Source organism: Serratia sp. HNCC26DJ244 (assembly GCF_057180565.1).
Genome location: NZ_JBXUGO010000026.1, coordinates 1 through 42,830, shown reverse-complemented (window position 1 = coordinate 42,830; position 42,830 = coordinate 1). Strand labels below are relative to the sequence as shown.

Below are 42,830 nucleotides of genomic sequence, written 5' to 3'. Positions count from 1 at the left end.
GTTTCCTGCATTAATTAACCCCTTAACCGTTTCATTAAATGCGCCATCACTCCCTACCAGATGATCATGCACAAGTGGTCTTGATGAGTAAAGCGGGATACCAAAGGTGATTTTGATCTTTTTGCTTCGCTCTTTTATCTGCTGTGTGAAGCTGACATCCGCAAATTTTCGCCCGTTTGTTAAAACATGCAATGCAGTATCAGGCGAGTTTTCGATGATGAAATCCAAGAAGTGCAGGAAGTCTTCTCCATACAGAAGAGGTTCTCCCCCGCTCACTCCCACGACACCATTCAGGGAGAAAGAAGCAATCGCAAGAGCTGACTGACTGAGTAACCAGTCATCGTTTCCAGTCTTTGGTGGCTGAGAACAAAACAGGCAACTGTTGTTGCACCTTTCAGTTACCAGAACAGTGTTATGGTTAGCTCTACGAGACAAAATTACTCTGAGCGTGTTCCCGTTGTTAACAACCCCAACATCACCATCTTCTATCGAGTCAAAGAGCTCTTTGCTTAAAATTGAATCTGAAAAATATGCAGGAAAAGGTGAATCTGACTGAGCATCAGTGACCAGTAAATTTGGCAAAAAGAATTTCGGATTTTCAGGCTTGTATTTGCTCAGGCGATAAAACCCTTGCTGGACTGGTATTTTGGAAGAGAACCTGAAAATGTCGTTTCTCAGCACCTCAGACATAAGTCCATCCTTTAAGCATATCTGCCATTGGTCCCTCCTGTGAGATTTCATTCAGCAAGAAGCGAAACATACCCTTGTGATACTGACAGAAGGTAGATCTACTCTTATCTCCAACAGGCTCTCCATAAACACTGATGTTTTGGCATGGATCTGCCCCACAAAAAGGCTGATAGGCACAGGTTTCACAACCAGGCATTGCAAAGTTAAATGAGGATGAAAGAGCGGAACGGTAGTATTGGTTGCTACTAAATGAGAGTGAGGCAAACTTTCCAGTACTGAAATCTGCTTCCGGGTTAACTTTCTGGAGCATACGGCTTTCGTCACTACCATAGACTTTGCCGTCATAGTTGAAGAGAATGCAATTCAGAACTACTCCGCTTGGCGATTTCAGGTCTGCATAACCACTGAAGCCCGGATTAAAAATTCTCTTAAGATGGATTGAGGCCGAGTGCTCAACGACAGTTATACCCTTCTGATTCTGAAACAACACTTGCTGCATTAATTCCTTATAAAATTCGAAATACTCAGGCATTAAGAAAGTGAAGCTCTGCTTCCGTGCAAAACCATAGGGACTGACAGGTCTGATAAACATATCCGTAAGGCCCAGAGACAGATGAGCATCCACTATGGAAGCTGGTTCTTTTATCAGCTCCTTAGTGACTGTGGTAACCGTTGCTACCCGGTTTTTTCCAAGTTTTTCTGTGATTTTCAGAATGCCCGTTACAGCTCTAGAGTGTGCCTGGAAGTCGGTAAGGATGCGGTTCTTATTGTGAATGGCTTCATTACCATCAAGCGAGACAGAGAATGTGATATTCCGTTCTTTAACCCAGGATATGATGCTTTCATCAAGTAATGACAGGCTTGTAGCAATCACCATTTCAAAAGCATCACTACCTAAAGAACTCTCACAAGCTTCATAAATTTTTTGGACAAGATCGAACCTGAGGAGCGGTTCACCGCCCTGTACTTCAACCTTGTAAGGTGGAGTGCCCAGCTTCTTAATTATGTTAACGATTTGCGGTATCAGTTCAGGATTCAGGTCATAACCATCAGCAGTGATCGGTGCTCTGCTTACCTGGCAATACTTGCAGGTATGATCGCACCTGAGAGTCGGCACAATCATGAATATAGGTCTTACAGCCAGTTCATTCATGAGCCGTTTGGCAAAGGCAGAACTCAGCGATGCTTGCGAAACTACCTGAGTAACATCGTCGGCTATGAACAATCTGCTCTCAAGCAGTTTCGATATGGGATGCTCTGACTTAAAACTGTTATTTGCAAGATGATTTAGATCGTCGTTGTCTACAAAACTATGGAAACCAGCAAGGTTGCTGATGAAGACTCTGCCATTGCTAAGGCGATCAAAGTTGAATGGCATCGTATTCATTGAGCAAGTCTCGAATCGATGCTCCTCAGAACATTATCGATTATTGAGGTTCTTACCTGGCCGGTGTGTGCCTGAAGCTTTTCTCTGAGCTTATAATCGTTCAGCAACCGCTCAAATTCGAACTCAACTTCGTCATTGGACGGTTCAAACGACACGATCCAATCTCGCTCATCTTCTTCCAGCTTCCAGTGAGTGATAGCACTAATCCAATAAAGACTGTTTCTGACCACCCACTCAGAATACGTTGTTTTTCTTATCATTTTCCTCATAGGACTACCATCATGAAAGGAACAAAAAAAGAAGACATTTTTTTACTTGTTTAAAACCATGTACATCTATAGATGATTTGACTTAAAAAAAGCACATCAATAAGCAATTGTTTTATATTGATTTTAAAAATTAAATTACAGAGCGACCTTATTAGTTATCTTAATCATTGCCGATAAGAATGTAAATTTGTTTTGAAAAACTTATGAGAAATTATATTATTACTTAAAAATCAATTAGTTAATTGAGTTTCAAACAACCGCACTAATCACCTAATCTATTGGTTTAGTGAGTAATGATAGGTTGTCACTTTAATGTCTGAAATTTAATGTCTGAAATTGAGCAGGAAGATGTGTGCTCCACAGGTCAAAACTCATTGCATGATTCTGTGATTGTTGTAAACATCCACGAAACTAACCTTGCTGCAGCTTATAACTCCTTTCATTATTCTCAACATTGAATAACAAGCCTGAGAATAGACCATGCAATACCGTAAAGAAGAAAAACAGCAGCATCTTGATAACTGGGGAAACTGTAACATCCCCCAATCCGCTTACTGCCGCGAAAATTGCGTGAAGTTAGCCACTTTTCATTATTAGAAAATGTAAGCTGATAAAGCGGTTAAAAGGCCCTCTGGATCCATGCTTAGAAGGAGGTGACAACTATGCTGACACTGAGGGCCCCGCTTGCAGTATAAATAGCCGCTAACTGTCAGGCCGATTCTGCTCAAGTACCACTAATGCTAAGACCCGTAGGTATCCCACGAAATAAGGTTCACTTCAAAACTATGTTATTCAACAATCAGCCGTACTCTTTTCCCCATATCGCCGATCATGCCAACTAATGAATCCAACGTGAATTTTTCAGTTTTCTGGTTAACGACGTCTGATATCCGTGGGCGAGAAACATGTAAAATATGTGCCGCATCTGCCTGCTTATACCCTTTATCTTTCATCCACAGACTGATTTCAGCCATTAATTGTTTTTTTATTTCAATTGCCTGTGAGATCTCTTCATTAGATTGTGCCAATAAATCTACAGCTACCTCTTCTGAAAAACCTAAATCAGTAAATATATTGTCATCAACTTGTGTGACGTGGCGAGATGCCGTATCATTTTTCTCTGTCATTTTTGTTTACTCCGATCACTCACAACCGCTCTATAACGTTCTTTTATAATATCGGTGTCTTTCTTGCTGGTTTGTTGGGATTTTTTTTGAAAACTATGTAAGACATAGATTGTTTCCTCAAATTTTGCCACATACACCACACGGAAAGCACCAGCGCAAGCACTTAATCGAATTTCAATAACGCCATTCCCCCAAGCGTTAACTGGCTTCCAATCGGCAGGCTCTAACCCAAACTGTACTTTTCTCAACTCCTTCCCAGCAATAATCTTGGCATCCTCTGGGAACTCCTTCAAGTCATCAAGCGAAGTGCCACGCCAGTCAATGTTCTTTGCTTCCATTTGGGCTCACTCCCTCACCGCAATGTATAAAATTTTATACATTACCAAACTAAAGCACAACCACTCTTTTATAGTTGTCACCTGTCGGTGAGATAAAAACGTACCCACTTGTGTCACAAACGCCTTACAGCCTAAGGATAATGCTATGGTGATTTACAATTTCCCGTGAAAGATGACAGGTTTTTACGCTGAATAGCTCCTCACCTGATTTTGAGGAAGAAAGGCTGACTGTTCACAGTAGGTGAGCAGTTAAAGTTAATTCATCACCGACAGATTACCATTTAACATATTGTTTTAAATAATAAAAGTCGGCCCATTTTTCTATAAATCTTTTTTCCTAGCGTAAAACCAATTTACTTATCAAAGGCTCTTCCAGTCAGGCAACTTGTTCACCCGTCTCCTCCAGTAATGGAATAGAGCTGTGAATAAACCAAACAGCAACCCAGCTCCAAGACTGGTTTGCAGCGCTGTTGATGCGCTATAGCACTCATTCTTCCAGATTGTAAACCACATAATTACGCCCCAAAGGGGGCCAAAGAAACCGCCATAAAAAAGCATATTTAGCCAGAATGGCGCAAACGGCGGTGGCGGGATTTCCACTCCCCATTTCCATAACAGGCGTAGGATTGGTGGAGCGTAATTACTGCGCCACATCTTTTTCTCTGCCATCAGTGCCAATGCCCGTTCTTTCCTTTCATCAAACGTCATGGTCGCGCTCCCTCAGTAGAAACAGATTCTTTTTTATCAGATCCAAGTAACCATTGAAAACTATCAGCATAAAATTTGTACATACCCTTACCTCACTACAACGATAAGCCATCCAAATTGCAAATGACTTTACGGCATCTGTAAATCCGCTATACTTTCCGTACGGCAATTTGCCGGAATAGATATCAGGAGGAATGATGGCAACAACAGCAAGATTGGAAGCCCGTATTTCTACCGAACTGCACACCTTAATCAAGCGTGCGGCAGAACTTCAAGGGCGCACAATAACTGACTTTATCATTACTGCCACACAAGAAGCGGCCAAACGGGCAATTGAAGAAACTGCCCTATTGAGACTGGCTATTGAAGATCAGCAACAGTTTGCAGATTCTTTGTTGCAGGAATCCGCAACCCCACCAAACTTGCTTCGCGCCATGGCAAGACGTAAGGAGTTGGGGAAATAATTTTAGCCGTTGATCAGCAATACTCAGGCAAAGGGCTTTGCGGCTCACTGCTCGTTGACGCCATTCTTAACGTTGCACGTTCTACCACCGGTATCTGGGCCATTCATGTTGACGCGAAAGATCAACAAGCCGAATCATTCTACTTAAAATATGGCTTTACCCGCTTCAACCACAAAACCGACTCCCTCTACCTACCACTAACTCGCACCCTATTGAAAGACCTCGACTCTTTTAACCTCATTTCCACCGTCAGCCATGCCCCAGCCAGCCGGTAAAAATAAAGTTTCTATCAGCGAATAATGCGATTTAGTTGACAACCATTAGGAAATTTAACATAACCTGTTAGTGCTGTTTATACTAGCTCAGTGACTTACAACAGAGAGAGGAGAATTGATGATGCCAAAAATTATCAAGTATGGTGCCGCAATCCTGCTGTTTACCATTACCTCCCCCACCTTTGCCTGTGTCTCTATGGGAGCCAGCCATACCTGTAACAAAGATTGCGACAGTTACTCGGGTTTTTGGTATGTCGCCTGTATCTACGGGGGAGAAAGGCACCAGTGAATAGATAGCATCCTATTATTGTTATCTTTTCCTTACTAAACTAATGGATTTAGGCAGGGGCTGTATTGCACCCTGTCCTATCATCATCTATTCTTGAGCTCGGCGAACCTAGTCCCCTTCTGCTTTTGGCATTTCTGGACTCCGTTTTTTATTTTTTTAAAATTTATTCAATCAGTACATTAACAAAATTGCATCATTTAAATATAGGGAGAGCTTATGGATGATCGTTACGCCAAGTCACAAATCCTTTTTCACTGGCTAACGTTAGTGATGGTGATTTTGACCTACAGTGCCATGTTGTTGAAAGATTCGGTGCCTGATGAGTATGTTGCGCTAGTAAAGCAGCTGCACTATAACTTTGGTATTTCAGTTTTTGTGCTGATGTTTATCCGCCTTGGTTTACGGCATCTCCACAAAGCCCCACCCATCACGCCGCCATTGGAACCCTTGCAAGCACGCGGTGCGGCACTTTTCCACTGGATACTTTATCTGTTGTTTTTAGTTTTACCATTGTTGGGCATGCTCAGCGTGGTTTATGGTGGCAAAAATTTCATTCTATTGGGCTGGCAAGTACCGCAGTTGGTTTCACCAGATCCGCAAACAGGCCACTTCCTTAAAGAAATCCACGAAGTATTAGCAAATACCGGTTATTTCATTATTGGTATTCATGCTCTGGCAGCGCTTTACCATCATTATTTCCGTGGCGACAATACGCTGCGCCGTATGATGCCGGGTAAATAATTGATCACTCCGGTACCTGCCAAGGTACCGGAATTAATCTAGCAACAGTCCACTGATCAAGACCGCGCAAATTGCTCCAGTACTTTTCCTTCCATGCGGTAACGGACCCATTCATCTTGTGGTGCAGCACCAATGCTGAGATAAAAATCAATTGCTGGCTGGTTCCAGTCCAACACGCTCCACTCCAAGCGCCCACAACCGCGTTCACAAGCAAGCTGCGCAATATGCCGTAACAGCGCTTTACCACTGCCCGCCCCACGGAACTGAGGGGCAATGTACAAGTCTTCCAGGTAAATACCGTTTTTACCCAGCCAGGTGGAATAACTCATAAAAAACACCGCGTAACCCGCGGGTTTGCCATCCACACTGCAAATAAGGGCTTCAGCACTGGCATGTTCGCCAAACAGGCTTTCTTCAATCTCACTTTGTGACGTGCGCACTTCATCTCGCGCCTTTTCATACACCGCCAGCTCAATGATCATATCCAGAATCAACTTGGCATCACGTCTTTCTGCCCGGCGAATTTCAACTGTCATTACAAACTTCCTGTTACCAGTAAATAGTACCGGACAATATATACCTAAGTTTCGTTATGTTGCAGGGCAGAATAACGATAAGCCCCCGGTAAAACCGATGCGCAAACAGCTTGAATGGCACGCACATAAAAAAGGCCGACAATTTGTCGGCCTGGTGTTCCACTTGGTTGAGAATAATCGGCTTAATTCTACCGTTTTAACGCATAGTGGATGGAATCCAATATTGGCTGGTAGCCGGTGCAGCGGCAAATGTTCCCTTCCAGCGCATCCATCAACTGCTCCTCACTGGGGTCCGGATGTTTCGCCAACAGTGCAGTCGTACTCACCAGCACGCCCGGGGTGCAAAACCCGCACTGTACACCACCACGCTCAACAAACGCATGTTGTAGCTCCTGGGTGATGGGGTTGTCTGCCAACCCTTCCAGGGTGGTGATTTCGGCATCTTCGCACTGCTGTGCTAAAACCAGGCACGAGCAGACCGCGTTACCATTCATCATCACTGTACATGCGCCACACTCGCCAATGGCGCATCCTTCCTTCGTCGCCGTAAGCTGAAGTTTATCGCGCAGCATGTCCAACAAACGCATATTACCTGTCACCTGCGCTTCAACTAACTCACCGTTTACCTTAACTTTTATCGTACTCATAATCTCTCTTCCACGGTATGGCGTGTAGGGCATCTTGATACTTTATGGCCAACGACACGCCTGTCCAGATAGTTACCCAGTAATACGGGTGAGCCCACTTACTTGCCGAGTTGCCGCTGCACATCCGCCATCATATCGCGGAACATATTGACGAATACCGGCTGTTTGTATGCTGCAGACCAGCGTTTACCGATTGCCGCGTAGATCAATTTGTCCAGGATCTGGCACGCGCTGTTGATGACATCGTCAGACAGCTTCTTGCCAGTCAGGCAGGCTTCAATGTCTATTAGGCGCTGAGGCTTGCTGAACAAAGCGCCGTCAACCAACCGGCAATAATCAATCACGCCATTGGCATCACAGTCCACCAGGCACGTCAGGCTCTGACGCGTGATGTTCAGTGCATTACGGCGCCCCAGTTGATGATAAAAACTCAAGGCAGCGGGTCTAGCCAACGGCGGCAGAATCACTTGCGTCAACAGTTCATCCGGCTGGCGCTGAGTTTTGTATCCCGACAGTAAAAACTCGCTTAAAGACATCCGCCGCATCGCCTGACGAGAGCGCAGTTCAATAACGGCATCGTAAATAATCGCTGGCGGGATCGAATCCCCACAGGGGGCCGCATTGACCATATTGCCGCCAATGGTTGCCCGGTTACGGATCTGGTTGGAACCCACCGTGCGGCACGCCTGCGCCAATAACGGATAGCGTTCACGAATCACTGGGTGCTCAACAATACGGTTAAACGTTACCGCACCACCGATAAATAGCTCCCCGGTCGCGCTATGCTCGGTTATCTGCGTCAACTCTGGCAGGTGGGAAATATCGATTAAGTTTATCGGCTTGGTTTGCAGACGAGCCTGAACGATAACATCAGTACCACCAGCAATGGCACTGGTGCCTTCTGTCTTCAACAGCTCCAACGCCTGTTCCAGCGTTTGCGGGCGGGTCACCGTGACGTCGGTCAGGCGCAACACCTGTTTCCTGCTGGATGGTTCGATCATCAACTCACTCTGTCGGGCCGGTTTTTTCAGGTTATAACCCAAAATGACCTGCTCCAGTGTCAGAGGCAGTTTGTTAAAACGCGTGCCCAACGCCGAGCTGACTGCGTTATTAATCGCCGCTGCCGCCAGTTCCGTTGCTGGCTCACCAATACCTTTGGCACCGAGTGGCCCTGCGGCATCTGCGTTCTCCACGCCGATCACCGTGATAGGTGGAATATCTTTGATGGTCGGCAGCAAGTAGCTGTCGAAGTTCTCCGATTTAACTTCCCCACCTTCAATGTTGAAGTCCTCCAGCAGGGCATAGCCGAAGCCCTGTGCCACACCACCACTCACCTGCCCTTCAAAGCCGACAGGGTTAATTACATGGCCGACATCATGTACTGCCGTAACATGTAACAGCTCGGTTTTCCCGGTGCTGGTGTTGGTGCGGGTTTCGGCGACCTGGCAACCATATACCCAGGTAAAATAGGGGCTACCGCATCCTTTCTCTTCGTCCCAATGGATGGGGGGCGGCACGAACCAACCATACTCCGTCAGGCTGACACTCGCCCACTTGGTCTTGTTCACCGCCGTTTTGAAATCGATACGTTTTTGTTCATTGAATCGGTTGATAATCCAGCCATCCTGCCACAAGGTATCAGCCAGGTTTGGGCTACCCACCGTTTCAGCAACCACGCTCAGAATACGTTGCTTGATCTTCTCTGCCGCATCGAGAATCGCTCCACCACCCACCAGGGTTCCGCGCGTCGCCGCTGTTGAACCACCGTCACCAATCATCGATGTAGGCGGCTCACTAAAACGGATTTCAGCTAATGGAATACCAAAGGCTCCTGCGGCAATCAGTGACATGGCGGTCTGTAGCCCCTGCCCATTTTCCGACACGGAAGTGGCGATATTCACGCTGCCATCTTCGTTCACCTGAACCAGTGCCGTTGAGGTATCTACCCCTTCCGCACCGATGGAGCAACCACGGTAGCTGAGCGCCAGGCCGATGCCATAACGGTGCACACCACCACGCTGATTCAGTTGTTCATAATGTTGGCGTTTGGCTTCAAACTCGGTGGCCGTCACCGCTTTATCCAGAACCTCCAGCGCCGAGACTGTATGCTGGTCAAACACCTGGCCGGTAATTGAAGTGTCACCCTGACGCAACGCATTAATCCGGCGGATCTCCACCGGTGACATATTTAACTGGGCAGCAATCTCATCCATCAGTGATTCATTGGCATAAACCACTTGCGGTGAACCAAACCCGCGCATCGCAGAGGTGTAACTGTTGTTGGTATAAACCCCGGTAACATCGATACGCACATTGGGAATGTTATAGGGGCCAGCGGCTTGTACCGAGCTACGCCAAGTCACAAACGGCGTTGAAGCGGCATAGCCACCACTGTCGGCCAGCACATCGACTTTCATTGCCAGAATATGGCCGGCATCATCCAAGCCGACTTTGTACTTCATCTTATAAGGGTGGCGCTTGCAGCTTTCCAGAATGGACTGTTCACGCGTATAGGTGAATTTGACTGGCCGACCGGTCAGCGTGGTCAATAGCGCCGAACGGCAAGAGAGGTGATCAATAATATCATCCTTACCCCCAAACGAACCGCCCATCACCGCGCGCTTAATATTGATGTGGCTTTGTGGGCACCCCATAAAGCGCGCCACAAAACTGCGTACCCGGTGCGGGTTTTGGATCGATCCTGAAATCACTAAATGGCGTTCCGTCGGGTCCAGCCAGGTAAGCACCACTTCCGGTTCAATGTAAGCATGCTCCTGAAAACCCACTTCATACTCACGTTCAATAATATGCTTGGCATGGGCAAAACCAGCATCAATATCCCCTTTCACCGTATGATGATGGGCGGCAATATTGTTTTCCCGCTCTGGGTGGACCAAGCGAGCATCTTTCTTCAGCGCCTGTTCAACATCGGTCACCGGGGTGTAAGGGGTATAACGCACCCGGATTTTATCTGCTGCAGCACAGGCGGCTTCATAGGTTTTCGCCGCCACCACCGCTATCACATCCCCGTGGAAAACCACTTCATCTTTGATGATCGGCAGGTAATCTTTAACCATGATGCCAACTACAGGTTCACCGGGGATATCCTTATAAGTGGCAATTTTGACCACACCATCAATTTTCAGTGCTTCGCTGAGATCAATCTCCTCAACTTTACCTGCGGGAATATCTGCATAACGGCAAACACCGTACAACATACCCGGTAACATCATGTCATTACCGTAAACAGCAGTACCTGTGACTTTCGCCAGTCCATCCACTCGCCGTACAGGCGTTGAACCTGAAGCACCCATTGCATTCTCCTTCATTATTTTTATCAGCGGCGAACACCCTCACGTTCGCCAATACATTTGAAAAAAGATCCAAGAGATATGCCAACAAATAGCGCTGGCTTTTCGGCGTAACATCCTTGTGATGCCATTCACATAATTTAGCTAAATAATTAATTTTTTTGATGAATAACCCCAAATAAACTCAGGGTTTTATCACGTTAAAACTCACGCCTATCTCAAATTGATAATGGGCAGCGTATCAGGATGATAATCATTGTTTTAACAAAGGAATCAAAGTGATAAATCAAACAACAATCAACACTATCAACAGATTGATAATCGGCAAAATCTGAGCGGTGTAGACAGCAAAGCAGCAGGTCATTAATCAGCAATGGCGATGATAACCCGAGCAAACCGCAAGTTGAGTGCGCGATGGAATTACACAACTTAAAGGATGTAGATATACTCTTCATACTTCAAGTTGCTTGGGTGTTGACTGCCTTCGTTCACCCCAGTCACATAGTTAGCTATGCTCCCGGGGATTCCCTTAGTTGTCGCCTACAGGCAACTCGAATTATTTTGCGTATAGACGTTATTTAAATTTGTTCTAATCTTTAAATTGTAACGCCCATTCATCGTGATTAAGGGGTTCACCATGAACGAAACTTTAAAAGACAGCACCATTCTGCTGTCAAGAATTCTGTTGATGATGCTGTTTCTTGTTTTCGGTTGGATGAAATTAACCAACTTCGGGGCCACCGTTAGCGCGATGGAAGGTTATGGCACACCACTGCCCTATCTGGCAGCATTGATATCCATACTGGTTGAATTTGTTTTCGGTATCGCCATTGTCGTGGGGTTCTACACCCGTCCCTTGGCCATCATTTATGCCATCTACGTATTGGGTACAGCTTTGATTGGTCACCCATTCTGGCGGATGAGTGGGTTAGAAATGCTCGGGAATGAGATTAATTTCTTTAAAAACATCAGTATTGTCGCCGGGCTACTGCTGCTGTCGATTACTGGAGCCGGGCGTTTCTCTCTGGACTATAAATTTCGTAAACAGTAACTTTTCCCTGATGGCGGCGTAACGCTACGCCGCCATATATTACCTAAAGATATCAACGGCTACGTTTAGCATGGCGTTCAAAGTTATCTATTTTCGCTGTCAGCGATTTGCGTAGCGTGACATAGCAAGCCCCCTCACCGCCATCCCGAGGTAGCGCCCGGCAAAAAGCCTGTACCTGTTCAAACTGCCCCAACCATTTGGCCACATAACTGCGGATGATATTCGGGTGGCTTTGATCTGTTCGTCCACGGCCATGGACAATCAACAGTGAACGCAGGCTATCTTGCTCAGCCTGAACCATAAAACGGAATAGTGCCTGGCGGCAATGTTCTACTGGCTGACGCAGTAAATTGAGGCTGGCCTGCGGGGGGTAGCGCCCAGTGCGCAACTTGTCCAAGACGCCTTGCTGAATGCCTTCGCCTTTATATTCCAATGGGGTATCGCACGGAATGATGTCGAGAAACCCGGTACTGAGAAAGTTTTCCTGTTGCAACGCCTGCGCTTCGCGGCGCGCAAGTTTATCCACCACGTCCTGTGGCTTAAGGTAGAGCGTTTGTTGCCCCTTGGGTAGCGGGGTCACATCAGCCATGGCTTGCGTAAAAAAACCTTGGTCATCGTCGTTCATTTCACATCACTCAAAAAGATGGCCTGACGGTATCCTTTAATGGTCCCCACACGGCTCAAACCCTGCAAAAAACCAGATAGGCGCACAGGGAACCGACTGTTTGGGGCCAGTCAAACCCATTGTAAAGTGCTGTCGCAAGGTTGCAAATCAGTAATACGCAGCAACAAGTGAGCTTATGAGCGGTTTTAGTTATACTATCGCCCATTATTGAGTGCCGCAAAGGATCGAATCTATGACTATGCGTGAGCTGGAACTCCATTTTCACCATGCAATGAACGAGTTGCAAGCCAGCTTCGAAAAGCAGCACCGTGAATGGCAACACAGCTATCAGGCTTTGCAACAGCAGTTAGAAGAAGCCAAGCAGCGTGAAATCATCTTGCGTATGCAAAACGAACAGCTAGTACGCAAACTGAGTACCGCTAATTCAGTGCCAGAACAACATGTTCTGATCAAGCAGATCAAAATATTAAGTGTCCATTTGGAGGCACTGGCACAAGATGCCGCCAACTTCAATTGCCAGGTGAATCATCAACAACCATCTGCAGACAATTTCAATAGTGAACAACACTGACGTCATTCTCTGGCGCAGCAAAAAGGTAATGCACCATCAATGATCTGGATCATCATCGCCGCCCTGTGCGCCACATTTATCATTGGTTATCTTGTTTTGACTTCCGATACCCGCAAGGCCATCGCTTCATTGGCGCGTTTCCTGAAGGTAAAACCGATGCTGATTGAATCAATGATGCAGGAAATGGGTAGCCGCAACAGCCAGGCCTTTATCCGGATGTTGAATAATGGCTATACCGAAGAGATGCATCAAGCGGCGTATCTGTTGTTTATCTACCTGACGTTTATCAAACAGGCGGATGACCAACAGATTGATCTCTGGCGAGAAACACTGTTACGTGCCGGGCTGCCAGCGGTGTTGTATGCCGAGCACACTGAAGCGGCACTGTTTTACTTTGCAGAACTGGATCTGGATGCGTTCGAATTGGCTCAGTTTCGCCGCGCCTATAACGAGCGCTATAACCGGATATCAATCGCTAGCGAATAAAATCCACGCTAGCAGCATGATCAAAGAAAAGAGTCTGGCAGAAACAATGCCCAAGCCACCACCAAACCACATATGGCTACAGCACTGAAGATCACTTCAAACAGGTAGCGATTAAGCATGATGGTTTACCTCAAAAAAAACACCCGGAAAACCGGGTGTCGTCAATACTGAGCAGCACAAGCGGAACCGGTAATGGCTCCGCAATTGTTACTTATTGCGCTGCTGGCTCTGCGGCTTTTTTGTCGGCTTTTTTGTGGTGCTTTTTAGCGGCCTGAGCTTTTTGCTCTACAGCTTTCTTAGTGGTTTTTTTGCTGTGCTTTTTAGCAGCCTGAGCTTTTTGCTCTGGTGCTTTCTTTTCAGCTTTCTTGTGTGCTTTCTTATGATTAGTGGCTTTAGCTGGCGCTTGCTCTGCCGCTGGTGCAGTCGTTGAGGTTGCTGCTGGAGCAGTTGTTGCTGCAGTATCAGCAGCGAAAGCAACAGAAGACAGGCCCATGGTAGCAGCAACGATCATCGCTAATACTTTTTTCATCTTTAAATCCTCAGGAAGACATTGTTTTCAGTAGGCCCCGAATGAGGCGTTAAAATGATGATAACGGAATCAATAGTATGCTTCCGTGAGTGATTGGTTTCGCCGAGTAACCAAATGTACAAAGTCTATGAGGCCGGTTGCTGATAATATGGCTGAGTTGGCATGGTAGCCATGGTCATTGCAGCGGTAGCAAATTAAAACAGTCTGGATAGAGGCCCCATAATCACCCATGCGTATAACACTCTCTTTTCACATCAAACTTTTTCTTTGCCTGGTCGCCTGTTCAAGTGTGCTGCTCACGCTGATTGGCGTTTACACCTACTATAATCTGAATACCCAGTTGCACCGTGATCTGGGTGCCCGCGCTCAAGTCCAGGCCCGTGAAATTGCGCTGATCCCGACACTGATCACCGCAGTAGAGCAGAACAATACGCAAGATATCGCCAATCTGATGAAACAAATCCGCGCCGCCAGCGATGCCAGTTATATTGTGGTTGGCGATCGGCACACCCTGCACCTTTACCATTCCGAACACCCCAAACAACTGGGGAAACCGATGGTGGGGGGTGACAATAAAGAAGTGTTGGAAGGTAAAAGTATTATTTCCATCCGCGAAGGCGGCATCGGCATTTCATTACGTAGCAAGGCACCGATCCTTAATGCGGATGATCAGGTCATTGGTATTGTTTCTGTCGGTTATCTTAAGAGCCATATCGACCGCTTAAATGCCCGAACACTCACTCAAATTGTTTTTTCAGTTCTCCTGCTGTTAACGGCGTTGTTTCTTTTTTCCTGGTCATTGTCGAAAAACTTAAAACGCCAAATGTTCTCACTGGAACCCAAAGAAATCGCCCTGTTGGTACGCCAACAGAAAGCCTTGCTGGAAGCGATTTATGAAGGCGTGATCGCTATCGATCCACAGTTACGCATTATCACCATCAACTATGCCGCCCGTGAGTTACTTGACCTAAAACAGCCGATGAGCAGCCTGCTGGGGCAGAAAATCGGTGATCTTATCCAGTCACAACCGAATTTCTTTTCCGCCAGCCAATTGGAACAGGATACTCATGATGAGATCTGCCGTTTCAACCATATACAGGTGATTGCCAACCGGGTACGTATTATGCAGGAGAATGAATTACAGGGTTGGGTGATCACTTTCCGCGACAAAAACGATATCAATACCCTGAGTAGCCAGCTTAGCCAGGTAAAGCGTTATGCCGACAATCTACGCATCATGCGCCATGAGCAGTTGAACTGGACGGCCACGCTCGCGGGTTTGTTACATATGCAACGGTATGATGAAGCTATCCGCTATATAGAAGCACAATCAGAAGGTGCGCAGGAAATCCTCGATTTTATCTCTCAACGTTTCAGTTCCGCCACGATCTGTGGGCTACTGTTGGGTAAATACGCCAGCGCACGTGAAAAAGGTATCACGTTGCAGTTTGATCCCGCTTGCCAATTGCGCCAACTCCCGGCGGCATTAAATGAAACCGAATTAATGTCGATTATCGGCAATCTGTTGGATAACGCGGTGGATGCCACACTGCGTTGTGCGCCGCCTTATCAAGCCGTAGAACTGTATATTAATGACAGCAGTAACGAATTGGTGATTGAAGTGGCTGACCATGGCACCGGTATTGCCGCCGAAGTGCGTGATACGCTGTTTGAACAGGGGGTTACTACTAAACGTGGAGGCGACCACGGTATTGGTCTGCACTTGGTGGCCAGCTATGTCAGCCAGGCACATGGCAGCATCGAGGTTTCGGATAATGACCCTTGTGGTACCATTTTCTCGCTATTTATCCCCAAGACCTATCAAGAACCGCCCCAGTAACAAGTAATAAGTAACAAGTAACAAGTAACAAGTAACAAGTAACAAGTAACAAGCCTAGCGGTTGAATAGGTCTGAGTATCGGTTATGGCCCCCATTAGGGTGCCATAACCCCTATTTTGTTGTTACTCACCCGGCAACATAAAGTACGCTTTGGCATTGTGGTAACAAATATCTTCAACCATCTTGCCTAACATGCGCATATCACGGGGTACTTCACCATTTTCCGCCCATTGCCCAATCATGTTGCAAAGAATACGACGGAAGTATTCGTGGCGAGTATAAGAAAGGAAGCTGCGCGAGTCTGTCAGCATACCCACGAACTGGCTTAACAAACCGAGCTGAGACAACTGCTGCATCTGGCGTTCCATGCCATCTTTCTGGTCATTGAACCACCAGCCAGAACCAAATTGGATCTTGCCCGCGATACTGCCATCCTGGAAATTCCCCATCATGGTTGCCAGCATTTCGTTATCACGCGGGTTCAAACAATACAGAATGGTCTTGGGTAATTCGTTGGTTGTCTCCATCGCATCCATCAAGCAAGCAAGTTGCAGCGCATATGAACGATCACCTATCGAATCGAAGCCGCAATCCGCCCCCAGTAAACGGAACATCCGCGTGTTGTTATTACGCTGAGCCCCCACGTGTAGTTGCATGACCCAGCCGCGTTTGGCGTACTGCCGGCCAAGCCAGACCTGTACTGCCGTAGTGAACTGGTCAATTTCAAGTTCAGTCAGCGTTTCACCTGCCAAACGACGCGCTAAAATAGCATCTAACGTGCTTTCTGCCGGAACAGCCGCAAAACGCACCACCTCAATGCCATGGTCAGCCGCGCGACAACCGTGGGCACTGAAGTGCTTCAGGCGGCGTTCCAGCGCCGTCAGCAAATCAGCAAAACGCGTAATCTCCACATCGGCCACCGCCCCAAGTTGAGCCATATAGGCGGAAAAACCGTCTAACTCAATTTTAAATGCGCGATCTGGACGCCAGCTAGGTGCCACTTCAATAGCAAAGCTTTGATCGTCCGCGATCGCTTTGTGGGCCTCGAGAGAATGAATAGGGTCATCGGTGGTCCCGGCCATCACCACATTCATTTGCTTCATAATGCCGCGAGCAGAGAATTCAGGCGTCGCCAGCAGTTCATTACAGTGGTGCCAGATATCCTCTGCGGTTTCCGGGCCAAACAGTTTGCCGGTTACACCAAATGGACGGCGTAACTCCAAATGAGTCCAGTGATAAAGCGGGTTACCTAAGGTTTTGGGAACAGTTTGCGCCCATGCCTGGTACTTCTCATAGTCCGAGGTTTCTTTACCGGTAATCAGTGACTCGGGTACCCCCGCAGAGCGCATACCACGCCATTTGTAATGATCACCCTCAAGCCAAATTTGGCCCAGGTTAGCAAACTGCCGGTTCTCGGCCACTTCTTTGGGGTTGAGGTGACAGTGGTAATCATAGATTGGCATCGCCTTCGCGTAGTCATGATAGAGCTCGCGGGCGGTATCGTTCGACAATAAGAAGTCTTCGCACAAAAAATTTTTCATTTTCTCTTTCACTAACACGATTCATATTCGCGCTTGAGGGGGGATGTGAATAACAATGCCCGCGCAATCGGCGCAGGCATTGAGTGTTAAATTACAGTGATGCTACGGCAGCGCGCGCACCCTGATCCAGAATCCGTTGGTAAGCCTCGGTCACTGCGGTGACAAAGGTGTCATTGGCAATAAGGTCGGTACCAAATATCGCTTCAATGGACAGCAACGCTTTCACCACCGAAACGTTAAGGCCCTGCTCGGCATAAATTGCCTGTAACTGTGCCACCATCGGGTCACGGACATCAATGGCTTCACCGCGTTCATCAACCCCCGCCACATAACGCATCCAACCGGCAATCCCCATTGCCAACCATTTAAAATCGGAACCACGAGCAAGGTGGTAACGCAAAGAACCGCCCATACGTTGTGGGATTTTCTGGCTACCATCCATGGCAATTTGCCAGGTCTGGTGTTTTAGGCTGGGGTTGGTAAACCGCTCAATCAAGAGGTTGGCGTATCCTTCCAAGTCGGTGCCTTGTGGCATCTTCAATGTTGGCGCTTGCGCTTTCATCATCATGTCGAATGCCGCTTTGCGGTAGTCAGCATTGGTCATGGTATCGGAAATATGTGCGTATCCCCCCAGGTAACCGAGATAAGCCAGGAATGAGTGGCTGCCGTTCAGCATACGCAGCTTCATTTCTTCAAAGGGCACCACATCGCTGACAAACTCAGCACCGGCCACGTTCCAATCAGGGCGCCCCGCCACAAAGTTGTCTTCAATCACCCATTGGCGGAACGGCTCACAAGCGATACCACAAGGGTCGGCGACACCAACCAGGGCTTCGATCTCTTTCAGTGTCTCTTCTGTCGCGGCAGGCACAATACGGTCAACCATGGTGCATGGGAAAGTCACATGGTTTTCAATCCAGGCAGCCAAATCAGCATCAACCAAGTTGGCAAAGCCGAGTACTGCGGCTCGCGCCACATGGCCGTTCTCTTGTACGTTATCGCAAGACATCACGGTAAAGGGCGCTATTCCCTTCTCACGACGTTGACGCAGGGCTTCAACAATGTAGCCAATAGCCGAGTTGGGGTCGCGAGGATTGGCTAAGTCAGCAACGATTAACGGATTTTTTTTATCCAGACGACCGGTTGCAGGGTCAGCACAATAGCCTTTTTCGGTGATGGTCATGGAAACAATCGCCACTTGCGGTTCGGTCATTTTCGCCAGTACCGCAGCTTTGCCGTCAAGCGCTGGGTGCAACGATTCCGTCACCGACCCAATCATTTTAACTTGTGTCGCCTGCGCGCCCTTCTCTGCCACGGTGTAGAGATGGTCTTGTTCGCGCAACTGTTTGATCAGCGCTTCACCACCAACCAGGTTAACTTCACAAATCCCCCAGTCACTGTCTGTTTTCTCTAACATCTCGTTAGTAAACAACGCCTGGTGTGCGCGGTGGAAGGCACCGAACCCCAGATGCACAATACGCGACTTCAGTCGACTACGGTCATAGCTCGGCACAATAACGTTAGCGTTTAATTGGCTATCGCTGAGGTTTTTCATTTCAATAGTCCTTACAAAAGAAGGAGAGCCCCAAAGGGCTCATCCAATAATTTTTAATAACCGAGGAAGAACCGAGGAAGAGTCAAGCTGATTTGCGGTATAAAAGTAACCAGTAGCAGCGTTGCCACCAATACCACATAGAATGGCAGTAGTGGTTTGATAACTTTATCAATTTTCACGTTACCGACTGAACAACCGATAAACAGTGCGCTCCCCACTGGCGGCGTACAAATACCAATACACAGGTTAAACGTCATCATGATACCAAAGTGTACCGGATCCATTCCCAAGTCCATGGCGATTGGCAGGAAGATAGGGGTAAAAATCAGTAACGCAGGAGTCATATCCATAAAGATACCGACGATCAGTAAAGCAACGTTGATGATCAATAGGATAATGATGGGGTTATCAGAAATCGCCAACAGAGCATCACTGATTAGGTAAGGGATATCAGCGTTAGCCATCGCCCAAGACATCCCCATTGATGTACCAATCAATAACAAGACGATAGAGGTGGTGACCACCGATTCAAGTACGATACGTGGCAACTGCTTGACACTGACTTCACGGTAGAACACCACCGCAAGAATCAGCGTGTAGACCACCGCAATGGCAGAGGCTTCTGTAGCGGTAAAGATCCCACTGATGATCCCCCCCATGATGACCACAACCAGGCTAAGGCTAGGCAGTGCATCCAGGGTTTTCTTGATAACTTCAGCGCGAGTCGGTTTTGGGGCAATGGCATAGCCGCGTTTTTTGGCAATAAAACCCGCCACCAGCATCAAACCCAGGCCCATCATAAGGCCGGGAATATAACCTGCCAGGAATAGCGCCCCGATTGAGGTACCACCAGAAATCAGCGAGTAGACAATGAAAGTATTACTGGGCGGAATAAGCAGACCCGTTGGGCAGGAAGTAATGTTAACCGCGGCTGAGTACGCTGGGTCGTAACCTTCTTTCTTCTGCAGTGGCGCCATGGTGCCACCAACTGCTGCGGCTGATGCCACGGCTGAACCTGAAATGGCACCAAACATCATATTGGCGATAATGTTTACGTGCGCCAGTGAACCCGGTAGGCGGCCACCCAGAATTTTGGCAAATTCAATCAGGCGCATGGCGATACCGCCTTGGTTCATGATGTTACCCGCCAGGATAAAGAATGGGATGGCGAGTAACGCAAAGCTATCCAGACCAGAGGCCATTTTCTGCGAGATAACCGCAATAGCAGCATCAAAAGGCAACGACAGTGTTACTGCTAATAACGAAGCGAGACCGATAGAAAATGAAATTGGCACCCCGATACCAAGTAACAGAAAAAAGCTACCAAATAAGACAATAAGCACTTGCCATTCCACGGTATTATTCCTTATTCAATGAGTTATTGTTTTTATGATGGCTGTAATCAAGCCAACTTTTGACGCGCAGAAATGAGTTCCACCAGATCGCGAATGATGTACATCACCATAAACAGACCGCTCAATGGAATCGCTGCATAAACCAGGCCCATTTCAATGCCCAGAGCAGGGGAAATCTGGCCTGTCGCCATGGTTTTCAGCATCAAGTTGCCGCCACCGTAAATCATGATGATAAAAGCAAATGCCGCACTGAAAATATTAATGACTATGCTGAGTTGATTGTGTTTTCTTGGGCTGTGCTCAAGTTTCATTGGTAGCAGATCAATCGCCAGATGACGCTTTTGCCCCAAGGTGTATGCCGCCCCCATCAAACCTACCCAAATGAAGAGGAAACGAGAAATTTCATCGGTGAATGTACTCGGATTATTCAGAACATAACGAGAAAATACCTGCCACGATACGGACAACACCAATACACTACTGAGCGAGATACAGAATAAAGAGAGCACCTTATTCATGATGTTGGTAAGTTTATTCATCAAAGTCTCCTAAGTGACCATTCATTCGCGTCCAATAATGTCGCAATCAACACAGACTCCTTGGCAGCGTTATCGTCCAACTAAATCCCTTGGTTTTGTCAGCTCACCGGGTGTTCTCAGCTCTCTCCTACCCCGTCATGGTGACCAAAGGTGATATGAGTGCGCACATAACCAAGAGTGGGCGGCATTTAAGCACAGAGTAAAAGTCACTCTTGTGATAAGAGTCACAATAAAATTGGTCAGTCCACTTTTCTCAACCAGATCGTGATATTGGTCAACCAATTCACTTTTTTTAGTTGAAAATTGGTTTGCTTTGACTCAAGTTGTACAAGTAATTAGCTACCCCTGGTTAAGCACTGCAATTGGCTAACCAAAAACAGCAGAACATCTATACCCGGTTCATTGCAGTTTTCGCTTGCATCAACGGGGTATAACAGAACGATAAAACCTGGAGAACCTTATGCGTATTAGCAAAAAAGTGCTGGTGACATTCGTTACCTGTGCCCTGGCAGCCACCACCTCTTTCTCAACGCTTGCAGCAACCACGTTAAAGTTGAGCCACAACCAAGACCGTAACCATCCAGTGCACCAGTCAATGCAATACATGGCTGACAAAGTGAAGGAATACACCAACGACCAAGTACGCATCCGTATCTATCCAAACGGGCAACTGGGTACTCAGCGTGAATCCATGGAACTGCTGCAAAATGGTGCTCTCGCCATGGTTAAATCAAACGCCAGTGAACTGGAAGCGTTTGAGCCTGCTTACGGCGCATTCAATATTCCTTATATCTTCCGTGACCGTGACCACTATTACCGGGCCATGGAAAGTGATGTGGGTGAAAAAATTCTGGCGACATCGCACCAGAAGGGTTTTGTCGGCCTGACTTACTACGATGCCGGCGCTCGTAGCTTCTATGCCAACAAAGAGATCAAAACACCAGCTGACCTGAAAGGGATGAAAATCCGCGTTCAGCCAAGCCCAACGGCCGTTGAAATGATCAAAATGATGGGTGGCTCACCAACACCACTCTCTTACGGCGAGTTATATACCGCATTACAACAAGGTGTGGTTGATGGTGCGGAGAACAACGAAACCGCACTAACCACCGCTCGTCACGGGGAAGTGGCTAAATTCTTCAGCAAAGATGAACACACGATGATCCCGGATGTGCTGGTCATCAGTTCTAAAGTTTGGGACGGGTTAAAAGAAGAAGAACGTCAAGCTATTAAGAAAGCGGCGAAAGAGTCAATGCAGTTCCATAAAAAGCTATGGACCGAGATGACCGCCAAATCCATTGAGGAAGCTCAATCGACCATGAAAGTTAAGTTCATCGACGTTGAAAAACAACCTTTCGTTGATGCGGTGAAACCGATGCACGAAGCTGCACTGCAAAACCCAGTGATTGCTGACTATGTGCGCGGCATTGATGCCCAAGCCAACACCCAGTAACAACCTGTCGCTATCCCGTACCCACAGATAGTCAATATAGAGAGCGCGAATCGCGCTCTCATATTTAGGAATAAAAACCAATGTTAGAACGTTCTGAGCTTGCTGAAAACGCGATCAACTGCCTGCATGACGAACAGTATGATCTGCCATTCAATCTGCAAAACCTGAATCACACCAACATGCTGTTTATGGGGGGACGGGCCAGCGAATCACTTAACGGCCATTGGAACTTTGCGGTTGACCTGCTCGATACCGGTCTGCGTCAACGTTGGCACGAAATGACACCCATGCCCGCAGAAAAACGCACCGAGCCCTGGGATTATGACCCTTATGTGGGGGAAACCATTCCAGTCCCTTCTTGCTGGCAGATGCAAAAAGAAAAATGGTACTTCTTTGAAGGGAGTGCCTGGTATACCAAAGCCTGGGATTACCAAGAAGCAGCAGCGGGTGAGCGTGTTTTCCTGCGGATTGGGGCCGCTCAGTACGATTGTAAAGTGTTTCTAAACGGCGAATTTATTGGTAACCACTACGGCGGTTCCACGCCATTCTTCGCCGAGTTTACCGGTAAATTGCAAGCAGGCCGTAATTGGATCATGTGTTGTGTCAACAATAACCGCACGCTGGATCGTGTCCCGATGCGCAATACGGACTGGTTCAACTACGGTGGCATCTATCGTGACATTGAAATTGTGCGTACCCCTAAAGCGATTATCCGCGACCTGCATGTTTACCTGGTACCCAACAGCCAGTACAACCTGATCCATATTGATGTTGCGGTTGAAGGCAGCGCAGGCCATGTTGAAATAGCGATCCCTGAACTCAATCTGCACAGTACGGTCACCATCACCGACGGCAAAGGTACGGTTGAGCTCGCTGCCCAGCCAGAATTGTGGTCACCAGAAAACCCAAAACTTTACGATGTCACCGCCGCGTTCGGCCAAGACCAAGTATCAGATCGCGTTGGTTTCCGCCAGATCGAAGTTAAAGGGACTGAGATTTTCTTGAATGGTGTCAACACCTTCCTGCGTGGTATTAGCGTACACGAAGATGACCAAGTTCTGGGTAAAGTTGTGACCCCGGAAGATCTAAAGCGCCGTTTCCAGCATGCGAAAGAGCTGAACTGTAACTATATGCGTTTTGCTCATTACACCCACCACGAGATGGCAACCCGGATGGCTGACGAACTTGGCTTTCTGATTTGGGCCGAGATCCCGGTTTACTGGGCGATTGATTTCGACAATCCAGCGACTTACAGTGATGCAGAAAACCAGCTTATCGAAATGATAAAGCGTGACCGTAACCGTGCCTCTGTGATTATGTGGTCGGTAGGTAATGAAAATGCGGACACCGATGCTCGCCTCACCTTCATGGCTAACCTGGTTAAAGCTGCCCGCGATAACGACCCGTGCCGCCTGGTTTCCGCCGCTTGTCTGGTTAACCACGCTAAGAACAAGATTGAAGATCGTCTTGCGGATCACCTGGATATCATTGGTATCAATGAATATTACGGTTGGTACGAGGAAGTTTTTGATGACTTGATTGAGATTGGTGAAAACTCAAACCCCGGTAAGCCGGTGGTGATTTCAGAAACGGGTGCAGATGGCTTCATTGGTGAAGGCGCACCGAAAACCGGGTTCTTCAGTGAATCTTACATGACCGACGTGTATCGCAAGCAAATCGATTACCTGGCAAAACTGGACTACATCAAAGGTATCTCCCCTTGGATCCTGTACGAATTCCGTGTTGAGCGGCGTCAGAATATGTTCCAAAAAGGATGGAACCGTAAAGGATTAATTTCTAATGATAAATTTACCAAAAAAGAGTCATTCCAGTTGCTTGCGGACTTCTACGCAACATTGAAGCCGTAAACGGTATGGTAGCATCATTAATTGGTTGACCAGTTGGTTGACCAATTTAACTAGGGTGATATAATCCCCCAAAGAAACTGGCGAGAGTATTAATGAGTACCACCATGTCAGAACCCAAAAGACTGTATCAAGAAATTGGATTTTTGCTGCAAGAGCGTGTTGCCAAAGGTGAATTCAAAGTGGGTGACCGCTTGCCACCAGAGCGTGACATCGCAGAAAAAATGGACGTCAGTCGCTCAGTTGTGCGCGAGGCGATCATCATGCTGGAACTCAAAGGTTTGGTGGAAGTGCGCAAGGGTTCCGGTGTGTATGTGATTAACCTGCCAAGCGAAGAAAACCCATTGACGCACTCATCTGCATCAGGAACGAGTAGCGATATCGGCCCTTTTGAACTGCTTCAAGCACGCCAATTGATTGAAAGTGAAATCGCCAGCTTTGCCGCACGGTATATCACCAAAAGTGACATTCAACGCCTGCGTGATGCATTAAACACTGAAAAGCGCAATCTTGAAGCTGGTTGTGATGATTACGATAGCGATGAGCTATTTCACCTGACCATTGCCGCCGCCTCGCAAAACAGCATACTCGCTGACGTAGTCAATGACCTGTGGCTACGCCGTCATGAGAGTTCAATGTGGCGGCAGTTACATTCGCATATCGTTAATCATGATTACCGCAAAGCCTGGCTGCTGGATCATGAGCAGATCCTGATCGCGCTGCAAAAACGTGACCCAGAAGGCGCACGCAAAGCAATGTGGGAACACTTGGAAAACGTTAAACAAGTGCTGTTTGCACTTTCAGACGTTGATGACCCGAAGTTTGACGGCTACCTGTTCCCTTAACCCTATTTCCCGCAGAGGAGCCAGCTCCTCTTATTCGTATACGGTCGTGACTTTTGCTCAAGGTGAAAGTCCACCATGATAGAAGGTAGATTAACCATGGAACAAACCTGGCGCTGGTACGGCCCCAATGACTCAGTTTCACTCGATGATATCCGTCAAGCAGGCGCGACGGGAATTGTTAACGCGCTTCACCATATCCCGAATGGTCAGGTTTGGACCAAAGAAGAAATTCTTGCTCGCAAAGCCATCATCGAAGCAAAGGGTCTTACCTGGTCTGTGGTTGAAAGTGTCCCGGTACATGAAGAAATCAAGACACAAACAGGCAACTACCAACAGTGGATTGATAACTACAAGCAGACCCTGCGTAACCTGGCACAATGTGGTATCGATACGGTGTGCTACAACTTTATGCCGGTGCTGGACTGGACACGTACTGACCTTGAATATCAAATGCCTGATGGCTCTAAAGCGTTACGCTTTGACCAGATCGCCTTTGCAGCATTTGAACTGTACATCCTAAAGCGCCCAGGTGCCCAAGCAGACTACGCCAAGCAAGAACAAGAGCAAGCGCTTGAGTACTTCAACAACATGTCCCCAGAGCAGATCAAGCAATTAACCAGCAATATTATTGCCGGTTTGCCAGGTGCAGAAGAAGGCTACACGCTGGAAGAGTTCCAGGCACAGTTAGACCGCTACGCTGGTATTACCAAGGATCAATTACGTCAAAACATGGCGTATTTCCTGTCAGAACTGATGCCGGTGTGCGAGGAAGAAAACATCAAGATGGCGGTGCACCCTGATGATCCTCCGCGCCCAATCCTCGGGTTGCCACGCATCGTCTCAACTATCGAAGACATTGATTGGTTAACTGAGAAAGTGCCCAGCAAGATGAACGGTATCACCATGTGTACCGGTTCTTACGGGGTGCGTGGTGACAACGATCTGGTCAAGATGATCAAAAAGCATGGTGAACGTGTTTACTTCACTCATCTGCGCTCGACCCAACGTGAAGAACAAAACCCGCTAACCTTCCACGAAGCTGCACACCTGGAAGGCGACGTCGATATGTATAGCGTGGTGATGGCGATCCTGGAAGAAGAGCAGCGCCGCGAAAAAGCGGGCGATCAGCGTAAAATCCCAATGCGTCCTGACCATGGTCATCAAATGTTGGATGACCTGAAGAAGAAAACCAACCCAGGCTATTCGGCCATTGGTCGTCTAAAAGGTCTGGCGGAAGTGCGTGGTTTAGAGTTGGCGCTAAAACGTGCATTTTTTAGCTAAGACAATTAAATAGCAATAACGCGGTTAAACCGCGTTATTGCCCATCAAACTATACCTATCAAACTATACCTATCAAAAAAACGCGTTAGAAGGTATAACGCACCCCTACACGAATACGGTACTGTTCCTGATTATAATAGTTCCAGCGATCTAACCATTGCAGGTCGAGATAAGGCATCCAGTTATTATCTATTTTATAACGGAATGTATTGGTGATCTCCCAATGATGGCTCTTGCCATTTTTACTATAGAAATCATTGGTCCGAATGAAATAATGTGGCTCGAATGTATAATTAAATTGATCGGTGATTTTAAAGTTCCAGTAATTGGCAATTTCATGCGTGTCATTGCGTGATGGGTTACCATTAAAATCGATGGTGTCATAATTGCTACGATTATAACGATAACGCACCGTCAGGTTGAACGATGGCAGAAACTTGTAATTATTATCCAGATAAACAGAACCCCCTGACCCAGCACTATTTGAGTTCACCAACCCACCGGTAGTAATAGTCCATTTGTCTGTTGGACGAAAAATTGGGTACCACCCTTCTAATTCATTATAACTATGCTTTACTTGATCAAACTTCCCGACATTATAAGCGTTGGTCGCCATCAGGCCCTGTCCGCCATCAAAATGATAACCACCACGCAGAATGACTTCGCTTAAGTCTGACGCGGTATTATAAGCGGTACGTGTTTCCAGATAAGCTCGCCCAGCTTCAGCACCGGCTGAAATGACCAGCGTCGTCATTAATAATGCCAACTTGGTGTTACGCACAATAGAACCACAACTCCTAGACATGGTTTACATTTCCTTGTGATAAAAGAATAAAGGGCTCCGCTATACCTGAAGGTATAGCGGGTAAGTATTATTACTGATGGTATAGCGAGTTAAACTTCTTCAATAATCTCTTTTTTTATTTCCGGATAAACTTCCCGACTCTCTTCTCGTTTCTCTTTTCTGATATTAATTTCTGCTATTATCTTCATAAATAGCGCTTCATTGAGTTTATAGAAGGTGGCCATCATAATGGCGGCCCCCATCGCCAAGATACAAGGATAAATAAAGATTAACTGGCGAAATCCTTCCAGCACTGCTGGCGACTGCTCAATATTCGGTATATAACCAATTTGCGTTAACATAATACCCGGTAAAAATCCGGCCAAGGCAGCAGATATCTTACGCGAGAAAGTATACCCGGTGTAAACCGACCCTTCGGCACGAATGCCGGTTTTCCATTCACCATAATCGACAGTATCGGGCACTAACGCCCAATTCAGGCTATTAACGAAAGCGGTACCAAAAAAGGCCATGCAGGAAAATGCCACAAAAGAGAACGAAGTGCCGCCCCAGGCATAGTTAAATAAGTCCCCCAGGCACCATAGCAGTAGCCCGCCCAGATAGACGTTCTTTTTGCCAAAGCGTTTTACTGCGGCGGGCACCATCAGCACACCAATCAAAATGCAGCCCATGCTAAAGAAGCCCATATAAGAGAGCAATTTGATATCGTGCAATACGTATTGGGTGTAATAAACCTGGATTGCCAATTTGATATTAAATGCCGCTAGCGTACATAAATTGGCAAGACACAATACTAACAACGGTGGGTTTTCAAAAATAGCGCGGAACGATTTTAAAATACCGGGTTTATGATGGGCTGGCACCATTTCAACATAACGCTCTTTAACCCCGGCATAGCACCACCACATGCAAAATACACCGCAAGTTGCAAAGACGACCGCAGCAATCAGATAACCGATTCCTGGTTGCTCAGTAAATAACATTTGGATAGGAATAAATCCGACGGTGCACAGCAGTAATCCTAAGGTCGCCCCCCCTTGCCGCCAAGCCGCCAGTTGAGCACGCTCTTGAGGGTTTTTAGTGATCGCGGGCACCATTGCACCATAAGAACAATTCATCAAACTGTAAAACAGGCCAAACAACATAAACAGTACCGTTGCCAATACTGTCTTAATATTCAAACTGAAGCCGCTATTGGTAAAGTTTGCCACTGCCAGTAATCCGACTGGCAACGAAGCATAAAGAATAAATGGTCTGAACTTGCCTTTAACACCAATATTACGCCGAGAATCTAACAAGACACCGGTCAACATATCAGTAAAAGCAGTAAAAAATTTAGCGATCAGAAAGATCACACCACCATAAATTGCAGGTATCCCTAAAATATCGGTATAGAACTTCAGTAAATAAAGTGTACCGATACACAACATCAGGTTAGAGCCAAAATCCCCCATGCCGTAAGCGAATTTTTCACGCAGTGGCAAGCGTAATGTGACGGAGTCTGAATAGGATATCGCGTTGGGCATCTAAATGGTCCTTATTATTGTCTTATTTTTTATTTTTCAGGCGTTAGCACTGTTGGCTTTATGTACACAGCGATATCGCTAACCTAAGCAATTGCCTGGCAATGATGAGCCTCATCCTTGAGGCTCGACACAGGACCGGTGCAAAGGCAATGCAAATCTGTGGTAACCCATTTGCCTTACTTTCGCCGTCTGGCTGTCATCTGAAATCCAGTGGGAATATCTGCTGATACCTTAAATCCATTGCCCCTTGGATGCATCTATCCCCAACCTCTCAACTCATACCGCTGGACTGACCTGACGCTTTCACTCTTCCAGCTCGCCGATAATTTTGAGGTAATTTTTCTCTGTCAAATGGTAGAACAGCACCATGGTTAACGCCGTCAACACCGCCAAACCCTGATAGACCTTACGGAAGAAGGTAAACCCGGTTTAAACCCTACCTTCTGACCGCCGCCGGGCTAATATCAAACACGCTCAGCCGGTGCCCCAGCTTGAGCAGGTTGCTGGCTATGGGTGCCCCCATTTGGCCTAGCCCGATAAATGCGATCTATGCCATGGTTATTTCCTGTTGATTACAAGTGTCATCTTTGCGTCAACTCAATGCGCACAATTTAGACCACTTCTGTCTGTTTTTGATCGTATTTGTAATTTATGATTGAAAAATTGACATTCATCACTCTTTTAACATTTGAGAGAATTAAAATGATGGCATCGTGATCGGTAGCCAATTTTTGGCTGATAACCGTTTTACTCACAGCAAATTAATAACCAAGGATCCTGACAATGACTCGAATCGCATGTGTAGGTATTACGGTGCAAGACCGTTTGTATTACATCGAACAACTGCCCACTGGCGGTGGAAAATATGTCGCCAATGACTATCGTGAAATTGGGGGAGGCCCGGCGGCAACCGCCGCTGTCGCCGCTGCCAGGTTGGGGGCTGAAGTGGATTTTATTGGCCGTGTTGGTGACGATGCCACGGGGCAAACGCTATTGGCGGAACTGAACGGTTATGGGGTTAATGTTAGTCATGTTCGCCGCTATCCACAGGCGCGTTCATCACAATCGGCTATTCTGGTGGATGCTCAGGGTGAGCGCATTATTATCAACCACCCAAGCCCCGATTTGCCTGAAGATGCCAGTTGGTTGAATGAAATCGACTTTAGCCAATATGATGTGGTATTAGCTGATGTACGTTGGCACCAAGGTGCTTTGACGGCCTTCACCCTAGCGCGGCGTGCGGGTGTCACTACTCTGTTGGATGCGGATGTCACACCGCAAGATATCCATCCACTGGTCGCCTTGGCTGATCATGCGGCGTTTTCTGAACCCGGTTTACTGCGTATGACCCAGGAAACCGATATTGAGCGTGCTCTGCGCTTGGCTAAAAATGACAAAAATGGACACATTTATGTCACTCAAGGTAAACATGGCTGCTTCTGGCTAGAAAACGACCAGATAAAACATCAACCAGGCTTTAAGGTGGATGTGGTGGATACCACCGGTGCTGGGGATGTTTTTCATGGCGCATTAGCCGTTGCTCTAGGCTCACAACCCAATATCGCTCAGGCAGTGCGTTACGCTAATGCAGTAGCTGCGCTGAAGTGTACTCGCCCTGGTGGCCGTGCAGGGATCCCCAATTGTGAACAAATAGATTCTTTCTTGGCCAGTTTTGTATAAAATGTTCAATCAAGGGCATCATTAAGAGAACAGTTTATGAATCTGACCGAGCTTACCGGTAATCCGCGTCACGACCAACTGATTCAGTTAATCGCCAAGCGCGGCTATATGAACATCGACGAACTGGCACAATTACTGGAGGTTTCAACGCAGACGGTAAGGCGTGATATTCGTAAACTGAGCGAACAAGGGTTAATCACTCGCCACCATGGAGGTGCTGGCCGTGCCTCCAGTGTAGTGAATACTGCCTTTGAACAACGAGAACTCTCTTACACCGAAGAAAAAAACGCCATTGCCCGATCTATCGCTGACTATATTCCTGATGGTTCGACGGTGTTTATCACCATTGGCACCACGGTTGAACATATCGCTCGGGCGTTGATGAATCATCGGCATTTGCGCATTATTACCAACAGCCTGCGGGTGGCGCATATTCTGTATAAAAATACCGAATTCGAAGTGATGGTACCTGGGGGCATATTGCGCCCCAATAATGGCGGGATTATTGGCCCCAGCGCGGTCAGTTTTGTGGAAGGGTTTCGTTCCGATTACCTCATCACCAGCGTAGGTGCCATAGAAGCCAACGGTGACTTGCTGGAGTTTGACGTCAATGAGTCAAGCGTGGCGAAAGCAATGATGACCCACTCCCGCCATATTCTGCTGGCGGCAGACCATACCAAATTTCACGCATCCGCCGCCGTAGAGATCGGCAATACCCGCCAGGTCACCGCATTATTTACCGATATCACTCCCCCGTCCGCTCTCCGGTCATTACTACAACAACAGCAAGTGGAACTGGTGGTTAACCCCTCCAACAACGAACTACCGACATTGTGACCTACAGGGGAAATCAGCTGATTCCCCTGCTAGCACGACAACACATTGGCTCCATTCTATCCCTACTGAATCATTTGAACCCGTGGTATGGCAAACGTGATGACTCGCTAGAGTCAGCAATCGTCTCACCTATCATTCACCTGACATTTACCAATAACTGACCAATGACACGAATTGCTAAACGGCACCCCGGGTTGGCGATTTACACTATTAGTTACTATGGTTACTATACCGGACGAAATTAATAGGTCCTTAAACTATGGAAAGTTCGTTTACGCCTATTGAGCAAATGCTCAATTATCGTGCAAAAAGCCAAAAGGATTACCCCTATCGGGAGATTCTGCTAACCCGCCTCTGCATGCATATGCAAAGTAAGCTGCTGGAACATCGCAACAAGATGCTCAAAGCGCAAGGGATCAATGAAACCCTGTTTATGGCACTCATCACGTTGGATTCGCAGGAAAACCGTTGCATTCAGCCTTCAGAGCTCAGTTCCGCTTTAGGTTCATCGCGCACCAACGCCACGCGCATTGCCGATGAGCTAGAAAAACATGGCTGGATTGAGCGCCGGGAAAGTAGCCATGATCGCCGCTGCCTATATCTGCACCTAACCCAAGCGGGGGAAGCCTTCCTTAAGCAATTACTTCCGCCACAACATCAATGTCTGCATTTTCTGTGGTCCACACTCAGCCACGAGGAACAGCAGCAGCTTGAAATACTGACGCGCAAATTGTTGCATCGTCTTGATCAGATGGATGTTTCAGAATCGGTATCCCCATAGTTGCTGTCTAGGTAATCTATTTATGTTATCCCCTTTGAATTGGCGACTTACCCCATTCTTGGTTGTGGTTTTAGCAAACACCAACGCATTGGCTGTCAGCCCGCATTGCTGGCGCTCGCTAAGCACCCCAAAGCGTGATGGCTCAGAAACGGCGAACACAACAGCATAAATTAGTATCAAATTCATTCAAGTTGCATGCAGATAGAGGCTGCAACTCCAAGCACCAAGGAATTATTTAAATATGGGAAGCATGAATACCAATGCGGGGACTCAAGTACCGCAGCAACCGGCAAACAACAAAAAGCAGCAGCGTACATTTTGGCTACTGCTGCTGACGGTTATTTTTATTATCATCGGGGTGGTCTATTTGGTGTATTGGTTTATGGTACTGCGCCATCATCAGGAAACTGACAATGCTTACGTGGCCGGTAATCAAGTCCAAATCATGGCCCAGGTTTCGGGCAGTGTGAACAGTGTGGCATTCGACAATACTGACTTCGTGCACCAAGGTGATGTGTTACTGACTCTCGACCCTGCCGATGCTGAGCAAGCCTTTGCTCGCGCTAAAACAGCGTTAGCCAACAGTGTGCGGCAGACGCATCAGTTGGTGGTCAATAGCAAACAGTATCAGGCTAACATTGCACTGCGTAAATCTGAACTGAGTAAAGTAGAAAGCGACCTCCAACGCCGTATCGTACTAGGCCATGCGGATGCGATTGGCCGCGAAGAACTGCAACATGCAAAAAATGCCGTGGACAACGCCAAGGCTGCACTGGAAGTAGCCATACAGCAATACAATGCTAACCAGGCGCTGGTGCTCAATACACCGCTAGAAGAACAGCCCGCCATTCTGCAGGCTGCAGCACAAATGCGTGATGCCTGGATGGCGCTGCAGCGCACACGTGTCGTCAGCCCGGTGACTGGTTTTGTCTCACGCCGCAGTGTACAGGTGGGAGCCCAGATCTCTACAGAAACACCGCTGATGGCCATTATTCCGGCAGAACTTATGTGGATAGATGCCAACTTTAAAGAGACCCAACTGACCAATATGCGTATCGGCCAGCCCGCTACCGTCGTCACTGATATTTACGGCAGTGAGGTGGTGTTCAAAGGCAAGGTGGTGGGTATCGATATGGGTACCGGCAGTGCTTTCTCACTGTTACCTGCACAAAATGCCACCGGTAACTGGATCAAAGTCGTACAGCGCTTACCAGTCCGTATTGAACTGGATGCACAGCAAGTTGCAGAACACCCACTGCGAATTGGTCTCTCTACGCGAGTGAAGGTTGATACCGCTAATCAGGATGGTCCGGTACTCGCCAATACCGTGCGTAAAGAGCCGCGCTATGAAACCAGTGCGCTGACGCTGGACCTGGCCCCGGTCAATCAGATGATCACCGATGTGATCCATGCTAATGCCGGTTAAGCGGACGGGAGATTACCGTGGCACAAAAACCACTTGAAGGTGCCCAGCTTGCCTGGATGACCATCGCCCTCGCCATGGCGACGTTCATGCAGGTACTGGACTCCACCATCGCCAACGTTGCCATCCCCACTATCTCGGGCAACCTCGGTTCATCCAACTCACAAGGTACCTGGGTGATTACCTCGTTTGGGGTGGCTAATGCCATCTCTATTCCCATTACCGGTTGGCTGGCAAAACGCGTTGGTGAAGTTCGTCTGTTTCTGTGGTCTACCACGCTATTTGTCCTGGCTTCCTGGTTATGTGGTATCTCCAACAGTCTCGGGATGCTGATCTTTTTCCGCGTGATCCAAGGGGTAGTGGCCGGGCCGCTGATCCCGCTGTCACAGAGTTTATTACTGAACAACTATCCGCCAGCAAAACGTTCGATGGCCCTGGCGCTATGGTCAATGACCGTGATCGTTGCGCCAATCTTTGGGCCCATTCTCGGTGGCTATATCAGTGATAACTACCATTGGGGTTGGATCTTCTTTATCAATATTCCCATTGGCTTGTTCGTGATCCTGGCGGCGATGTCGACACTAAAAGGCCGGGAAACCAAGACTGAAATCAAACCCATCGATACTATTGGGTTGGTTTTGTTGGTTGTCGGCATCGGTTCGCTGCAGATTATGCTTGATCAGGGTAAAGAGCTTGACTGGTTCAATTCACCTCAAATTATTATTCTGACCGCGGTGGCAGTTATAGCGTTACTGTTCCTGGTGGTTTGGGAACTGACAGATGAGCACCCGGTGGTGGATTTGTCCCTGTTCAAGTCGCGTAATTTTACTATCGGCTGTTTGTGTATCAGCCTGGCCTATATGTTGTATTTTGGGGCCATCGTACTGTTGCCACAATTGCTACAGGAGGTCTATGGTTATACCGCAACCTGGGCAGGCTTGGCGTCCGCGCCAGTAGGGCTGCTGCCGCTGGTGCTGTCACCGATTATCGGCCGCTTCGGTAACCGCTTGGATATGCGCCGGTTGGTCACCGGGAGTTTTCTGGTCTATGCCATCTGTTTCTACTGGCGGGCCTATACCTTTGAACCGGGGATGGATTTCGCTGCGTCTGCCTGGCCACAGTTTGTGCAAGGCTTCGCTATTGCCTGTTTCTTTATGCCATTGACCACCATTACCCTTTCGGGGTTACCCTCTGAGCGCATCGCCGCCGCATCGAGTTTGTCGAACTTTGCCCGAACACTCTCCGGCTCTATCGGTACGTCAATCACCACGACGCTATGGACCAGTCGAGAGTCAATGCACCATACCCACCTGACTGAGTTTATTAATCCGTTCAACCCACAATCGCAGGAGATGTACAGCAAACTGGAACATCTCGGTATGAACAAGCAACAGGCTTCGGCCTACATCGCTAACGAAATCACTGCGCAAGGGCTGATTATCTCGGCAAACGAGATTTTTTGGTTATCGGCAGGGGTGTTCCTGATCCTGATCGCGTTAGTGTGGTTCGCCAAACCACCGTTCAGTTCTGGCGGCGGCGGTGGCGGCGCTCACTGATCACCTTGCGATATAAACAACTCGATATAAACAACTCGATATAAACAACAGGGGGTGAGTCACTTGACTCACCCCCTGATATTTTTCGGTTGTCTTTGCTACCCGGCTTACTCGTGATTCTGTCGCCACCAGTCGGCTAGCAGAATACCGGCGGTCACTGAAATATTCAGGCTATCTACTTTGCCAGTGCCGCCAATGGAGACACTCATATCACCCTGCTGCCAAGCATTGTCGCTCAGGGCACTGCCTTCCGAGCCTAACACCAGCACCGCCTTGGCAGGCAATTTAGCTTGCCCGGCACGCTCCCCTTTGCGGCTGGAAGCCGTGACGATGGTATATCCTGCCTGGCGGAAAGTATCCAGCACCGAGAGGAAATCATCAGCATTGATCGCCTTGATATGTTCAGCCCCCCCTTCAGCGGTACGCACTGCCGCACCTGACTCCAGTAAAGCAGGGTCTTGCAGTAACACACCATTCACGCCAAAGTTGGCACAAGAGCGCACAATCGCCCCCAGAATATGCGGGTTACCTACATCTTCCAAGGCCAGTACACAATCTTTGCTGGGCGCGCTCTTAAGATAAGTTTGCGCATCCAAGCCTTGACGTTTTTTGATCAGAAAACAGACGCCACCATGATGCTCAGTACCGGACGCTTTCTCCAGTTCATCATCATCGACTACATGATACGCTTTGCGGTTTGCTGCCATCCAACGTAGGGCTTCGCGAAAGCGCGGTGTGACTGATTGTATAAACCAGGCGCGTACAATGGACTCTGGACGGCTGGCGAACAGCGCCTGGCAGGCATTCTCACCATAGACTCGGGTTTCTTCCGCCCGTTGGCGACGCAACTGCTCAGGGTCAATAAAACTTTTGCCACTGATACCACCATGATCGAACGCGGGCTCTTCGTCTGGGCCACGTGATACCGTTTTCCATGGGGATTCATAGCCACCAGAATCTTCAGTGCGAGCTGGGCGGCGAGGACGATCATTTTCACTACGGCGAGGATCGGCATCCCGGCGGTAGCCACCACGCTGCTTATCCTGACCGGGACGACCAGAACGCGCATTGTCAGTTGGGCGGCCTTTACCGTCCGAACGTTTATTGTTGTTACGGTTGTCATCGTCACTGCGGACGTACATCACTTTAACTTTGCCGTTCTTGCCACTAAATGAATCGTTCATCTCATTCTCCACCAACGCGCAGGGCGCGAAGATTACCTGATGTTGCCGCGCTAAGCCACCAACTTGTGCTAAAAGCTGGCAACTATCAAACTGATCAATTATAGACCTGTCTCGATTCAAATTGCAGAGGTTACATGGGTGCCAATTTACTTAAGCGCAATTATGCTAAATAACACACTTCCCTACGGTCATATTGACACGTCCCCCTAACACCCGGCACCTCTCCCGTGCGGCTCATTTCTACGCTACAATAGCCTTTTTATCAGGACAGTTATGACTCACAATGCGGTGCTACGTCTGCGCCAATTCCGTTTAGAACGAGCAACTCGGCCTTTTCGAGCGCGTGGTTGCCGTGCAATACGCTGTCAGCATTGTTTGCTGCCCCAGCAAAACTGCCTGTGTTCCACCATTCAACCACAGCAGGCCAAGGCACTTTTCTGTCTGGTGATGTTCGATACTGAACCGCTGAAACCGAGCAATACCGGGCGGCTGATCGCCGATATTCTGCCTGATACCCAGGCATTTCTTTGGTCACGTACCACGGTGGACCCGGCACTGCTAGAGTTGCTCAATAACCCTGACCGACAGCCTTATGTGGTATTCCCGGCCTCGTATGCCACCCCATCACGCCCAGTATTCAGCAGCTTGCCTGCTGAAAGTAAACCGCCCCTGTTTATTATGTTGGATGGTACTTGGCCAGAAGCATGCAAAATGTTCCGCAAAAGTCCTTATCTGGATCCGTTCCCGCTATTTTCTCTCAATGTATCCAATGCATCCGATTATCAATTGCGCGCCGCCAGCCGTACTGAGCAGCTTTGCACCGCCGAAGTCGCTGCCGCTTTATTGCAACAGGCAGGTGATACCGATGCTGCCAGCGGTCTCGAACAACATTTCAATTATTTTCGCCAACAATATCTGGCTGGAAAAGCTTGCCGCTCAGCGGCATCGGTCACAGCACCGTAGCGACAATGCGTCTAAAATCAAAAAATAACTTGCCTTGTTTCCAGCCTCATCGTTCGAAAGAAGCAAAGCGATACACAAAATAATTCGAGTTGCTTGCAGGCGGCCAGTCCGAAAGTCGCCAGGAGCATAGATAACTATGTGACTGGTGCGAGCGGGCGCAGCCAACACCCAAGCAGTTTGAAGTATGGCGAGTATAATCAGAAGTTGGAGTCACCCATGAGCCAAAGAGGACTAGAAGCGCTATTACGTCCCAAATCCATCGCTGTGATCGGCGCTTCGCAAAAGGTCGGTCGTGCTGGTTACCTGATGATGCGCAATCTGCTTGCCGGGGGATTTACCGGCCCAGTGATGCCGGTCAACCCGCGCTACAAAGCCGTCTGCGGCGTGATGGCTTATCCCGATGTCGCCAGTTTACCACTCACGCCTGATCTCGCGGTGTTATGCACCAACCCACAGCGCAACCTGCTATTGGTAGAATCACTCGGCAAGCTGGGTTGCAAAACCGCTATTGTGCTCTCTTCCCCCGTGGAGCAATTCGCCGAACTCAAAGCCATGGCACAGCGCTATTCAATGCGCCTGCTTGGCCCCAATAGCCTGGGTTTGCTCGCACCATGGCAAGGAATCAATGCCAGCTTTTCACCGGTTCCTATTCAAAAAGGCAAGCTGGCATTTATTTCGCAATCTGCCGCTGTAGCCAATACCATTCTCGATTGGGCACAACAACGGGAGGTCGGCTTCTCCTATTTCATTTCGCTGGGTGATAGTCTGGATATTGATATTGACGATCTACTCGACTTCTTGGCCCGTGACAGCAAAACCAGTGCCATTTTGCTCTATCTGGAAAACATCAGCGATGCACGGCGTTTTCTCTCTGCCTCCCGTAGTGCTTCCCGTAATAAACCCATCTTGGTGATCAAAAGTGGCCGTAGCCAACAGGCACAGCGCTTGCTCAACAGCCAACAAGGGTTAGATGCCGCCTATGATGCTGCAATACAACGGGCTGGCTTGCTGCGCGTGCAGGATACCCACGAACTTTTTTCCGCCGTGGAAACCTTAAGCCACATGCACCCGCTACGCGGTGAGCGGCTGATGATTATCAGCAATGGCGCCGCACCTGCCGCTATGGCATTAGACGAACTGCTTGCCCGTAATGGCAAACTGGCGACATTGCCCAAAGAGACACAGGAAAAGCTCAGCAGCTCGCTGCCTGAGTTTATTAAGGTCGGCAATCCTATCGATTTACGTGATGATGCCACCCCCCAACGCTATCTGGCGGCACTGCAAGCGCTGCTTGATTGCCAAGAATACGATGCTTTGCTGCTGATCCATGCCCCCAGTGCAGCTGCTCCAGGTTCTGAAACCGCAGAACTGCTGATTGAGGCTATCCGCCAGCACCCACGTGGCAAACGCATCACGCTACTGACTAACTGGTGTGGTGAATACTCTTCACAGGACGCCCGTCGCCTGTTTACCGAGGCGGGGATACCGACCTACCGGACACCAGAAGGGGCCATCACCGCCTTTATGCATATGGTGGAATACCGCCGGAATCAGAAACAGTTGAAAGAAACCCCTGCTCTACCCGTTGGGCTGACGGCCAATACCGCCGTGGCACACCAGCAGATCAGTCAGGCACTGGCTGACGGGGTTACTCAGTTAGATACCCATGAAGTGCAGCCGATTCTGCAAGCCTATGGTCTCAGCACCTTACCAACCTGGATCGCCGGTGATAGCGCTGAAGCCGTCCATATCGCCGAGCAAATTGGTTATCCGGTGGCGTTGAAACTACGCTCCCCTGATATTCCACACAAATCTGAAGTTCAAGGCGTGATGCTCTATTTGCGTACCGCCACTGAAGTACAACGCGCGGCAGACGCCATCCTCGATCGGGTAAAACAGTCCTATCCACAGGCGCGCATCCACGGCCTGTTGGTACAGAGCATGGCCAACCGGGCGGGTGCACAAGAGTTGAGAATTGCCGTGGAACAGGATGCTATCTTCGGGCCACTCATCATGCTGGGGGAAGGCGGTGTCGAATGGCGTCAAAAAAACCAAGTTGCCGTTGCACTCCCCCCTCTAAATATGGCACTCGCTCGGTATCTGGTGCTACAAGCGGTGAAAGGCGGGAAAATTCGTGACCGCAGTGCGCTACGACCGCTCGATATTCCTGGCCTAAGTCAGTTATTGGTGCAAGTTTCCAATCTGATCCTGGATTGCCCGGAAATATCGCGCCTCGATATTCACCCGGTATTAGCCGCTGGCAGTGAATTTACCTTGCTGGATGTATCAATGCAGCTTGCCCCCTTTAGTGGAGACCCACAGGCACGCTTGGCTATTCGCCCCTACCCCCATGAACTGGAAGAAACCATTGAATTAAAAAATGGCTCACATTGCTTGTTCCGCCCGATTCTGCCGGAAGATGAACCGGCACTGAAACACTTTATCGACCGTGTGACCAAAGAAGATCTCTACTACCGCTACTTTAGTGAAATCAATGAGTTTACCCATGAAGATTTAGCCAACATGACACAGATCGACTACGATCGTGAGATGGCTTTCGTCGCGGTACGTAACGGCGATGAAATTATCGGTGTGACTCGGGCGCACTCTGATCCCGACAATATCGATGCAGAATTCGCCGTACTGGTCCGTTCCGACCTAAAAGGCCTCGGCCTGGGCCGTAAATTGCTGGTAAAAATGATCGAATATGCTCGTGCGCGAGGCCTGACCCGGCTGACCGGTATGACCATGCCGAACAATCGAGGAATGGTCACACTGGCACAGAAACTGGGGTTTGAGGTGGATGTGCAAATTGACGAAGGCATTGTCAATTTGACACTGCCATTGCAAGGGAATCAGATGCCGTGAGCTCGATCGCAATGTAATACAAATCCGCTACTTGATAGCAAAACATACGTACAATCATAACAACTAGTGTTATTATCGCCCGATTGTTCAAAGAATTGTTTTATACTTAAGTTGTTTCAAGTTACAGGCAGGCAGTAACAAAGCATGGCCTCAGGGAGCAAGTAGAGAAGGTCTGTGCTGAATCTGCCAGGTCCAGGTGCGCAGGTTTTGGCTATGCCCCTGTTCAGTGAGTTCGATGACGGCCCAAGTCATGAAACTCCCTATAACACGTAAGACAACGGGTATAATGCAGGTGGCGTTATGGCCATCCAAACATAAGAGAAGAAACGCACTGTGATGTTGTCAAAATTTAAACGTAGCAAACATCAACAACACCTTGCACAACTGCCCAAAATCCCTCAGACGGTTGCTGATGTTCGCACTCTTTATGCGCCCTCCCATTTCCGCAGCACGTTGCTGGAGATGATAGCTAGCGCTAAGAGCCGTATTTATCTGGCCGCGCTCTATTTAGAGCACGATGATGCGGGGCGCGAGATCCTTAACGCGCTCTATCAGGCCAAACAACATCGCCCAGAGTTAGAGGTCTCCATATTCGTAGACTGGCATCGTGCACAACGGGGCCGTATCGGTGCAGCCGCTACCAATACCAACGCGGATTGGTACTGCAGCATGGCAGAACAGCATCCACAAGTCTCAGTCCCTATTTACGGTGTGCCTGTCAATACCCGGGAAGCCCTGGGTGTACTCCACCTAAAAGGGTTTATCATTGATGATACCGTGGTCTACAGCGGTGCCAGTATTAATGATGTCTATTTGCATCAGAATGAAAAGTACCGTTATGACCGCTACCAGTTGATCACCAACAAGGTGCTGGCTCAGACTCTGTATAATTTCATTAAACAGCATTTGTTAACTGCAGGTGCGGTGCAACGCCTCGATCGCCATGACCGGCCCACCAGTCCGGAGATCAAAAATGAGACGCGCACTTTGCGGTCTGGCTTGCGTCACGCCAGTTATCAATTTCAAGGCGACGCGAGTAACGAAGAGTTAGCGGTAATCCCATTAGTTGGCTTGGGTAAACAGAATATCCTCAATGATACCATCCATCATTTGATGGCCAGTACCGAGCAGAAACTCACACTATGCACCCCTTACTTCAACCTCCCCGCCATACTGGTACGTGATATCATTTATTTGCTGCGCCAGGGGAAGCAGGTAGAAATCATTGTGGGCGACAAGACAGCAAATGACTTCTATATTCCTGAAGATCAACCCTTCAAGATTATCGGCGCATTACCTTATCTCTACGAAATCAACTTGCGCCGTTTCCTCAGCCGCCTGCAACGCTATATCGACACTGGGCAACTCATTGTTCGGTTATGGAAAGATGAGGATAATACTTATCACCTGAAAGGCGTGTGGGTTGATGATAAATGGCAGTTGATTACGGGTAATAACCTCAACCCACGTGCTTGGCGTCTGGACTTGGAGAATGCCATTCTGATCCACGATCCTCAGCAAGAGATGCGGGAACAACGCCATAAAGAGCTGGAAACGATCCGCACTCACACCACCGTGGTCGGTAGCTATCACGAACTGCAAAATATTCAGCAATACCCCATCAAGGTACGCAAGCTGATCCGCCGCTTGCGCCGCATCCGTATTGACCGGTTAATTAGTCGTATTCTGTAATGTCTCAATCATCAAGTCAGCCTCACCCGGCTGACTTGATGCTCACATCGGTAAACTTCACCCTCTGGAACCCTATCCTGTTTACTCATAAACAACATTGAGTGCAACAATACCGTTGAAAGGACCAGGAGTGAGCGAAGTAAAACCAGGGGTACGCGCCAGGTAACCCGTTAATGTTACGCTTTTTTCAGTTCCCGCTCCGGTTAACGTGATGGGTGTTTTCCCATTAATAATCAATGTACCAGTAGTAATACCCGTTGCATGAAGATAAACGAGGAGGTCTTCTTTGGTTGTCCTTACCGCCCCGCCATAAAAGGCATGCCCAGTGAATCTATCCCCTGTAACATACATATTGGGTACTCCAATGGCATAAGGACAAGAAAGTGATAATGTGACCTGTTTACTTGCACCAGCAAACCCAACGTTACCATCCGGTACCCTAGTAATATCAACGTTTCCCCATTCCATAAAAACATCTCGCCCACCATTAATCACACAGGGTGGTACAACGAGGTTACCTGTAAAATTCATATCGACGGCATGTACGACACCACTATTTATTGCCTGGTAAAAAACACACAGTACAAATAAAAATTTTTTTAGATGAAACATTATTCGACTCCTCCCAGAGAGAATATTTTATTCAAGCGAATAGAAGAACACCCAAGAAAAATGGGTACATAACAAAACAACCTGTTAGGCTTAACTACTTTGTATACTATAGATATTTATATAGTTTTAACAGGGTTGAACTAATTTCCTGCTTCATTGCAGATAATACCTGTAAACACATTTAGGCGATAAATCCATAGGAAAAGACCTGAATAGCGCTTGCTTCAACCCTTTAGTGGCCTGGTTTATGAGGCTCTGAGTCGCTGAGTATCGCCAATATTGAGACTAACGAATTTTTCTTATCGCTATATTTTTCGATAAAAGAGTTGAAACATAATTATTTAATTAAAATCATAATATGCTTTAAATCAATATATAACCAAGTAATGATTCAAAATATATATCATTACTGTAACCAGGAACATGAAAATTTAAGGCATCGCACCATGGCTAGATATCAATTAACCAGCAATGACCGCCTTGTTTATTGCCCAGTGGCTTGAATCTGAGAAGCGATAACTGTTTTATAAAAAATCAGAAAAGCAAAAAGCCCTATGCTTGCGCACGGGGCTTTCTACTTATTTT

The 42,830-nt window shown here is 48.0% G+C and carries 39 protein-coding genes and 1 pseudogene; 20 read left to right on the top strand and 20 right to left on the bottom strand.

Features of this window, described 5'->3' with window-relative positions; translation table 11 throughout:
- From AC2A06_RS16980 to AC2A06_RS16955, 6 genes are all read right to left on the bottom strand, one after another.
- On the bottom strand, positions 1-690 hold a 690-nt coding region (locus AC2A06_RS16980; RefSeq protein ID WP_484381056.1), incomplete at its 3' end, for a radical SAM protein.
- On the bottom strand, positions 683-2,077 hold the full coding sequence (gene hxsB / locus AC2A06_RS16975; protein ID WP_484381055.1) for a His-Xaa-Ser system radical SAM maturase HxsB: 1,395 nt from the start codon (positions 2,075-2,077) through the stop codon (positions 683-685). The genes AC2A06_RS16980 and hxsB, both read right to left, overlap by 8 nt.
- Positions 2,074-2,346 (bottom strand): His-Xaa-Ser system protein HxsD, encoded by a 273-nt coding sequence (gene hxsD / locus AC2A06_RS16970; protein ID WP_484381054.1) that lies wholly within the window; start codon positions 2,344-2,346, stop codon positions 2,074-2,076. The genes hxsB and hxsD overlap by 4 nt, the downstream gene beginning before the upstream one ends.
- Before the next feature lie 788 nt (positions 2,347-3,134).
- Positions 3,135-3,473 carry a helix-turn-helix domain-containing protein gene (locus tag AC2A06_RS16965; RefSeq protein WP_484381053.1) on the bottom strand — a complete coding sequence of 113 codons (339 nt, stop codon included), beginning with the start codon at positions 3,471-3,473 and terminating at the stop codon, positions 3,135-3,137.
- On the bottom strand, positions 3,470-3,811 hold the full coding sequence (locus tag AC2A06_RS16960) for a type II toxin-antitoxin system RelE/ParE family toxin (protein ID WP_484381052.1): 342 nt from the start codon (positions 3,809-3,811) through the stop codon (positions 3,470-3,472). The genes AC2A06_RS16965 and AC2A06_RS16960 overlap by 4 nt, the downstream gene beginning before the upstream one ends.
- Before the next feature lie 360 nt (positions 3,812-4,171).
- Positions 4,172-4,519, bottom strand: a complete 348-nt coding sequence (locus AC2A06_RS16955) for a DUF6404 family protein (protein WP_484381051.1) — start codon at positions 4,517-4,519, stop codon at positions 4,172-4,174.
- Positions 4,520-4,716: 197 nt separating this feature from the next.
- Between AC2A06_RS16955 and AC2A06_RS16950 the strand changes: the two genes are divergently transcribed.
- From AC2A06_RS16950 to AC2A06_RS16935, 4 genes are all read left to right on the top strand, one after another.
- Positions 4,717-4,983 carry a type II toxin-antitoxin system TacA family antitoxin gene (locus AC2A06_RS16950; protein ID WP_484381050.1) on the top strand — a complete coding sequence of 89 codons (267 nt, stop codon included), beginning with the start codon at positions 4,717-4,719 and terminating at the stop codon, positions 4,981-4,983.
- Positions 4,980-5,258: a GNAT family N-acetyltransferase gene (locus AC2A06_RS16945; protein ID WP_484381059.1), complete on the top strand. Its 279-nt coding sequence runs from the start codon at positions 4,980-4,982 to the stop codon at positions 5,256-5,258. Before AC2A06_RS16950 ends, AC2A06_RS16945 begins: the two co-directional genes overlap by 4 nt.
- A gap of 118 nt (positions 5,259-5,376) precedes the next feature.
- Positions 5,377-5,547 (top strand): hypothetical protein, encoded by a 171-nt coding sequence (locus AC2A06_RS16940; protein WP_484381049.1) that lies wholly within the window; start codon positions 5,377-5,379, stop codon positions 5,545-5,547.
- 216 nt (positions 5,548-5,763) lie between these two features.
- Complete coding sequence (locus AC2A06_RS16935; protein ID WP_484381048.1) at positions 5,764-6,288, top strand: cytochrome b; 525 nt, start codon at positions 5,764-5,766, stop codon at positions 6,286-6,288.
- Positions 6,289-6,344: 56 nt separating this feature from the next.
- Here AC2A06_RS16935 and AC2A06_RS16930 read toward each other — a convergent pair whose 3' ends face one another.
- The 3 genes from AC2A06_RS16930 to AC2A06_RS16920 form a co-directional block, all read right to left on the bottom strand.
- On the bottom strand, positions 6,345-6,824 hold the full coding sequence (locus AC2A06_RS16930; protein ID WP_484381047.1) for an N-acetyltransferase family protein: 480 nt from the start codon (positions 6,822-6,824) through the stop codon (positions 6,345-6,347).
- A 188-nt stretch (positions 6,825-7,012) separates the two neighbouring features.
- Complete coding sequence (locus tag AC2A06_RS16925) at positions 7,013-7,471, bottom strand: (2Fe-2S)-binding protein (protein ID WP_023491913.1); 459 nt, start codon at positions 7,469-7,471, stop codon at positions 7,013-7,015.
- Between the two features lie 98 nt (positions 7,472-7,569).
- Complete coding sequence (locus AC2A06_RS16920; protein ID WP_484381046.1) at positions 7,570-10,785, bottom strand: molybdopterin cofactor-binding domain-containing protein; 3,216 nt, start codon at positions 10,783-10,785, stop codon at positions 7,570-7,572.
- A 634-nt stretch (positions 10,786-11,419) separates the two neighbouring features.
- Between AC2A06_RS16920 and AC2A06_RS16915 the strand changes: the two genes are divergently transcribed.
- Positions 11,420-11,833: a DoxX family protein gene (locus AC2A06_RS16915; protein ID WP_473197115.1), complete on the top strand. Its 414-nt coding sequence runs from the start codon at positions 11,420-11,422 to the stop codon at positions 11,831-11,833.
- Between the two features lie 52 nt (positions 11,834-11,885).
- On the opposite strand, the gene smrA is transcribed toward AC2A06_RS16915, so the two are convergent.
- Positions 11,886-12,458, bottom strand: a complete 573-nt coding sequence (gene smrA / locus AC2A06_RS16910; RefSeq protein ID WP_473197114.1) for a DNA endonuclease SmrA — start codon at positions 12,456-12,458, stop codon at positions 11,886-11,888.
- Between the two features lie 232 nt (positions 12,459-12,690).
- Between smrA and AC2A06_RS16905 the strand changes: the two genes are divergently transcribed.
- Positions 12,691-13,029: an MbeD/MobD family mobilization/exclusion family protein gene (locus AC2A06_RS16905; protein WP_023492057.1), complete on the top strand. Its 339-nt coding sequence runs from the start codon at positions 12,691-12,693 to the stop codon at positions 13,027-13,029.
- A 39-nt stretch (positions 13,030-13,068) separates the two neighbouring features.
- Complete coding sequence (locus tag AC2A06_RS16900; RefSeq protein WP_023492056.1) at positions 13,069-13,515, top strand: DUF1198 family protein; 447 nt, start codon at positions 13,069-13,071, stop codon at positions 13,513-13,515.
- A 211-nt stretch (positions 13,516-13,726) separates the two neighbouring features.
- On the opposite strand, the gene asr is transcribed toward AC2A06_RS16900, so the two are convergent.
- On the bottom strand, positions 13,727-14,044 hold the full coding sequence (asr, locus tag AC2A06_RS16895) for an acid resistance repetitive basic protein Asr (protein WP_484381045.1): 318 nt from the start codon (positions 14,042-14,044) through the stop codon (positions 13,727-13,729).
- A 229-nt stretch (positions 14,045-14,273) separates the two neighbouring features.
- Here asr and AC2A06_RS16890 point away from each other — a divergent pair, with 229 nt between their 5' ends.
- Complete coding sequence (locus AC2A06_RS16890) at positions 14,274-15,884, top strand: ATP-binding protein (RefSeq protein WP_484381044.1); 1,611 nt, start codon at positions 14,274-14,276, stop codon at positions 15,882-15,884.
- A gap of 122 nt (positions 15,885-16,006) precedes the next feature.
- Here AC2A06_RS16890 and uxaC read toward each other — a convergent pair whose 3' ends face one another.
- From uxaC to AC2A06_RS16870, 4 genes are all read right to left on the bottom strand, one after another.
- Positions 16,007-17,425 (bottom strand): glucuronate isomerase, encoded by a 1,419-nt coding sequence (uxaC, locus tag AC2A06_RS16885; RefSeq protein ID WP_484381043.1) that lies wholly within the window; start codon positions 17,423-17,425, stop codon positions 16,007-16,009.
- Between the two features lie 91 nt (positions 17,426-17,516).
- Positions 17,517-18,980 carry a fructuronate reductase gene (locus tag AC2A06_RS16880; protein ID WP_484381042.1) on the bottom strand — a complete coding sequence of 488 codons (1,464 nt, stop codon included), beginning with the start codon at positions 18,978-18,980 and terminating at the stop codon, positions 17,517-17,519.
- Between the two features lie 53 nt (positions 18,981-19,033).
- A complete protein-coding gene (locus tag AC2A06_RS16875) occupies positions 19,034-20,335 on the bottom strand; it encodes a TRAP transporter large permease (protein ID WP_023492050.1) in 1,302 nt (433 codons plus the stop codon).
- A gap of 47 nt (positions 20,336-20,382) precedes the next feature.
- On the bottom strand, positions 20,383-20,874 hold the full coding sequence (locus tag AC2A06_RS16870; RefSeq protein ID WP_473197109.1) for a TRAP transporter small permease: 492 nt from the start codon (positions 20,872-20,874) through the stop codon (positions 20,383-20,385).
- 460 nt (positions 20,875-21,334) lie between these two features.
- On the opposite strand from AC2A06_RS16870, the gene AC2A06_RS16865 reads away from it, so the two are divergent.
- The 4 genes from AC2A06_RS16865 (at position 21,335) to uxuA (ending at position 26,318) form a co-directional block, all read left to right on the top strand.
- Positions 21,335-22,327: a TRAP transporter substrate-binding protein gene (locus AC2A06_RS16865; RefSeq protein ID WP_484381041.1), complete on the top strand. Its 993-nt coding sequence runs from the start codon at positions 21,335-21,337 to the stop codon at positions 22,325-22,327.
- Positions 22,328-22,407: 80 nt separating this feature from the next.
- Entirely contained in the window at positions 22,408-24,195 is a 1,788-nt protein-coding gene (locus AC2A06_RS16860) for a glycoside hydrolase family 2 protein (protein WP_484381040.1), read from the top strand.
- A gap of 104 nt (positions 24,196-24,299) precedes the next feature.
- Positions 24,300-25,037 carry an FCD domain-containing protein gene (locus tag AC2A06_RS16855; protein WP_484381039.1) on the top strand — a complete coding sequence of 246 codons (738 nt, stop codon included), beginning with the start codon at positions 24,300-24,302 and terminating at the stop codon, positions 25,035-25,037.
- Between the two features lie 96 nt (positions 25,038-25,133).
- Positions 25,134-26,318 (top strand): mannonate dehydratase, encoded by a 1,185-nt coding sequence (gene uxuA, locus AC2A06_RS16850; protein ID WP_023491774.1) that lies wholly within the window; start codon positions 25,134-25,136, stop codon positions 26,316-26,318.
- Positions 26,319-26,403: 85 nt separating this feature from the next.
- On the opposite strand, the gene ompL is transcribed toward uxuA, so the two are convergent.
- From ompL to AC2A06_RS16835, 3 genes and pseudogenes are all read right to left on the bottom strand, one after another.
- Positions 26,404-27,072, bottom strand: coding sequence for a porin OmpL (ompL, locus tag AC2A06_RS16845; RefSeq protein WP_484381058.1), 669 nt, complete (start codon positions 27,070-27,072; stop codon positions 26,404-26,406).
- A gap of 140 nt (positions 27,073-27,212) precedes the next feature.
- Complete coding sequence (locus AC2A06_RS16840; protein WP_484381038.1) at positions 27,213-28,649, bottom strand: MFS transporter; 1,437 nt, start codon at positions 28,647-28,649, stop codon at positions 27,213-27,215.
- 439 nt (positions 28,650-29,088) lie between these two features.
- Positions 29,089-29,196, bottom strand: a pseudogene (locus tag AC2A06_RS16835) (NAD(P)-binding domain-containing protein); the annotation flags it as partial.
- A gap of 236 nt (positions 29,197-29,432) precedes the next feature.
- Between AC2A06_RS16835 and AC2A06_RS16830 the strand changes: the two are divergent.
- The 5 genes from AC2A06_RS16830 to emrB all read left to right on the top strand — a co-directional run bounded on the left by AC2A06_RS16830 (position 29,433) and on the right by emrB (position 34,926).
- Positions 29,433-30,329: a sugar kinase gene (locus AC2A06_RS16830; protein WP_484381037.1), complete on the top strand. Its 897-nt coding sequence runs from the start codon at positions 29,433-29,435 to the stop codon at positions 30,327-30,329.
- Between the two features lie 36 nt (positions 30,330-30,365).
- A complete protein-coding gene (locus AC2A06_RS16825) occupies positions 30,366-31,166 on the top strand; it encodes a DeoR/GlpR family DNA-binding transcription regulator (protein ID WP_484381036.1) in 801 nt (266 codons plus the stop codon).
- Positions 31,167-31,425: 259 nt separating this feature from the next.
- Positions 31,426-31,947, top strand: a complete 522-nt coding sequence (mprA, locus tag AC2A06_RS16820) for a transcriptional repressor MprA (protein ID WP_484381035.1) — start codon at positions 31,426-31,428, stop codon at positions 31,945-31,947.
- A gap of 250 nt (positions 31,948-32,197) precedes the next feature.
- Entirely contained in the window at positions 32,198-33,373 is a 1,176-nt protein-coding gene (gene emrA, locus AC2A06_RS16815; RefSeq protein ID WP_484381057.1) for a multidrug efflux MFS transporter periplasmic adaptor subunit EmrA, read from the top strand.
- Positions 33,374-33,390: 17 nt separating this feature from the next.
- Positions 33,391-34,926: a multidrug efflux MFS transporter permease subunit EmrB gene (gene emrB / locus AC2A06_RS16810; protein WP_484381034.1), complete on the top strand. Its 1,536-nt coding sequence runs from the start codon at positions 33,391-33,393 to the stop codon at positions 34,924-34,926.
- 107 nt (positions 34,927-35,033) lie between these two features.
- On the opposite strand, the gene AC2A06_RS16805 is transcribed toward emrB, so the two are convergent.
- Positions 35,034-36,110 carry a tRNA/rRNA methyltransferase gene (locus AC2A06_RS16805; RefSeq protein ID WP_023492137.1) on the bottom strand — a complete coding sequence of 359 codons (1,077 nt, stop codon included), beginning with the start codon at positions 36,108-36,110 and terminating at the stop codon, positions 35,034-35,036.
- A gap of 273 nt (positions 36,111-36,383) precedes the next feature.
- On the opposite strand from AC2A06_RS16805, the gene AC2A06_RS16800 reads away from it, so the two are divergent.
- The 3 genes from AC2A06_RS16800 to pssA all read left to right on the top strand — a co-directional run bounded on the left by AC2A06_RS16800 (position 36,384) and on the right by pssA (position 41,633).
- Positions 36,384-37,073, top strand: coding sequence for a tRNA-uridine aminocarboxypropyltransferase (locus AC2A06_RS16800; protein WP_023492138.1), 690 nt, complete (start codon positions 36,384-36,386; stop codon positions 37,071-37,073).
- Between the two features lie 216 nt (positions 37,074-37,289).
- Positions 37,290-39,941, top strand: coding sequence for a bifunctional acetate--CoA ligase family protein/GNAT family N-acetyltransferase (locus tag AC2A06_RS16795; RefSeq protein ID WP_484381033.1), 2,652 nt, complete (start codon positions 37,290-37,292; stop codon positions 39,939-39,941).
- A 336-nt stretch (positions 39,942-40,277) separates the two neighbouring features.
- Positions 40,278-41,633 (top strand): CDP-diacylglycerol--serine O-phosphatidyltransferase, encoded by a 1,356-nt coding sequence (pssA, locus tag AC2A06_RS16790; protein WP_484381032.1) that lies wholly within the window; start codon positions 40,278-40,280, stop codon positions 41,631-41,633.
- Between the two features lie 81 nt (positions 41,634-41,714).
- Here pssA and AC2A06_RS16785 read toward each other — a convergent pair whose 3' ends face one another.
- Complete coding sequence (locus AC2A06_RS16785) at positions 41,715-42,245, bottom strand: fimbrial protein (RefSeq protein ID WP_484381031.1); 531 nt, start codon at positions 42,243-42,245, stop codon at positions 41,715-41,717.
- Positions 42,246-42,830 lie beyond the last annotated feature (585 nt).

Bases quoted from the DNA above. Each gene is read 5' to 3' on its own strand.
- AC2A06_RS16925 (WP_023491913.1), bottom strand. From the start codon at position 7,471: ATGAGTACGATAAAAGTTAAGGTAAACGGTGAGTTAGTTGAAGCGCAG.
- AC2A06_RS16965 (WP_484381053.1), bottom strand. From the start codon at position 3,473: ATGACAGAGAAAAATGATACGGCATCTCGCCACGTCACACAAGTTGAT.
- AC2A06_RS16785 (WP_484381031.1), bottom strand. From the start codon at position 42,245: ATGTTTCATCTAAAAAAATTTTTATTTGTACTGTGTGTTTTTTACCAG.
- AC2A06_RS16860 (WP_484381040.1), top strand. From the start codon at position 22,408: ATGTTAGAACGTTCTGAGCTTGCTGAAAACGCGATCAACTGCCTGCAT.
- AC2A06_RS16870 (WP_473197109.1), bottom strand. From the start codon at position 20,874: ATGAATAAACTTACCAACATCATGAATAAGGTGCTCTCTTTATTCTGT.
- AC2A06_RS16920 (WP_484381046.1), bottom strand. From the start codon at position 10,785: ATGGGTGCTTCAGGTTCAACGCCTGTACGGCGAGTGGATGGACTGGCG.
- AC2A06_RS16955 (WP_484381051.1), bottom strand. From the start codon at position 4,519: ATGACGTTTGATGAAAGGAAAGAACGGGCATTGGCACTGATGGCAGAG.
- uxuA (WP_023491774.1), top strand. From the start codon at position 25,134: ATGGAACAAACCTGGCGCTGGTACGGCCCCAATGACTCAGTTTCACTC.
- AC2A06_RS16795 (WP_484381033.1), top strand. From the start codon at position 37,290: ATGAGCCAAAGAGGACTAGAAGCGCTATTACGTCCCAAATCCATCGCT.
- AC2A06_RS16915 (WP_473197115.1), top strand. From the start codon at position 11,420: ATGAACGAAACTTTAAAAGACAGCACCATTCTGCTGTCAAGAATTCTG.
- uxaC (WP_484381043.1), bottom strand. From the start codon at position 17,425: ATGAAAAATTTTTTGTGCGAAGACTTCTTATTGTCGAACGATACCGCC.
- AC2A06_RS16880 (WP_484381042.1), bottom strand. From the start codon at position 18,980: ATGAAAAACCTCAGCGATAGCCAATTAAACGCTAACGTTATTGTGCCG.
- AC2A06_RS16865 (WP_484381041.1), top strand. From the start codon at position 21,335: ATGCGTATTAGCAAAAAAGTGCTGGTGACATTCGTTACCTGTGCCCTG.
- AC2A06_RS16960 (WP_484381052.1), bottom strand. From the start codon at position 3,811: ATGGAAGCAAAGAACATTGACTGGCGTGGCACTTCGCTTGATGACTTG.
- AC2A06_RS16825 (WP_484381036.1), top strand. From the start codon at position 30,366: ATGAATCTGACCGAGCTTACCGGTAATCCGCGTCACGACCAACTGATT.
- AC2A06_RS16940 (WP_484381049.1), top strand. From the start codon at position 5,377: ATGATGCCAAAAATTATCAAGTATGGTGCCGCAATCCTGCTGTTTACC.
- hxsD (WP_484381054.1), bottom strand. From the start codon at position 2,346: ATGAGGAAAATGATAAGAAAAACAACGTATTCTGAGTGGGTGGTCAGA.
- pssA (WP_484381032.1), top strand. From the start codon at position 40,278: ATGTTGTCAAAATTTAAACGTAGCAAACATCAACAACACCTTGCACAA.
- ompL (WP_484381058.1), bottom strand. From the start codon at position 27,072: ATGACGACGCTGGTCATTTCAGCCGGTGCTGAAGCTGGGCGAGCTTAT.
- AC2A06_RS16905 (WP_023492057.1), top strand. From the start codon at position 12,691: ATGACTATGCGTGAGCTGGAACTCCATTTTCACCATGCAATGAACGAG.
- AC2A06_RS16935 (WP_484381048.1), top strand. From the start codon at position 5,764: ATGGATGATCGTTACGCCAAGTCACAAATCCTTTTTCACTGGCTAACG.
- asr (WP_484381045.1), bottom strand. From the start codon at position 14,044: ATGAAAAAAGTATTAGCGATGATCGTTGCTGCTACCATGGGCCTGTCT.
- AC2A06_RS16890 (WP_484381044.1), top strand. From the start codon at position 14,274: ATGCGTATAACACTCTCTTTTCACATCAAACTTTTTCTTTGCCTGGTC.
- smrA (WP_473197114.1), bottom strand. From the start codon at position 12,458: ATGAACGACGATGACCAAGGTTTTTTTACGCAAGCCATGGCTGATGTG.
- mprA (WP_484381035.1), top strand. From the start codon at position 31,426: ATGGAAAGTTCGTTTACGCCTATTGAGCAAATGCTCAATTATCGTGCA.
- AC2A06_RS16950 (WP_484381050.1), top strand. From the start codon at position 4,717: ATGGCAACAACAGCAAGATTGGAAGCCCGTATTTCTACCGAACTGCAC.
- AC2A06_RS16855 (WP_484381039.1), top strand. From the start codon at position 24,300: ATGTCAGAACCCAAAAGACTGTATCAAGAAATTGGATTTTTGCTGCAA.
- hxsB (WP_484381055.1), bottom strand. From the start codon at position 2,077: ATGAATACGATGCCATTCAACTTTGATCGCCTTAGCAATGGCAGAGTC.
- AC2A06_RS16930 (WP_484381047.1), bottom strand. From the start codon at position 6,824: ATGACAGTTGAAATTCGCCGGGCAGAAAGACGTGATGCCAAGTTGATT.
- AC2A06_RS16805 (WP_023492137.1), bottom strand. From the start codon at position 36,110: ATGAACGATTCATTTAGTGGCAAGAACGGCAAAGTTAAAGTGATGTAC.
- emrA (WP_484381057.1), top strand. From the start codon at position 32,198: ATGAATACCAATGCGGGGACTCAAGTACCGCAGCAACCGGCAAACAAC.
- AC2A06_RS16800 (WP_023492138.1), top strand. From the start codon at position 36,384: ATGACTCACAATGCGGTGCTACGTCTGCGCCAATTCCGTTTAGAACGA.
- AC2A06_RS16840 (WP_484381038.1), bottom strand. From the start codon at position 28,649: ATGCCCAACGCGATATCCTATTCAGACTCCGTCACATTACGCTTGCCA.
- AC2A06_RS16830 (WP_484381037.1), top strand. From the start codon at position 29,433: ATGACTCGAATCGCATGTGTAGGTATTACGGTGCAAGACCGTTTGTAT.
- AC2A06_RS16900 (WP_023492056.1), top strand. From the start codon at position 13,069: ATGATCTGGATCATCATCGCCGCCCTGTGCGCCACATTTATCATTGGT.